At 44.0% G+C, this 57,224-nt stretch carries 67 protein-coding genes, 1 tRNA gene, 1 riboswitch and 1 other annotated feature (1 of these 70 running past the window's edge); of the genes, 65 read left to right on the plus strand and 3 right to left on the minus strand.

From position 1 onward, the window contains the following. Positions 1–486: 486 nt before the first annotated feature. The 19 genes from NV381_RS24740 to NV381_RS24830 all read left to right on the plus strand — a co-directional run bounded on the left by NV381_RS24740 (position 487) and on the right by NV381_RS24830 (position 18,394). Entirely contained in the window at positions 487–1,050 is a 564-nt protein-coding gene (locus NV381_RS24740) for a copper amine oxidase N-terminal domain-containing protein (RefSeq protein WP_258215974.1), read from the plus strand. Between the two features lie 115 nt (positions 1,051–1,165). Next, positions 1,166–1,330: riboswitch (FMN riboswitch) on the plus strand. Between the two features lie 244 nt (positions 1,331–1,574). Next, complete coding sequence (gene ribD / locus NV381_RS24745) at positions 1,575–2,687, plus strand: bifunctional diaminohydroxyphosphoribosylaminopyrimidine deaminase/5-amino-6-(5-phosphoribosylamino)uracil reductase RibD (protein WP_258215975.1); 1,113 nt, start codon at positions 1,575–1,577, stop codon at positions 2,685–2,687. A 3-nt stretch (positions 2,688–2,690) separates the two neighbouring features. Then, on the plus strand, positions 2,691–3,353 hold the full coding sequence (gene ribE, locus NV381_RS24750; protein WP_258215976.1) for a riboflavin synthase: 663 nt from the start codon (positions 2,691–2,693) through the stop codon (positions 3,351–3,353). A gap of 43 nt (positions 3,354–3,396) precedes the next feature. Beyond that, on the plus strand, positions 3,397–4,611 hold the full coding sequence (locus NV381_RS24755; protein ID WP_258215977.1) for a bifunctional 3,4-dihydroxy-2-butanone-4-phosphate synthase/GTP cyclohydrolase II: 1,215 nt from the start codon (positions 3,397–3,399) through the stop codon (positions 4,609–4,611). A 25-nt stretch (positions 4,612–4,636) separates the two neighbouring features. Beyond that, positions 4,637–5,104 carry a 6,7-dimethyl-8-ribityllumazine synthase gene (gene ribE, locus NV381_RS24760; protein ID WP_258215978.1) on the plus strand — a complete coding sequence of 156 codons (468 nt, stop codon included), beginning with the start codon at positions 4,637–4,639 and terminating at the stop codon, positions 5,102–5,104. Between the two features lie 204 nt (positions 5,105–5,308). Beyond that, a complete protein-coding gene (locus tag NV381_RS24765; protein WP_258216146.1) occupies positions 5,309–6,073 on the plus strand; it encodes a segregation and condensation protein A in 765 nt (254 codons plus the stop codon). Further along, positions 6,042–6,659: an SMC-Scp complex subunit ScpB gene (gene scpB, locus NV381_RS24770; RefSeq protein ID WP_258215979.1), complete on the plus strand. Its 618-nt coding sequence runs from the start codon at positions 6,042–6,044 to the stop codon at positions 6,657–6,659. The genes NV381_RS24765 and scpB overlap by 32 nt, the downstream gene beginning before the upstream one ends. 161 nt (positions 6,660–6,820) lie before the next feature. Beyond that, a complete protein-coding gene (locus NV381_RS24775; protein ID WP_258215980.1) occupies positions 6,821–7,495 on the plus strand; it encodes a DUF2953 domain-containing protein in 675 nt (224 codons plus the stop codon). A gap of 136 nt (positions 7,496–7,631) precedes the next feature. Next, positions 7,632–8,117, plus strand: a complete 486-nt coding sequence (gene ytfJ / locus NV381_RS24780) for a GerW family sporulation protein (RefSeq protein ID WP_258216147.1) — start codon at positions 7,632–7,634, stop codon at positions 8,115–8,117. A 187-nt stretch (positions 8,118–8,304) separates the two neighbouring features. Beyond that, positions 8,305–9,477, plus strand: a complete 1,173-nt coding sequence (locus NV381_RS24785; RefSeq protein ID WP_258215981.1) for a D-alanyl-D-alanine carboxypeptidase family protein — start codon at positions 8,305–8,307, stop codon at positions 9,475–9,477. 32 nt (positions 9,478–9,509) lie between these two features. Then, on the plus strand, positions 9,510–10,133 hold the full coding sequence (locus tag NV381_RS24790; RefSeq protein ID WP_258215982.1) for a nucleoside recognition domain-containing protein: 624 nt from the start codon (positions 9,510–9,512) through the stop codon (positions 10,131–10,133). Positions 10,134–10,138: 5 nt separating this feature from the next. Next, a complete protein-coding gene (locus NV381_RS24795; RefSeq protein WP_308862235.1) occupies positions 10,139–10,672 on the plus strand; it encodes a spore maturation protein in 534 nt (177 codons plus the stop codon). Between the two features lie 106 nt (positions 10,673–10,778). Beyond that, the gene (locus NV381_RS24800) at positions 10,779–11,120 is read left to right on the plus strand and encodes an N-acetylmuramoyl-L-alanine amidase (protein ID WP_258215984.1); all 342 of its coding nucleotides are present in this window, start codon (positions 10,779–10,781) and stop codon (positions 11,118–11,120) included. A 21-nt stretch (positions 11,121–11,141) separates the two neighbouring features. After that, positions 11,142–11,888 carry a pseudouridine synthase gene (locus tag NV381_RS24805; protein WP_258215985.1) on the plus strand — a complete coding sequence of 249 codons (747 nt, stop codon included), beginning with the start codon at positions 11,142–11,144 and terminating at the stop codon, positions 11,886–11,888. Between the two features lie 67 nt (positions 11,889–11,955). After that, the gene (gene resA, locus NV381_RS24810) at positions 11,956–12,483 is read left to right on the plus strand and encodes a thiol-disulfide oxidoreductase ResA (RefSeq protein ID WP_258215986.1); all 528 of its coding nucleotides are present in this window, start codon (positions 11,956–11,958) and stop codon (positions 12,481–12,483) included. 373 nt (positions 12,484–12,856) lie between these two features. Then, on the plus strand, positions 12,857–14,545 hold the full coding sequence (gene resB / locus NV381_RS24815) for a cytochrome c biogenesis protein ResB (protein ID WP_258215987.1): 1,689 nt from the start codon (positions 12,857–12,859) through the stop codon (positions 14,543–14,545). Continuing rightward, on the plus strand, positions 14,545–15,792 hold the full coding sequence (ccsA, locus tag NV381_RS24820; protein WP_258215988.1) for a cytochrome c biogenesis protein CcsA: 1,248 nt from the start codon (positions 14,545–14,547) through the stop codon (positions 15,790–15,792). Before resB ends, ccsA begins: the two co-directional genes overlap by 1 nt. 24 nt (positions 15,793–15,816) lie before the next feature. Next, the gene (locus NV381_RS24825; RefSeq protein ID WP_258215989.1) at positions 15,817–16,533 is read left to right on the plus strand and encodes a response regulator transcription factor; all 717 of its coding nucleotides are present in this window, start codon (positions 15,817–15,819) and stop codon (positions 16,531–16,533) included. Position 16,534: 1 nt separating this feature from the next. Then, positions 16,535–18,394: an ATP-binding protein gene (locus tag NV381_RS24830; protein WP_258215990.1), complete on the plus strand. Its 1,860-nt coding sequence runs from the start codon at positions 16,535–16,537 to the stop codon at positions 18,392–18,394. A gap of 99 nt (positions 18,395–18,493) precedes the next feature. Here NV381_RS24830 and serA read toward each other — a convergent pair whose 3' ends face one another. Further along, complete coding sequence (gene serA / locus NV381_RS24835) at positions 18,494–20,077, minus strand: phosphoglycerate dehydrogenase (protein ID WP_258215991.1); 1,584 nt, start codon at positions 20,075–20,077, stop codon at positions 18,494–18,496. A gap of 70 nt (positions 20,078–20,147) precedes the next feature. Further along, positions 20,148–20,413: a binding site (T-box leader), on the minus strand. A gap of 243 nt (positions 20,414–20,656) precedes the next feature. On the opposite strand from serA, the gene NV381_RS24840 reads away from it, so the two are divergent. Beyond that, on the plus strand, positions 20,657–20,983 hold the full coding sequence (locus tag NV381_RS24840) for a rhodanese-like domain-containing protein (protein WP_258215992.1): 327 nt from the start codon (positions 20,657–20,659) through the stop codon (positions 20,981–20,983). Positions 20,984–21,052: 69 nt separating this feature from the next. Here the strand turns inward: NV381_RS24840 and NV381_RS24845 are convergent, their stop codons facing one another. After that, on the minus strand, positions 21,053–21,970 hold the full coding sequence (locus tag NV381_RS24845; RefSeq protein WP_258215993.1) for a hypothetical protein: 918 nt from the start codon (positions 21,968–21,970) through the stop codon (positions 21,053–21,055). A gap of 67 nt (positions 21,971–22,037) precedes the next feature. Here NV381_RS24845 and NV381_RS24850 point away from each other — a divergent pair, with 67 nt between their 5' ends. Continuing rightward, positions 22,038–22,631 (plus strand): CPBP family intramembrane glutamic endopeptidase, encoded by a 594-nt coding sequence (locus NV381_RS24850; RefSeq protein ID WP_258215994.1) that lies wholly within the window; start codon positions 22,038–22,040, stop codon positions 22,629–22,631. Beyond that, positions 22,631–22,852: a hypothetical protein gene (locus NV381_RS24855; protein WP_258215995.1), complete on the plus strand. Its 222-nt coding sequence runs from the start codon at positions 22,631–22,633 to the stop codon at positions 22,850–22,852. Before NV381_RS24850 ends, NV381_RS24855 begins: the two co-directional genes overlap by 1 nt. 35 nt (positions 22,853–22,887) lie before the next feature. On the opposite strand, the gene NV381_RS24860 is transcribed toward NV381_RS24855, so the two are convergent. Continuing rightward, the gene (locus tag NV381_RS24860; RefSeq protein WP_258215996.1) at positions 22,888–23,802 is read right to left on the minus strand and encodes a polysaccharide deacetylase family protein; all 915 of its coding nucleotides are present in this window, start codon (positions 23,800–23,802) and stop codon (positions 22,888–22,890) included. Positions 23,803–23,904: 102 nt separating this feature from the next. Between NV381_RS24860 and NV381_RS24865 the strand changes: the two genes are divergently transcribed. The 43 genes from NV381_RS24865 to trpE all read left to right on the plus strand — a co-directional run. Continuing rightward, the gene (locus NV381_RS24865) at positions 23,905–24,288 is read left to right on the plus strand and encodes a hypothetical protein (RefSeq protein WP_258215997.1); all 384 of its coding nucleotides are present in this window, start codon (positions 23,905–23,907) and stop codon (positions 24,286–24,288) included. Positions 24,289–24,533: 245 nt separating this feature from the next. Next, entirely contained in the window at positions 24,534–25,136 is a 603-nt protein-coding gene (locus tag NV381_RS24870) for a genetic competence negative regulator (protein ID WP_258215998.1), read from the plus strand. A gap of 261 nt (positions 25,137–25,397) precedes the next feature. After that, positions 25,398–26,642: a Glu/Leu/Phe/Val family dehydrogenase gene (locus NV381_RS24875; RefSeq protein ID WP_419182298.1), complete on the plus strand. Its 1,245-nt coding sequence runs from the start codon at positions 25,398–25,400 to the stop codon at positions 26,640–26,642. A gap of 255 nt (positions 26,643–26,897) precedes the next feature. Further along, positions 26,898–27,590 carry a glutamic-type intramembrane protease PrsW gene (gene prsW, locus NV381_RS24880; RefSeq protein ID WP_258216000.1) on the plus strand — a complete coding sequence of 231 codons (693 nt, stop codon included), beginning with the start codon at positions 26,898–26,900 and terminating at the stop codon, positions 27,588–27,590. A gap of 47 nt (positions 27,591–27,637) precedes the next feature. After that, the gene (locus NV381_RS24885) at positions 27,638–27,799 is read left to right on the plus strand and encodes a hypothetical protein (RefSeq protein ID WP_258216001.1); all 162 of its coding nucleotides are present in this window, start codon (positions 27,638–27,640) and stop codon (positions 27,797–27,799) included. A 109-nt stretch (positions 27,800–27,908) separates the two neighbouring features. Beyond that, positions 27,909–29,267, plus strand: a complete 1,359-nt coding sequence (gene ypeB / locus NV381_RS24890; protein WP_258216002.1) for a germination protein YpeB — start codon at positions 27,909–27,911, stop codon at positions 29,265–29,267. 133 nt (positions 29,268–29,400) lie between these two features. Then, complete coding sequence (locus tag NV381_RS24895; protein ID WP_258216003.1) at positions 29,401–30,054, plus strand: flagellar brake protein; 654 nt, start codon at positions 29,401–29,403, stop codon at positions 30,052–30,054. 60 nt (positions 30,055–30,114) lie between these two features. Beyond that, complete coding sequence (locus NV381_RS24900; protein ID WP_258216004.1) at positions 30,115–30,327, plus strand: hypothetical protein; 213 nt, start codon at positions 30,115–30,117, stop codon at positions 30,325–30,327. Positions 30,328–30,471: 144 nt separating this feature from the next. Further along, the gene (gene cmk, locus NV381_RS24905) at positions 30,472–31,152 is read left to right on the plus strand and encodes a (d)CMP kinase (protein ID WP_258216005.1); all 681 of its coding nucleotides are present in this window, start codon (positions 30,472–30,474) and stop codon (positions 31,150–31,152) included. A gap of 1 nt (position 31,153) precedes the next feature. Further along, positions 31,154–31,738: a lysophospholipid acyltransferase family protein gene (locus tag NV381_RS24910; protein ID WP_258216006.1), complete on the plus strand. Its 585-nt coding sequence runs from the start codon at positions 31,154–31,156 to the stop codon at positions 31,736–31,738. Positions 31,739–31,867: 129 nt separating this feature from the next. Further along, positions 31,868–33,112, plus strand: coding sequence for a 30S ribosomal protein S1 (gene rpsA / locus NV381_RS24915; RefSeq protein ID WP_258216007.1), 1,245 nt, complete (start codon positions 31,868–31,870; stop codon positions 33,110–33,112). A gap of 37 nt (positions 33,113–33,149) precedes the next feature. Further along, positions 33,150–34,238: a type 2 isopentenyl-diphosphate Delta-isomerase gene (gene fni / locus NV381_RS24920; protein ID WP_308862241.1), complete on the plus strand. Its 1,089-nt coding sequence runs from the start codon at positions 33,150–33,152 to the stop codon at positions 34,236–34,238. 102 nt (positions 34,239–34,340) lie between these two features. Then, positions 34,341–34,976 carry a hypothetical protein gene (locus NV381_RS24925; RefSeq protein WP_258216008.1) on the plus strand — a complete coding sequence of 212 codons (636 nt, stop codon included), beginning with the start codon at positions 34,341–34,343 and terminating at the stop codon, positions 34,974–34,976. 37 nt (positions 34,977–35,013) lie between these two features. After that, positions 35,014–35,928, plus strand: a complete 915-nt coding sequence (locus NV381_RS24930; protein ID WP_258216009.1) for a YIEGIA family protein — start codon at positions 35,014–35,016, stop codon at positions 35,926–35,928. Position 35,929: 1 nt separating this feature from the next. Further along, on the plus strand, positions 35,930–36,112 hold the full coding sequence (locus tag NV381_RS24935; RefSeq protein ID WP_258216010.1) for a capping complex subunit for YIEGIA: 183 nt from the start codon (positions 35,930–35,932) through the stop codon (positions 36,110–36,112). 174 nt (positions 36,113–36,286) lie between these two features. Continuing rightward, complete coding sequence (gene der / locus NV381_RS24940) at positions 36,287–37,609, plus strand: ribosome biogenesis GTPase Der (RefSeq protein WP_258216011.1); 1,323 nt, start codon at positions 36,287–36,289, stop codon at positions 37,607–37,609. Between the two features lie 12 nt (positions 37,610–37,621). Continuing rightward, positions 37,622–38,224 carry a glycerol-3-phosphate 1-O-acyltransferase PlsY gene (gene plsY, locus NV381_RS24945; RefSeq protein WP_258216012.1) on the plus strand — a complete coding sequence of 201 codons (603 nt, stop codon included), beginning with the start codon at positions 37,622–37,624 and terminating at the stop codon, positions 38,222–38,224. A gap of 55 nt (positions 38,225–38,279) precedes the next feature. Continuing rightward, positions 38,280–39,323, plus strand: a complete 1,044-nt coding sequence (locus NV381_RS24950) for an NAD(P)H-dependent glycerol-3-phosphate dehydrogenase (protein WP_258216013.1) — start codon at positions 38,280–38,282, stop codon at positions 39,321–39,323. Between the two features lie 97 nt (positions 39,324–39,420). Next, positions 39,421–39,699, plus strand: a complete 279-nt coding sequence (locus tag NV381_RS24955) for a stage VI sporulation protein F (protein ID WP_258216014.1) — start codon at positions 39,421–39,423, stop codon at positions 39,697–39,699. A gap of 111 nt (positions 39,700–39,810) precedes the next feature. Next, positions 39,811–39,990, plus strand: coding sequence for a DUF2768 family protein (locus NV381_RS24960; protein WP_258216015.1), 180 nt, complete (start codon positions 39,811–39,813; stop codon positions 39,988–39,990). A gap of 56 nt (positions 39,991–40,046) precedes the next feature. Continuing rightward, positions 40,047–40,340 carry a (2Fe-2S)-binding protein gene (locus NV381_RS24965; protein WP_258216016.1) on the plus strand — a complete coding sequence of 98 codons (294 nt, stop codon included), beginning with the start codon at positions 40,047–40,049 and terminating at the stop codon, positions 40,338–40,340. Positions 40,341–40,399: 59 nt separating this feature from the next. Next, a complete protein-coding gene (locus tag NV381_RS24970; protein WP_258216017.1) occupies positions 40,400–41,026 on the plus strand; it encodes a hypothetical protein in 627 nt (208 codons plus the stop codon). A 28-nt stretch (positions 41,027–41,054) separates the two neighbouring features. Beyond that, the gene (locus NV381_RS24975; RefSeq protein ID WP_258216018.1) at positions 41,055–41,399 is read left to right on the plus strand and encodes a 2Fe-2S iron-sulfur cluster-binding protein; all 345 of its coding nucleotides are present in this window, start codon (positions 41,055–41,057) and stop codon (positions 41,397–41,399) included. Between the two features lies 1 nt (position 41,400). Continuing rightward, on the plus strand, positions 41,401–42,141 hold the full coding sequence (locus tag NV381_RS24980; RefSeq protein WP_258216019.1) for a hypothetical protein: 741 nt from the start codon (positions 41,401–41,403) through the stop codon (positions 42,139–42,141). Between the two features lie 265 nt (positions 42,142–42,406). Next, the gene (gene spoIVA, locus NV381_RS24985) at positions 42,407–43,885 is read left to right on the plus strand and encodes a stage IV sporulation protein A (protein ID WP_171655818.1); all 1,479 of its coding nucleotides are present in this window, start codon (positions 42,407–42,409) and stop codon (positions 43,883–43,885) included. A gap of 185 nt (positions 43,886–44,070) precedes the next feature. Then, complete coding sequence (locus tag NV381_RS24990; protein WP_171655817.1) at positions 44,071–44,343, plus strand: HU family DNA-binding protein; 273 nt, start codon at positions 44,071–44,073, stop codon at positions 44,341–44,343. 189 nt (positions 44,344–44,532) lie between these two features. After that, positions 44,533–44,609 (plus strand) — tRNA-Pro (locus tag NV381_RS24995). A gap of 93 nt (positions 44,610–44,702) precedes the next feature. Then, positions 44,703–45,626, plus strand: coding sequence for a phosphatase PAP2 family protein (locus tag NV381_RS25000; RefSeq protein ID WP_258216020.1), 924 nt, complete (start codon positions 44,703–44,705; stop codon positions 45,624–45,626). 105 nt (positions 45,627–45,731) lie between these two features. Beyond that, positions 45,732–45,965 carry a trp RNA-binding attenuation protein MtrB gene (gene mtrB, locus NV381_RS25005; protein WP_258216021.1) on the plus strand — a complete coding sequence of 78 codons (234 nt, stop codon included), beginning with the start codon at positions 45,732–45,734 and terminating at the stop codon, positions 45,963–45,965. 206 nt (positions 45,966–46,171) lie between these two features. Then, the gene (locus NV381_RS25010; RefSeq protein ID WP_258216022.1) at positions 46,172–46,702 is read left to right on the plus strand and encodes a hypothetical protein; all 531 of its coding nucleotides are present in this window, start codon (positions 46,172–46,174) and stop codon (positions 46,700–46,702) included. Positions 46,703–46,790: 88 nt separating this feature from the next. Continuing rightward, positions 46,791–47,654 (plus strand): heptaprenyl diphosphate synthase component 1, encoded by an 864-nt coding sequence (locus tag NV381_RS25015; protein WP_258216023.1) that lies wholly within the window; start codon positions 46,791–46,793, stop codon positions 47,652–47,654. A 10-nt stretch (positions 47,655–47,664) separates the two neighbouring features. Beyond that, positions 47,665–48,384 carry a demethylmenaquinone methyltransferase gene (locus tag NV381_RS25020; RefSeq protein ID WP_258216149.1) on the plus strand — a complete coding sequence of 240 codons (720 nt, stop codon included), beginning with the start codon at positions 47,665–47,667 and terminating at the stop codon, positions 48,382–48,384. Between the two features lie 23 nt (positions 48,385–48,407). Continuing rightward, positions 48,408–49,280, plus strand: a complete 873-nt coding sequence (locus tag NV381_RS25025) for a UbiA-like polyprenyltransferase (RefSeq protein WP_258216150.1) — start codon at positions 48,408–48,410, stop codon at positions 49,278–49,280. Further along, complete coding sequence (locus NV381_RS25030; RefSeq protein ID WP_258216024.1) at positions 49,277–49,912, plus strand: UbiX family flavin prenyltransferase; 636 nt, start codon at positions 49,277–49,279, stop codon at positions 49,910–49,912. The genes NV381_RS25025 and NV381_RS25030 overlap by 4 nt, the downstream gene beginning before the upstream one ends. Next, entirely contained in the window at positions 49,872–50,735 is an 864-nt protein-coding gene (locus NV381_RS25035) for a menaquinone biosynthesis protein (RefSeq protein ID WP_258216025.1), read from the plus strand. The genes NV381_RS25030 and NV381_RS25035 overlap by 41 nt, the downstream gene beginning before the upstream one ends. Then, a complete protein-coding gene (locus NV381_RS25040) occupies positions 50,732–51,706 on the plus strand; it encodes a polyprenyl synthetase family protein (RefSeq protein ID WP_258216026.1) in 975 nt (324 codons plus the stop codon). Before NV381_RS25035 ends, NV381_RS25040 begins: the two co-directional genes overlap by 4 nt. A gap of 41 nt (positions 51,707–51,747) precedes the next feature. Beyond that, on the plus strand, positions 51,748–52,191 hold the full coding sequence (ndk, locus tag NV381_RS25045; protein ID WP_258216027.1) for a nucleoside-diphosphate kinase: 444 nt from the start codon (positions 51,748–51,750) through the stop codon (positions 52,189–52,191). A 15-nt stretch (positions 52,192–52,206) separates the two neighbouring features. Next, positions 52,207–52,986, plus strand: a complete 780-nt coding sequence (locus NV381_RS25050) for a CheR family methyltransferase (RefSeq protein WP_258216028.1) — start codon at positions 52,207–52,209, stop codon at positions 52,984–52,986. Positions 52,987–53,072: 86 nt separating this feature from the next. Continuing rightward, positions 53,073–53,243 carry a hypothetical protein gene (locus NV381_RS25055; RefSeq protein ID WP_258216029.1) on the plus strand — a complete coding sequence of 57 codons (171 nt, stop codon included), beginning with the start codon at positions 53,073–53,075 and terminating at the stop codon, positions 53,241–53,243. Positions 53,244–53,590: 347 nt separating this feature from the next. Next, the gene (gene aroC / locus NV381_RS25060) at positions 53,591–54,754 is read left to right on the plus strand and encodes a chorismate synthase (protein WP_258216030.1); all 1,164 of its coding nucleotides are present in this window, start codon (positions 53,591–53,593) and stop codon (positions 54,752–54,754) included. Between the two features lie 27 nt (positions 54,755–54,781). Next, the gene (gene aroB, locus NV381_RS25065; RefSeq protein ID WP_258216031.1) at positions 54,782–55,876 is read left to right on the plus strand and encodes a 3-dehydroquinate synthase; all 1,095 of its coding nucleotides are present in this window, start codon (positions 54,782–54,784) and stop codon (positions 55,874–55,876) included. Positions 55,877–55,879: 3 nt separating this feature from the next. Continuing rightward, positions 55,880–56,257: a chorismate mutase gene (aroH, locus tag NV381_RS25070; protein WP_258216032.1), complete on the plus strand. Its 378-nt coding sequence runs from the start codon at positions 55,880–55,882 to the stop codon at positions 56,255–56,257. A gap of 764 nt (positions 56,258–57,021) precedes the next feature. Beyond that, positions 57,022–57,224, plus strand: the beginning of a protein-coding gene (gene trpE, locus NV381_RS25075) for an anthranilate synthase component I (protein ID WP_258216033.1). 1,339 nt of this gene lie beyond the right edge of the window; the window shows 203 of its 1,542 coding nt (coding positions 1–203); it begins with the start codon at positions 57,022–57,024; its stop codon lies off the right edge, out of view.

The following is a 57,224-nucleotide window of genomic DNA, read 5'->3' on the forward strand; positions in this document are numbered from 1 at the left end:
GAACCTGTTCGTCAGTCGACCTGTAATGGTGAAGTGAAGAGCCGTATGCGTTAATAGCGCACGTACGGATCTGTGAGGGGTAAGGGGCGCAATCCAAGAGAAGGAGAGGCCCCGCCTACTCGACTATTTGGAGCGAATGAGGAATAATATGCCCAAAACAGAGAGATAACGGAAGCCGTTGTTACGTTATCTCTCTGTTTTTTGTGCTTTCCACGCCATAGCGGAATGATTACTTCCGCTAATGCTTCGACTCATTATGGAAGAAGTAGTCGGCTGTAAATAAACGCATTTCGAAGTAAGGAAGTAAAGCATAGGACAAATAAAAACAAGAAGCTTATTGTTGGAATAAAGTGGAATGTCAGAAGTGGGACAAGCATAGGATGGTATTAGTTATATCCAAGACGGATACTTGAACGATTGAACAAGTAGTTCGAGTGCAGCATTATTGTCATGGGTATAATTAACTACCTGGAGGTGCGGAAGCCCATGAAAAACCGTTTAATTCGCAGCTTATTAGTCCTGATATTATTCATTTCATTTCCTCCGCTTGCACTTGCTAATTCTCCGGCGAGTTCTTCGAATGAATCTTCTGTTCCAAGTAACTCCGCGAAGCAGAAGAAGACGTACGAAGTCAAATTTCCAAGCTTTAAGATTATGATCAACAACATACATTTGAATAATGGAATATTGAGATACCCTGTTTTAATATATGAAGGTGTAACTTATTTCCCTATGACATGGGGATTTACACAAGCCCTTGGGTTAGATGTGCGTTGGGATTCCGAGAAAGGCTTCGCTATTAATAAAAGCAATCAAGCGCCCAAAAAGCTTGCCAATGAAGTGGCCATCATTTCGGCTAGACATTTGTATGCCAAACTGCCGGACTTCTCAATTCGTGTGAACAACAATGAAATTGATAATGACAAAGAGGAATACCCGATTTTAGTTTTTAACGACGTCACTTATTTTCCGATGACCTGGCGATTTGCTGTAGAGGAACTGGGGTTGAAAATAAGCCTCGAAAACAATAAATTTAGCATATCCAAATAAATAAATATATTAACTAATTAAAAGTGAGGATAATTTCCTTGCTTTTTTTTTGAGTTAATGATAATATTTCTAATCAATTGGGGTATTTTGAATATTCAGATACCTACAGCAAGATGATTTCCTTCGGGGCGGGGTGAAATTCCCCACCGGCGGTGATATGAAGCGTTTAATCGCGCTTTGTTCAGTCCGTGACCCGTTCTGCAGCTTATTGCGAGCAGCAGACGGTGGACTTGGTGAAATTCCGAGACCGACAGTATAGTCTGGATGGGAGAAGGAAAACGGGAACGGTTTTATTTTGTCATGGCTTATATTGTGACCAGCCTTGGTTTTTCAATTAACAGTCTCAACGACTGTTTACTTTGTGCTGTCATTATTTTTTAGCTATGCCAAATGGACTATTTGTTCTGCGTTTTTACGAATGCCTATCAAACACAAGCCCCTTTTCTCAGGAAAAGTGGGCTTTTTTGTTGCAAAAAGTGTACAAAGCGACCGTGACATTGAAATTCGGGGGAGGGAGTTGAATTTTGCAGCTTTTGAATGATGAATACTACATGCGGTTAGCCATACAGCTTGCAGCAGGCGCAACAGGTCAAACCGGCATAAACCCGGTAGTCGGTTGCGTGCTGGTGAAAGAAGGCCGCATCATTGGAATGGGAGCTCATCTGAAACGTGGAACTCCCCATGCTGAAATTCATGCTCTACAGATGGCTGGGGCGGAAGCAGAGGGCAGCACGGCCTACGTCACATTGGAGCCCTGCAGCCACTATGGCCAAACGCCGCCATGCAGCGATCGGTTGATTCAGGAAAAGGTTAAACGGGTAGTCGTCGGCTGCAGCGATCCCAATCCTCTAGTAGCGGGAACAGGCATTGCCAAGCTCAGAAATCATGGTATTCAAGTGGATGTTGGCTTGCTGGAGACTGAAGCCCGACAGTTGAACGAAGTCTTCAATAAGTTCATTATAACGCGTCGGCCATTTGTAACGTTGAAAACGGCCAGTACACTGGATGGCAAGATCGCTTCGCGCACAGGTGATAGTAAATGGATTACGAATGCAGAATCCAGAAGTTATGTGCATACATTGCGCCACCGGCATCAATCGATTATGGTCGGGATCGGAACTGTGCTAAGCGATGATCCGCTGTTAACGACCCGATTGGAAGTGCCGGGATTGCACCCGATTCGCGTGATAGTAGATTCAGGCTTGCGTCTGCCGCTGGATGCCAAAGTTGTCGTGGACCGCTCGATTGAAACCATTGTGCTTACTACAGAGGAAGCAGCGGCAACCAAACGGGATGAGCTGGAAGCTGCCGGTGTAACCGTGTTGGCTTGCGGCGCCGGACCAAAGGTTGATCTGGCCAAAGCAATGGAATTGCTGGGTGAAAGAGAAATTTCATCCATTTTACTTGAAGGCGGTGGACAGCTCAATGGGTCCATGCTGGAGCTTGGCTTGATTGACAAGTTGCTGATGTTCTTTGCACCCAAAATTGTCGGAGGCGGCAATCAAGCTCCTGATAATTTTCAATTCTCCGGTTTCGAATCCATGAAGGATGCTATCCAACTGGAGCGGACTCAGGTGCAGCAGTTTGGGGAAGATATTTGTATTGCCGGTTATCCGCTTTATAGGAACGAGGTGTAGGGAATGTTTACAGGTATTATTGAAGAGATCGGCACCATGCGCAGGATAACGAAGCAGGGACAAGCGATGGTTTTGACGGTCGGGGCGAAACGGATATTGGAGGATGTACATCTAGGGGACAGCATATCGGTGAATGGCGTTTGTTTAACTGTTATCCAGTTCGATGAAACTTCAATAACAGTCGACGTGATGCCGGAAACATTCCGCAGAACAACGCTCCAAAAGCTTCATGTAGGCGATCAAGTCAATTTGGAGCGCGCGATGGCTTCGGGGGGCCGTTTTGGCGGTCACATCGTTCAAGGGCATGTTGATTCTACAGGGATCATTACAGGCCGTGTCCCAGAGGAGAACGCTGTTGTGTTTCAAATTGAGCCGGAGGACACAGAAGTACTTAGATATATGATTCCACACGGCTCCATTACAATAGACGGGATTAGCTTGACATTAGTGCAAGTAACGGAGCAGCGGTTCACGGTATCGATAATACCTCATACTTTGGCACAAACGGTTTTACAGACGAAGCAGCCAGGAGATCAAGTTAATCTTGAGGCAGATGTTCTCGGTAAATATATTGAAAAGCTGTTGAATTCCCGCGGCGGTAGCGGACCGGTAAAAAAGCAAAGCACTTTAACCGAAGCTTTTCTGGCGGACAATGGATTTATTTAATCGAATAGAGAGTAAAAGAGATAAGGAAAGGCAGGGAGTGGAAATGACGGAACCTATCCAATTTCATACGATTGAAGAAGCCATTTATGATTTGATCCTGGGTAAAATTATCATCGTTGTCGACGATGAAGATCGCGAGAATGAAGGGGACTTTATCGCATTAGCGGATAAAGCAACTCCGGAGGTCATTAACTTTATGATCAAGGAAGGCCGTGGACTTGTCTGCGTACCCATTACGGAGGAACGTGCCCAGGAGCTGGAGCTTCCCCCGATGGTGGCAAGAAACACAGATTATCATGGCACCGCGTTTACAGTTTCCGTGGATCACAGTGATACGACAACTGGCATCTCCGCATCGGAGCGTTCCATGACAGTTAAAGCTTTGATCGATCCATCTACGAAGGCTCATAATTTTCGGCGTCCCGGTCACATATTTCCATTGATCGCCAAAAAAGGCGGTGTGCTGCGGAGAACCGGGCATACAGAGGCTGCGGTAGATCTGGCCCGGATGTGCGGCTCATACCCGGCTGCTGTTATTTGCGAGGTCATTAAAGAGGACGGGGAAATGGCTCGTGTTCCTGAGCTGCTTGAGTTCAGCCGCAAGCATGAGATGAAAATCATTACGATTCGGGATCTTATTCAATACCGCAATCTGAAAGAAAAACTAATTCAGCGTGAGGTTGAAGTAAAGCTTCCCACGGACTACGGTGACTATAATGCGGTAGCTTATACGAACGCATTGGATTCTAAAGAGCATGTTGCATTGGTCAAAGGCAAAATTGACGGATCGGTTCCTACGTTGGTTCGGGTGCATTCCGAATGCTTGACCGGTGATGTATTTCATTCCCATCGTTGTGACTGCGGGCCACAGTTAAATGCAGCGCTGAAGCAGATTGACGAAGCAGGTTCAGGTGTGCTGCTATACATGCGGCAAGAGGGTCGCGGTATCGGCTTGATTAACAAATTGAAGGCCTACGTGCTTCAGGAACAAGGTTTAGACACGGTTGACGCGAATATTAAGCTGGGCTTTGCCCCTGATTTGCGGGAATACGGTATTGGCGCTCAAATTCTAAAAGATTTAGGAGTTTCCCAAATCCGTCTGCTTACCAACAATCCGCGGAAGATTAAAGGGTTGGAGGGTTATGGTTTAGAAGTAGTGGAGCGTGTTCCCATTCAGATGGAAGAAAACGAGTCCAACTCCAATTATTTGCATACGAAGCAAGAAAAATTAGGCCATTTGCTTGATTTTCAAATATAAAAAATCGGAAGGATGTTGAACAAACATGGCAAAAGTATACGAGGGACATTTAATATCAGTAGGACTGAAATACGGAATCGTTGTTGGAAGATTTAATGAATTCATCACCAGCAAGCTGCTGGGCGGGGCTTTGGACGCGTTGAAGCGTCACGGAGCTACTGAGGATGAGGTAGAAGTGGCTTGGGTTCCCGGCGCATTTGAAATCGCGTTAATAGCACAAAAAATGGCTGAAAGCGGCAAATATGATGCAGTCATCACATTAGGTGCCGTAATTCGTGGTTCAACTCCACATTTCGATTATGTATGCAGTGAAGCAGCAAAAGGGGTGGCAGCTATCAATCTAAAGACTGGCGTGCCTACTATTTTTGGAGTGTTGACTACAGATTCCATCGAGCAAGCGGTAGAGCGAGCAGGCACTAAGGCCGGTAATAAGGGCTGGGAAGCAGCTGTAACTGCAATTGAAATGGCAAATTTGACAAAACAACTATCTTAATTTAGCTTTTTCCTATAAAATCAGTATAATAGAGTAAACTACACATGCTGAGTTTCCTTATGGAAGCTCAGCATTGCTTGCGAAAGAACCATTTATTATGTATGCCAAAGGATATTTAAATAATTATTGCTTACGAAGATAGCTTTCATCTGGAAAGCTTTTAGGGGGAAAATCTAGTTGGATAAAGTTACATACAAACTGGATATGTTTGAGGGCCCCCTCGATTTGCTGCTGCATCTTATAGATAAATCTGAGGTAGACATATATAACATCCCTATCAAGGAAATTACAGATCAATATATGGCTTATATAGGAGATATGCAGGAGCTGGAGCTTGAAGTAACGAGTGAATTTCTTGTTATGGCAGCAACGCTTTTGTCTATTAAAAGCAAGATGTTATTGCCGAAGCCGCCTATTATTGAGTTTGATTATGATGATGATTATATGCTCGATGAGGACTATGATCCGCGAGCTGAGCTCGTGGCCAAGCTGATTGAGTATCGTAAATATAAAGCGATAGCCGACCATTTAAGAGATAAAGAGCTGGAGCGAAGCCTCATCTATACCCGTGAGCCTGAGGATTTGACCCCTTACATCCCTCATATAATTGAGAATCCGGTCAAGGGTCTGAATGTTGCAGATTTGGTATATGCTTTTCAAAAGGCACTTCGGAGAATGACAAGCCGGAACATGATTGCCAAAATCCGCAAGGATGAGATATCTGTTAAGGATCGGATGAAGGAAGTTGTGTTATGGCTTGAGCAAGCTGGCGGCAAGCTGCTGTTCTCTAAATTAATTGACGAGGACATGTCCCGTGAAGGGATTGTTACAACATTTTTAGCGCTGCTTGAATTGATGAAGATAAAGGCTGTTGTATGCTACCAGCATCGATTATTTGAGGAAATTGTGATTCAGGCAAGAGAGGATGGGACAGCAAATGGATTCACGGCAGATGAAATCAGTTATTGAGGGCCTTCTGTTTGTAGCGGGTGATGAAGGTCTCGATGTCAAACATTTAGCCGAGGTGCTTGAGCAAAATACTGATTTCATCAGGGGGCTCGTATTGGATCTGAAAGCTGATTTGCGCCGCGGTAAGCGAGGGCTGCAAATCGTGGAGCTTGCAGGAACTTTTCAATTAACAACCTTGCCGGCACATGCTCCTTTTTTTGAGCGGCTAGCGTATTCCCCATCCCGCACTTCATTATCACAGGCAGCGTTAGAGACATTGGCAATTGTTGCTTATAAGCAGCCTATCACCAGAGTAGAAATTGAGGAAATCCGAGGGGTTAAAGCCGATCGTGCCTTGCAGACACTGGTGGCCAAAGATTTAATTCATGAGGTGGATCGCGCAGATGCTCCAGGCCGTCCTATTTTGTATGGGACAACTAAATCATTTCTCGATTATTTTGCTTTGGCCAGTATTGCAGAGCTCCCGGAATCATCGCTATTCCATAATGAAGATAATTTAGAGGAAGAAACCAGGCTTTTATTCGATAAGCTCGGAAGTGAGGACACTACACAAATTACCTTCGAGGATGTATCTGACACGGAATAAGCAGGCATACAACAGGTATAAACAGGCAGAACGGCCTGATTGTAACAGCGAATGTTTTGCCAATACAGGGCTATACTAACTCCTAAATGAGAAGAAGCAGCGCTTCTTGCATTGGGAGTTTTTCTTTTTCCCATGAAGGCTGCGGGAGTGGAGGGTTAATCATGGTTTGGCCCTGGATTGCAGGAGTAGCTGTTGTATTATTGGTCATGTTAATTTCAAGTAATGTGAAGTTTAGTCTTACATTGATGCGAAAAAAAGATGATGATGAAATTGTTTTCGATGTCCGAGCTGTATTTGGCTTAGTGAAGAAACGAATCACAGTCCCTGTTATTGTTTTTAAAGGCTTTTCTGAAGGAGTAGGTATCAAGGCGGAATACGTGGATAAAGCCCAGGAGCATGTAGTTTCCGATACAGAGAAAAAAATTACAAAAAAAACAATTAAAGAAGCTTTTGATGCAATGCGCGATCTTCTGAGTCATTGCTTTCAATTTCACCAGTGGCTTCTAAATACATTGGGACATATTCATTGTACACGAGTAGTTTGGAAAACGTCTGTGGGAGTTGGCGACGCTGCTGAAACTGCATTAACGACAGGTATGGTATGGGGATTAAAAACTTCACTGCTAGGATTTGTGTTTCGGTTCATTAAACTGGATACCCGACCGGAACTTAGGGTTGAACCAAAATTCAACGAGGTGAAGTTTTCAACTGAGGTACTGTGCCTGGCCCGAATTCGTTTGTATTATATTATGTTGGCCGGATTTCATTTGCTCGTTCGGATTATAAAGGTCAAGGATGGTTGGAGAACATGGCAGCGTGTACTGTTTAAGGCATAAGTCAGGGCGCTAGCCGGATCGTGCATTGTGATTTTTTGACAACAGGAATTCGAGAATATGCCGCATCCTTGCAGGGAATTCTAACAAATGCTTAAAAGAACTTTTTTATAAAAAGATGAAGGAGGACGATATGACGATGACAGAACATCCGATACAAGGGTTAATGAAGACGGCCATGGAAAACATCAAAGAGATGGTGGACGTTAACACAATTGTAGGTGACCCTGTGGAAACCCCTGACGGAAGTGTAATTATGCCGATATCGAAGGTAGGCTTTGGATTTGCGGCTGGAGGTAGTGAATTTAGCGCTGAGGAAAACAGTACGAGCCACAATGACGCGGCAAATGCCAAAGTATCTCTCCCATTTGGTGGAGGTAGCGGAGGTGGGGTATCGATTACTCCGATTGCATTCCTCGTGGTAAGTAAATTAGGTGTCAAAATTGTACCGCTTGATAATCAGACACATCTGCTGGAGCGCTTGATCGATTCGGCACCGACTGTAGTGGACAGGATTCAGAGCATGATGAAAGGCAATACAGCCAATGGGATGAATACCGGTACAGGAACAAGCAATGGGACATCCGTAACTAATAATATCGAAAATCAGAACTTTATCGTCTAGCTTAAAGCTTTTGTATCATAATATAAAACAAAATTATGGCCCTGCGAGGAACTAAGTTCTTTGGCGGGGTTCTTTTTGTTTGGACATAACTGTTGTGGATAAGCATATATATGTACAAGATATAGGTCTGCAAGTCGTTGCTTGCGAAGTAAACTTTGCTCGAGCCAAAGTTCTTAGGAGGATCCAGATGAAAAGAATGGTTATGCTGTTAATTGCTTTGACGCTGCTTAGTTCTGTAATTTATTTGCCTGTAAGCGTACAAGCTGCTCCCTCAATTTCTACACATGCAGAAGCCGCGGCCTTGATAGATGTGCGTTCCGGGAGATTGCTGTACAGCACTCAGGGTGATAAATCCATGCGTATTGCCAGCTTAACTAAAATCATGACGGCGATCGTTGCAATCGAGCATGGCAATCTATCGAGTACCGCTACTATAAGTAAAAATGCATTTGGCAAAGAAGGCTCCTCTATTTATTTGAGATTGAATGAAGAAATGAGCCTGCAGCATCTGCTTTATGGAATGATGCTGCGTTCAGGCAACGATGCAGCAACTGCGATTGCCGAGCATGTGGGAGGCACATTGGATGGATTTGTCTATCTGATGAATGAGAAGGCCAGAATGATCGGCATGGAGCATTCCAGCTTTAAAAACCCTTCCGGTCTGGATCAGGAAAACCACTATTCCACTGCAAACGATATGGCCAAGCTGACAGCCTACGCATTGCGAAATCCGGTATTTCAAGAGATCGTGAAGACGAAGGTGAAAAAAGCACCCAACCCCAATGAAGCCTGGGATTACACATGGATGAATAAAAATAAGATGCTTAACCTGTATGAAGGCGCAGATGGAGTCAAGACGGGCTATACAAAGCTGTCTAAACGATGCCTCGTATCCTCTGCTACACGTAATGGACAACAATTGGCTGTCGTTACTCTTAACGATTCAGATGACTGGGCTGACCATTCCAAGCTGTTGGACTATGGCTTTAAGAACTATCCTTTACAAACTTATGTTCAAAAAGGAGATGCCATCCAAGGTACGGAATATGTGGCAGGAGCCAGCTTCGCTTACCCTGTTCTTGATGGGGAGAAAGCGCAAGTTACATCGAAATTAGATTTCAATGGTCAGGATTCGATATATTTTCGGATGGGAGAATTAGGAAAACAACAGTTTTTGTTAAACGGCAAATCGATTGGCAGCGTGCCTATATATATGAAAGATAGCCCAAGACTGAAGCTTAAAGACAGCAGCGCATTTTCGTTTACGGAAACGGGAATAGGCGAAGTGTCAGTTATGGATAGATGGTTATTTAATTTGCATTTTTTAGTGAGAGTCTTGTTTATGGGAAATACCGATTGACAGCCAAATCGGGGAGGGAGTGGCGATAACTCATGGTGAATGTAATTTGGTTATTTTTCATCGTTGCCGGCTTTATTGTCGCTGCAGCGCAGGGTAAGATAGAGTTGGTTACGCAGGCCACCTTTGACGGGGCCAAAAGCGGGGTAACCGTTTGCTTTGGTCTTATCAGCATCATGGTTTTTTGGCTTGGCATTATGCGTATCGCTGAGGATGCCGGTATGCTGCGAGTGCTGTCTGCGTTGCTTCGACCGGCTGTGCGCTTCTTATTTCCTAGTGTGCCCAAGGATCATCCGGCTTTGGGATATATCATGTCCAATATGGGAGCCAATATTTTGGGGCTTGGAAATGCAGCCACTCCGATGGGCATTAAGGCGATGCAGGAGCTGCAAACATTGAATTCCAATAAGGATATTGCCAGTCCGGCAATGTGCACGCTTCTTGCGCTCAACACTGCTAGCATTACGCTTATCCCAACTACATTAATTGCCATTCGTATGAATTATAACTCCGTTAACCCAGCTGAAATTGTTGGGACTACCTTGCTTGCAACGATTGTTTCGACTGTTGCTGCTATTCTTGTGGACAAATGGTACAGACGGAAATATTTAATGCTGCAGGGCCAATCCTCCAAGCATAATCCAAAAGGGAAAGGATGATTCCCTTGTACTCAATCGTGAATTTAATTTCGGCGTGGGCCATTCCTGTTATCATTGTTTTTATTCCGTTATATGCAGTGTATCGTAAAGTACCGGTCTATGAATCGTTTGTTGATGGTGCGAAGGAGGGCTTTGACACAGCAATCCGCATTATCCCTCATCTTGTCGGGATGATGGTGGCAATCAGTGTATTTCGTGCATCAGGAGCTATGGAGCTGATGCTTGGGTGGTCGAGGCCCTTCTTCGAGATGATTGGAATACCAAGTGAAGTGCTGCCTTTAGCGATCTTGCGTCCAATTACGGGGGCAGGGTCGCTCGCGTTCACTACCGATTTGCTGCAGCAATTTGGTCCGGATTCCATGGTAGGTCGTATCGCTTCGACAATTCAGGGCAGTACAGATACAACCTTATATGTGATCACTGTTTACTTTGGGGCTATCGGTATTCGTAAAGCAAGTTATGCTCTTAAGGTAGGATTAATTTCGGATATTGTTGGTTTTGTGGCCTCTATACTTATTTGTTATTTAGTTTTTGCCTAGAACCCTCGCTTTTCTCCGCACATATACTGTACCAGCTAACGCATTAGAAGTGATAACCGGCTTCAAGCTGCAATGGAAGCTATGGTTGCACATAGGAGTGAGCTGCGTGCAGTTTTTTGGAATTGTCATTCACCATTCAATTTGTCCCTCCATCAATGGAAAAGGGTATGATTTTTTTATCACCCGCAATGGATCGATCATCCCTTCTTCCGAACAAACAGACCCTTTGTATATTCATATTTGCCTGGAAGGTGATTTCTCCGATCACCGTCATCCTTTTTCATTAGAAGAAAAAGAGCAATTTTTTTTGTTGAATAAATTGGTTTTAAGATTGGCGGATACGTTCAAGTTCCAGCATGATGACATTTTCCCTCATACTATATCTTGCCCGGGCGCATTCTTTCCTTGGTCGCAGCTTGTGATTTCGTCTGAGGATAGGTATCATTAGGGTTGAGGTGAATAGAGACCAATGGAACGATTACAAAAAGTATTGGCAGAAGCGGGAGTTGCCTCCCGGAGAAAATGTGAGGAATTAATTACTGCAGGCCGTGTTATGGTCAATGGCGAAGTGGTCACAACCTTGGGCGTGAAAGTAAGCGCCAACCAGGATGTGATCCATGTGGACGGACGAGCCATCCGGCAGCAGAAAAAGGTATATGTGCTCTTTCATAAGCCAAAGGGAGTTATTACAAGTGCTTCGGATCCAGGCGGACGCAAAATTGTCACAGACTTTATTAAGGATATCCCTGAGCGGATATACCCGGTCGGCCGGCTGGATTATGACACAGAAGGGCTTCTGCTGTTAACTAATGACGGCGAGTTTGCCAATCTGTTGACACATCCGAAGCACCATGTCCCTCGTACATATCATGCTACTGTAAAAGGTGTGCCTCATGGATCACTTTTGGACAAGCTGCGCAGCGGGATTGAGCTGGAGGACGGTATGACTGCTCCTGCAGAGGTTGATTATCATGACATCAATCCGGAAAGTAAAGAAACTATCGTCTCCATAACCATTTATGAGGGTCGAAACAGACAGGTTCGCCGGATGTTCGATGCGATCCAATTTCCCGTCACCAGGCTTCGACGCGTTATGTTTGGGCCGTTGGCTCTGACAGGTGTCGGGCGCGGCAGATATCGCCATTTAACAACACATGAAATCAAAGAACTGACAGACAACGCGCTCAAGACACATAATATTCAAAAAGGGAAATAAGCACGGACTGTAATTTTCGATATAATAGGTGTTAGGTTCGATAAGCAAAGGTTTGAGGTGTAAACCAATGGGAAAAAATAAACGATGGGTGCAGCTGATTATTTTTTCTGCTGTTCTTTTGATTGGGGCGTTAACGTTAATCAATAATTTGTATGCTAAGGACAAGAAACCTGTAGAAGGCAGCAAGGCTCCGGATTTCACGCTTGTTGGGTTGGATGGCAAGAAGCATCAGCTGTCTGATTATAAAGGGAAGACGGTAATGATCAACTTCTGGGGTACTTTCTGTCCTCCTTGTAAAGATGAAATGCCGGCGATCCAGCATCAGTTTGATAAACGAAACGCTCAGAAGGTGGAATTTTTTGGTTTGAATTTGGGGGAAAGCAAGATTACCGTCCAAAATTTCATTGATCAATACAAAATTACTTTTCCTATCTTGCTGGATGATAACGAGGAAACGCGCAAGCGCTACGGTGTTATGAATTACCCCACGACCTTTTTTGTTGGCCCCGACGGTAAAATCGCCAAGATTTGGATCGGCGAAATGACAGAAGCCTTCATTGAGCAAACCGTTGCTTCCATCTCAGCTTCCAAGTAACTTCTGTATCGGTCCTGAAGACAAATAAGGTTGAACGCCGGGGATTATTTAAATCCTGCTTAAATTCTGGCTTTTCTTTTGTTTTCTCTTGTTCTACACAAGCGACGCAAACGACCCGGGGGAGTTTGCTTATCTTACTACTAAATAACGACTAGAGTTATTTGTCTCGGTGGTTTGCTTCAGTGGAGTAAAAGAGAGCAGCCGGAGAGTTTACGCGCCGCCTTTGAAAGAGTGTTCCTACAACGTAGTTCTTTTCCGAATCAGGGAACACTCTTTCAACAGCGGCCGCAGGCGCTCTCTTTTACGCAACGCTGCACAGCTAATAAGCTGCAACGCTGAACTAACTCACAAATATTCTTTATGGAGGACCACCATGATTCAAAACACAAAATGCGAATGCGGACACCAGAATCATGTAGGTACCGTTCTTTGCGAATCCTGTGGCAAGCCCTTGTATGAGGTCAAGGGAGAAGCTCCACTTGAAATGCGCTACGATGGGGTGGCCAGACGGTCACAGAAGGAAAATCCAAACCTTCTGGATAAAGTATGGAACTTTTTTTCCTCTGTAAAGATCGCTATTTATCTGATTATTATTACACTCATAGGATCATCGCTGGGTACGATATATCCTCAGGAAAGCACCTTTCTCAATTTTGATGCTTCTACCTACTACAAGGACACCTATGGAACATTTGGAGAAATTTATTATTTATTAGGTTTATCGCACACTTTCGAATCATGGTGGTTTATTGGCCTCCTTTTTATGATTGGGACGTCGCTTGTCGTGTGTAGCTTGGATCGTGTACTGCCGCTTTACCGTGCACTCAATAAGCAGCAGATTCGCAAACATCTGGACTTTATTTTACGGCAAAAGGTATCTTACGAAGGACCGTTTAACAATAAAAAACCGGCTTCCGCTGAGGACTCTAAGGCAGAGGAATTGGAATGGGTAGATCAAGCCGCTGTGCTGCTTAAAAAACAGAATTACCGTGTACACAAGGATGGAACCGCATTACTTGCGGAGAAATACAGGTTTAGCCGCTGGGGTCCATACATCAATCACATTGGCCTCATTATTTTTCTCATGGCTGTGTTGATGAGAGGTATTCCAGGCTGGCATATGGATCAACATATTGCATTTCCTGAGGGTCAAGCTGTCAAAATTACGGACACACCTTATTATTTGAAAAATGAAAAATTTACACTTGAATATTATAGCGAGCAGGAAATGTCTGAAGGTTTCCGCGAGAAGCAGCAGGCTGTTCCCAAAGTGTATGAGACCAAAGCCGTCTTGTATGAATGCACGGCTGATTGCAATGATTCCGGGAAAGAGCCGCAGCTCAAGGAAGTGTACCGACAAGATATTATCGTCAATACGCCGCTTCAATATAAAGGTTTTATGGCCTATCAATTCGATTATAAGGAATCACCGATGCTGATTTCAGTGAAGCCGACTCTCAAAAATAAAAAAACAGGCGAAGCTTACGGAAGTATTGATCTTTCCATGTCGAGACCGGCTGAAAGCTATAAAGCTGGTGCTTATACTTTGACATTGAAAGCTTATTTCCCTGATTTTGGGTTGGATTCCAAGGGCATGCCGATGACTAACTCGAATGAACCGAAAATGCCTGCCTTTATTTTTTCTATAACAGGACCTGATTTGCTGCCGCAAGGCGAGCCTTATCTTTATTTCCCAAGACAGATAGATAAGGAAGCATTTCAGCAGGATAAAATCAATGGAGCCATGGCCGACAAGCTGGAGTTATCTGTAAATTCAATGACCGATGTTAAATTTTCCGAATATATCAGTTATTTAAACATACGTATTGACCGGGCTATGCCGTTCGTTTGGGTTGGAGCTACGATTTCAATGATTGGCTTAATTATGGGCTTTTATTGGCATCATAGACGGATTTGGCTTCGTATTGATAATGGAAAATTAGCGTTGGGTGCGCATACAAGCAAAAACTGGTTTGGGGTCCGTAAGGAAGTAGCACAATTTCTTCATAAGTCAGGTATAGATGTAGATCCTAAATCGTTGGAAGCAGGAGTGGTGAAATAGTGGACAGCAGTCTGTTTTTGTTAATCGCGTTTATTGTGTACAATGCTGCATTCTTGAGCTTTGTTATCGCAATTCTCGGCAAAAAGTGGAATCAGAATGATCCTGAGGCACACATAAAGAAATGGGGAAATGTTTCAATAGGATTGACTATTGTCGGCTTCCTTGGCCATGTTTCTTTTTTCTTCTTGCGTTGGGCGGAAGGCGGGCATATTCCAATCAGCAATATGTATGAATTTATGACCTTCCTCGGCATGATGATTATGTTTGCTTTTATCATTGTTTATTTTCTGTACCGTGCTCCGGTGCTTGGTGCTTTTGCACTTCCCGTTGGCATTATCATTATCGCCTATGCTTCGGTATTTCCTAAAGAAATTCAACCATTGATTCCCGCCTTGCAAAGCTATTGGCTCAAAATCCACGTGACTACTGCTGCGACAGGCGAAGCCTTCTTTGCCGTAGGTTTTGCGGCCGGACTTATGTACTTGCTGCGCAGTGTTAATTTCAAAAGCAAGGAAGCTGCAGATCGTAAAGAGCAGCGTGGGGTTGAGTTCACGTTATTTTTCCTGGTTATGATCATCGCGTTCGTTGTATCTATATTCGGATTCAATGCATCAGGCTATCATGCCAAGTTTGCGAACGATGTTACATACACCGATAAAGAGGGTATTGAACGTACTATAAAGCAGCCAGTAGATTATGTGCTGCCACCGATCTTTAAGCCATACCAAGGGGAGCAATTGGATATGAAACCGTTCCTCGGTATGACAGAAGCCCCATTCGAAGCTCCATCATGGATGAAGGGAGCGAATGCAGGACGGAAGCTGAATACGGTTGTATGGTCTGTTCTTGCGGGCTTGATCTTGTATGGTTTGCTTCGGATTGTTGTCCGTAAACCGTTGGGTACAGCGCTAAGTCCGATGCTCCATGGTATTGATGGAGAGGATATCGATGAGATCAGCTATCGGGCGATCGCCATTGGTTATCCCATTTTCACACTGGGAGCATTGATATTCGCTATGATATGGGCTGCTGAAGCCTGGGGACGCTTCTGGGGATGGGATCCCAAAGAAGTATGGGCATTAATTACATGGTTGTACTATGCCGCCTATTTACATTTGCGTTTATCCAAAGGCTGGCAGGGGAAGAAGTCTGCGTGGCTTGCGGTTATTGGGTTTATGGTTGTAATGTTTACATTAATCGGCGTTAACCTTGTTATTGCCGGACTACATTCTTACTCGGGCGTATAATTTATTGAGAAAGGGCTGATATCCATGCAAGAAGCGAAAATGACAATATTGGTAGTCGATGATGAAGAGAGAATTCGCCGATTACTGCGGATGTATTTGGAAAAGGAAAATTTTATTATCGAAGAGGCGGAAGATGGCGAGACAGCTCTGAAATATGCATTGGAAGTTGACTATGATTTGATACTTCTTGATGTCATGCTGCCTGGTATCGATGGCAATGAGGTGTGTGCAAGATTGCGTCAGGTAAAGTCTACGCCGGTTATCATGCTAACAGCTAAAGGTGAAGAGACGAACCGTGTCCAAGGCTTTGAAATGGGTGCTGATGACTACGTTGTGAAGCCTTTTAGCCCGCGTGAGGTGATTTATCGGGTCAAAGCGATTTTGCGCAGATCATCCGTTACGGCTTACTTGTCCAAGGAAGTTAACACCAGCAACAATATCGTGTTCCCGAACCTTGTAATTGAGCATGACGCTCACCGTGTAAGTGCCGGTGGACAAGAAGTGGCTCTAACTCCTAAAGAATATGAGCTGCTGCATTATTTGGCTGTTTCTCCGGATAAAGTGTTTTCCCGTGAGGAGCTATTAAAGGACGTTTGGAATTACGAGTTTTTTGGGGATCTACGTACCGTTGATACTCATGTTAAAAGGCTGAGAGAGAAGTTGAATAAGGTATCTCCGGATGCTGCATCCATGATTACAACTGTGTGGGGTGTAGGTTACAAGCTAGAGGTGCCTAAGTAAAGTGTTTATTTTAAAAAGCGTAGTAGGAAAGCTATGGCTGACCATTATTGGATTGGTTGCTGTAATATTGGTTGTATTAGGTTTATTTCTTAGTCAATATATCGAAACGTCCTTTCCAAAGTCACAGGATCAAACGGAAAACTTGCATAGGCTTGCTGCCAAAGTTGCAAGCGGCATTTCAAGTCATATGGAAGAAGATCGTTATATAAACCTGGTCAATGATTTATTGAGCGCACAGGAAGCGAATGTATTTATTATTAATACCGATTTAAAGCAATTGAATACTTTTCACGATAATGGCAATTTGAATGATTTGCATTATGATGATTTTTTTACCAAGCAATCGCTTCAAGCTGTGTTCGCCGGTGAGTCGATAGATAACCAGGTTGCTGGAACATCAGGGGGGAAGAAGCAGTATACGAATAGCCAATATTCAGCTGTTGCAGTTCCGTTAAAGGATAGCGCTCAGCAAAATATTATCGGCGCGGCTATAGTGTATCAATCCACTCAATCGGTGGAGGTTACACAAGCGTATGTAAAGCGAGTATTTGCTTATGTTGGGGTTATCGGTTTTCTGATGACCACCTTCTTTACCTTCTTTCTCTCTACGAAAATTACTCAGCCTCTGTTGCGCCTTAAGAAAGCGGCGGATTTAATTTCACATGGTGAATACGGTACAAGAGTTCCGATAGCATCTACCGATGAAATTGGAGAGCTCGGCAAAACCTTTAACCGCATGGGTGAGGAGTTATCGGATACAATTAAGGCCTTAAGTCATGAAAAAGAGCATCTGTCGAGCGTGCTGAGAAGTATGACGGACGCAGTAGTGACTTTTGATGCGGATGGGAATGTTATTCTTACCAATCCGCAAGGGTATAAGATTATTACGGAGTGGAACGAGATTCAATGGAATGATGATTTGAAGAACGAGGGCTCTGTCATTTCATCTTTGGAAGTGCAGGATGGAAAAATACCTGAACCGATGAAGATGCTGTTTGATGACGTGATTAGCGGGGCTCACGAGATATCTTCCAAGCTCCATGTCCAGAACGAAGTTTGGTCCGTTGTAATGGCGCCTCTGTATTCGAGAGATGCTGTACGTGGCGTCGTAGCTGTGCTTCGTGATGTTACGGAGGAGTTTAGGCTGGATAAGCTGCGCAAGGATTTCGTGGCTAATGTATCCCACGAGCTGCGCACGCCTTTATCGATGCTCCAAGGATACAGTGAGGCACTGCTCGATGATATCGCAGCAACGCCTGAAGAGCGCCAGGAGCTTGCTCAGGTTATTCATGATGAGTCTTTGCGGATGGGAAGGCTAGTGAGAGATTTGTTGGACCTTGCCCGTATGGAAACAGGCAATCTGGAGCTTCATTTCAGACCGATGGATGTAGGAAGCTTTATGAAACGAATCCACCGAAAGTTTGCCGTGCTCTCCAAGGACCAGAATATTTCTTTAACCTGCGAGCTTCCGGAACAGGAACTTATTTTGCATGAAGTAGATGAAGACAGGCTGGAGCAGGTAATGACGAACTTGATGGATAATGCTTTTCGGCACACTCCTCAAGATGCGGCAATTGGAATGCGTGCAGATACCATTCAGTATAAAGGTGAGAAAGCGGTTCTTATTGAAATAAGCGACGAAGGCTATGGAATAGCTGCAAGTGATTTGCCGTACATCTTTGAACGATTCTATAAGGCTGACAAGGCTCGTACAAGGGGCACTTCAGGAGGGACAGGTTTAGGACTGTCTATTGTTCGCAACATTGTGGAGGCACATCAGGGAGCTGTACAGGTTAAAAGCACTGTAGGTCAAGGAACGACATTTTCCGTAATTCTTCCTCTGAAAGACGCTAAAATTTAAAAGAGAGCCTCCGATTCTAGGATCAGAGGCTCTCTTTTTGTTGAAATGTACGACTTTATCTTGTTGTTCGTGAAACAATTAGGTTAACTTAGCCAACTACTAAAGGGAAAGCTCGCTTACGTGAGTTAGATCAGGAAGTTGAACCAATTGGCCTAGAACTTCTTTTGGAGTCTGCTTATCTGTTGTTAGTACCATAATAGCGGAACCGCCAATCACTTTACGGCCTACCTGCATGGTCGCGATGTTGACATCGTTGCTTCCAAGCAATGTTCCAACTCTACCGATGATACCTGGTTTGTCATTATGTGAGATAAGAAGAAGATTTCCGTTTGGTGCGATATCTACAGGATATTGATCAATTTGTACGATACGCTCGCCATAACCGCTGAGTAGAGTACCTGCAACTATATGTTCTTCATTTTTGGTTTTAAGTGTAACAGACAGCAAATTAGTAAATGTTTTGCTTGCTGCTGACTTTTGAATAACGACGTTAACGCCACGTGACTTGGCTAGGTGCATCGCATTAACGATATTCACACCCTCTAATTGGTTGGACAAGATACCTCTGACAATATAGCGGGTAAGTGGAGTAGTGTCCACATCTGCCAAATCGCCGGCATAACTTACAACGATTTCTTTAACAGCACCTTCTGTTGTTTGTCCAATGAATTGACCCAGCTTTTCGCCAAGCGAGAAGTAAGGCTGAAGCTGATTCAAAACGGTTGCCGGAACCGGAGGCATGTTAACCGCATTTTTGAAGGGCTCATCACGCAAGATGTGAAGCACTTCCTCAGATACATCAATAGCCACGTTCTCTTGAGCTTCGACAGTTGAAGCGCCCAAGTGAGGGGTTACAATGATCTTTGGATTGTTCAAGAACGGATGGTTTGCTTGCGGAGGCTCTTGTTCATATACGTCAAAAGCAGCTCCTGCGACAATACCGGACTCAATCGCTTCAACCAATGCCAGCTCATCAATGATGCCGCCGCGGGCGCAGTTGATAATTCTTACGCCTTTTCTCATTAATTCGAATTGAGGACGCGCGATAATGTGTCGGGTTTCGTTCGTAAGTGGTGTGTGGACAGTTATGAAATCGGCTTGAGCTGCTATTTCATTAACAGTACCCAGCTTCACGCCAAGTTTCTCTGCGCGCTCTTCAGTGAGGAACGGGTCATATCCGATGACTTCCATCCCGAATACTTTTGCACGTCTGGCTACCTCGCTGCCGATTCGGCCCATACCGAGAATTCCCAATACTTTATTGCGAAGCTCTACGCCTACGAATGTTTTACGATCCCATTCGCCTTCAACTGTTTTTTTGTAAGCTTGAGGAATGGAACGAGCAACAGCCATCATCATCGCGAATGTTAATTCGCAAGTTGCGATTGTATTGCCGTCAGGAGCGTTAATAACAACGATACCACGCTGAGTAGCGGCTTCCAGGTTGATGTTGTCGACTCCTACACCTGCACGGCCAACTACTTTAAGCTTAGGAGCTGCGGCCATAATACGTTCAGTTACCTTCGTTTGACTGCGTACCATCATCGCATCGTAATCAGCAATGATTGCAACCAGTTCATCCTCAGAGAGACCTGCTTTCTTATCCACTGTTACATCAGCTGCGTCATTCAGCAGTTGGATTCCCAAATCGCTGATGCCATCCATAACCAACACTTTATACATTCTCACTGACCTCCAATTCATATTAAACACAAACACAAAAAAACTCCTCATCCCCATACGATTACCGTATACAAGGGACGAAGAGTAACTTTCGTGGTACCACCCTAATTCGCTGCAAGCTCGCACCTGCAACCTTATGGGTCTTTGTTAAAGACCCGGAAATATAACGGTTTCTACCCGGCTGTACCTATAGGAAACAGGTATTCCAATGAATGTCCCTGTACTTTCAGTTCAGCAACTCTGGAGTGCTCTGTGTAAACAATAATGTCCGATTCGCACCTGTCATCGGCTCTCTGCGCATTACTGGGTTTACACTTTCTCCGTCAATGTTTTGTTACAAATGAAATTTTCATAAGCGTAACATGACCTGGAAGGTCGTGTCAATAGATGAAGAATGTTGTCACAGCTTATTCAAAACCTAATTAATAATAGCAGTGTGAACTTAATAAATGCAGATTAACTTGACTAAGAACACTACCATATTTTATGGCAAACTGGGCAGAAAAGCAATGGTTTTGGGTTGATCTAATGTGAATTTTCGTTTATTCTTCAATCAACACAGTTAGAGGAGTGATGGATATGGACTCATTTGAAATGATTTCACCAAGAGAATTTACCGGAATACTTAATCGGGGTGAGCTTGAAGATGCTTTAGTCATAGATGTACGTGAACGAATGGAATGGGAATATTATCACCTCGAAGAGTCCATATTAATACCCATGAATACGATCCCCGGTAATTTGGATCAGCTGCCGAGAGATCGTAAACTATATATCATTTGTGCCCATGGCGTCCGCAGCGCGAATGTCTGCTATTTTTTACAAGAGCAAGGGTATGAGGATGTAATTAATGTGGAGGGTGGCATGGCAGCGGTTGCGATGCTCAGAGGGTTCCAGTACGATTAAGGCTTTCGTGTACAAATGAAAAGCCATCGTTTCGGGAACAAGGCTCCTTCACGATGGCTTTATTTTGGGTTAGTTCTGACTTGAGAAGAAAGGCAGCTGTGGAAGTACTTCATTAGGATAAAACTTCGCTTTATTACGGATAAAATCGCCGGTACGTACAGCTTCCGTTGCCAGAAGCACGCCGATAACTTGATGAACCTCGTTGAGATTCATTTTCTTGGCTTGCCCGGAAAATATAATTTCATCGATACGAACAGATAAGTCCTGTGGGGTAAAGGTTGTGAAGGATTTACCTGTAGCAAGCGATTGTGCTATGTAATCATTCTTCACGTTCAGACTCAAGGTGCTCCAATCCGCAAGGGGGAGCGGTTTATTCACATCGACCTTTTTTAGCTGAGGGTTGTCGGTTTCGTTCCATTTGATGATCGATTCATAGTAGTTTTTTTGTGAGTTCAGTGAAAATTGCTTGGCCTCGGATAAATATACATCCTTATCCATTAGCGTAACCAGGTCAGCTCCAGGCATTCCGTTCGCTCTCGCGGTTAGAGTGTTTAAGGCTTCATGAAAGAGCTTGAGGCTCTTTGCATAATTTTGTTGGGCTTCTTGGAGCAGTGGAGATGAGTCCGGCATTGCTTTATTGCTTAATTCATCGTATTTCTCTTTAGCCATTTTACTTAATTCTTTTAATATAAGGGCCCCGTCCGCAGATCGGTTTTGTTCCAATTCGTTGATTTTCTCAAACCATTTCTTATGAAATTCCCTGTATGGCTGATAAATGGTATGATAGTAGGACACCAAATATTGTTGATGATAAGCAGAGTATCCATTAGCTGCTTCATTTTTTTTGAAGAGCAGGTCCTCATACTTAGTTGTAGCTCGTTCTTGTCCCATTCTGAGGCCGAAGAAGAAGGTGCCAAGAGCAAGCACAAGCATAAAGATAAACATGATGGCAAATAAGTAATCGGTACGTGACAGCCGCTTATTCATGACCCTAGCTCCTTATCTTAAATTCTATTGATAGTATAGGTGATATTGTCGAAAAAGGGAATAATTGATGAAAAAATTTAATTTCAAGCCGTTTAAGTTTCAAAAAGTGGATATTCAATCTTTAAATGATAAAATGCTTTTGATCAACTTATACATTACGCAGCTTGCCGTATTTGTGATAGCATGTATTGTTATGCTTTTTCAAAAGCCCTCGCTAGGAGCCATGTTATCGCTTGAGAAGGGGATTTATATTCCTATCTGGGGTATTGCTTTTGCCGCGGCGGTGCTGCTTGTCGATATTCTTGTATCGAGATGGGTCCCGGCAGAAGTTATGGATGACGGCGGTATTAATGAGATGATTTTTAAAAATCGTCCATTATGGCATATTGCCTTATTGTCGTTAATTGTCGCTATTTGCGAGGAATGGCTTTTCCGCGGTGCTATTCAAGCCTCCTGGGGTCCCTACTGGACCAGCATTTTGTTTGCTGCCATTCACATTCGCTACTTGCAGCATTGGATTATGACCGGCTTGGTTTTTAGCATTAGCTACGGCCTGGGGTGGATTTATATTCAGACAGGCTCCTTGTGGACACCGATTATTGCGCATTTTGTTATTGACTTTATTATGGGTTGCATCATTCGTTACAGGAGAGAAGATTAATGTTTTCCAATTCAAAACATAATTTGGATAATCAAACAAACGACATAAAAAAAGAATCGTTAGAAGAGGATGATACTTTTCTTCCTCCGCGAAATGCGGTTCATCCAACTGAGAAAGAAAAATGGCTCCGTATTTTCTACCGATCTTTATTATGGTTATTTATAATGCTGGTTGCAGGATTGTTAGTGTGGGGCTGGCGCAAGGTGAAAGGGGAAGCCTGAAATTAGCTTCCCTTGAATGCTAGCTCTTTGGGATATTAAGGGGTTATTTCAATGAGGCCTGGGTCTACAAAGCCGTACTGCTTTTCCTCCAATTGAGTGAGCATGCTGTCCAAAGCTTTCTCTGTCCAAGGAAGCTCATGCATTAATATGTTGCTGCCTCCTCGTAGCTGCTCCATAACATTGCTGATCACCTTATTGGGATCATTTTTCTTAACTGACATTTCCCAGTCCAAAGAACCATTGGACCATGTCATATAAAGCATGTTTTCTTGTTTTACTTTGGCTCGCAGCTCATCACTACCAGACCCAAATGGCGGGCGGAAAAACTGGGGTGCGCTTCCTGTTAGCTCCTTCACAATGGCCTGCACATCTTCGACCTGCTGAGCTATCTTCTCCTTGCCTTCCTTCTTTAAATCGATGTGGTCCCATGAGTGATTTCCAATCGTTTGGCCACGCTCCTTAATTAGCTTGAGCAGCTCGGGCTTTTGTTTTACCAAATAACCGTTGACGAAGAAAATAGCTTTGGCTTTATGTTTATCCAGAGTGTTTAAAATGCCTTCCAATACTTCTTTATTGCGCGGACCGTCATCAAACGTGAGCAATACAACCTTTTTATCAGTTGTTGCAGGATCGATTGGAACTATGTCATAAGATTTAGGATTCATTTTGTAAAGTTTGGTTGCCGGTTGAGGTGCAGTTGTCGGTTGATTAGAGTCTTTGCCAGCCGAAGGAGGCTGTGAATCAACTGGAGGCTTTACAGGGGCCGTTTCCGTTAGTTTTTCCGGCAATGATTTCTGATCCGGACTTTGTGGCGTATTAGTTGATCCTTGGACTTGTGGCGATGCAGGTGCAGGTTGCTGGGATGCTGCAGGAGTGCCTGGATTATTCGAGCAGGCCGTTGAGGTCAGTATCAGCATCGCGGCTAACAGTGTTGTAAGCTTCATATTCATTATAAGTTGCTCCTATTCGTGGTGGTTTCCTAATTTTATCATGCATGCTTCCCTCGTACATAGTAAAAAATAAGTTCGAACCTATACGAATGGAGGGATAACATGAAATTAGGATCATTTTTATTTGGTGGATTAGTTGGGGCAGCCGCAGTCGTATATTTGAACAATAAAAGTAAATCGATGTTATTATCCGCATTCAGCAGCAATAATCAGTCAGTCGGAAATATGATGGATAAAGCAAAGGATAGATTCAACGGGGCATCAGACAGCGCCTCAACCAGCCCTTTCGACAGTAGCAAGCATTCGAGCAATAAGACAGCTTCGTCTTCATCGAATGCTTTTAAGAAGGAAGATGCTTTCTCGACAAACAGCAGTGGGCTTGGTAAAGTAGAGGAAATCATCAAAAAGGATCCAAAGCTCAATGAAACGGTCCAAGATATATTAGCACAAAATAATAACGAAAAAGAAACGTTTCATACGCAATAAAGCTTCTTAATCGTATCCTTGTATAGAGGGCATTCATGAAATAACAGATCTGGTTTTATCCATAAATGCTGGGCATGAGCGGATTTTTCGCTTATGCCCTTTTCTTTTTTTATGAGCACAAGACATTTTTTGTTATGTTGTGATATAATACTCATATAATTGAATACAAGCTGTGAAGCTTACACACCTTTTTAACCTTACTTCATAAGCTGTTATTATAAGTGGCGGCAAGGGAGGAATCCTGTATGAAAATGGAGCGTTTAAGTCAGGACAAGATACGGATTTTTCTCACATTCGACGACTTGACGGAGCGAGGCATTCAAAAGGATGATATGTGGAGGGAGATCCCCAAGGTTCACGAGCTGTTCAGTGATATGATGGATCAAGCTTACACCGAATTGGGATTCGATCCCTCAGGACCTTTGGCTGTCGAAGTATTAGCGCTACCCGCTCAAGGAATGGTTGTTATCGTCACTCGCAGCAAGATGGACTTCCATCATTCAGGCGAATCGTATGATGAGGAAGTCGAAGAAATGTATGAGCTAGAGGTCACATTGGAGCAGTCCGACCAAATCTCCTATGTGTTTCATGATTTTGAAGACCTCTTGCGCATGGCCAAGGTGTTACAGCCGATGGTAACCGATGGTGGGATCTTATTCTCCTATAAGAACAAGTGGTTTTTGCAGCTGGATGCCGTTGATATGGAAGAGAACGGTTACCAGGCTGTCATAGCAGTTCTGTCGGAGTATGGAGATGCAGCTTCCGTAACTCGGGCGGTTCTTGAGGAATACGGAAAAACAGTTATTGCTGCTGATGCTGTTAATGTACTCTGTACACACTTCAAATAATTGCCCAAAGCATTCTCAAAAACAGTATTGTTTTTGCGGAGTGCTTTTTTGCGGTTTGTATGGGCTGTGCATGTGCTATCTGTTCCTTTAGAGCAGCTCCTATAGCTGCGGGTTTTGAATTGTGTCTGGCTTGATGAATCAGCGCGGCGTGAAAGTGTAAGAATACAAACAATGCAGAACTAAAGAAAATGAAATGTGCATAGTAAGGTTACCTGAAAACACTCTTCATATAAATAGTTAACGAAGCAAAGGATGGTTCTGATGACTGAAAACTTAAACGTGCTTCAAGCTACGCAATTAATAATCGAAGATGCACTGACCAGGCTTGGTTATTCTTCAGCGATGGTAGAGCTGCTGAAAGAGCCGATGAGGATTATGACAGTACGAATCCCTATTCGAATGGACGATGATTCTATTAGGATATTTACGGGCTACCGTGCTCAGCATAACGATGCTGTCGGACCAACCAAGGGCGGTGTTCGTTTTCATCCGGAAGTGACGGAGGACGAAGTAAAGGCGCTTTCGATATGGATGAGTTTAAAATGCGGTATTGTTGATTTGCCTTATGGGGGCGGAAAAGGCGGCATCATATGCGATCCGCGGAAGATGTCTTTTCGTGAGCTTGAACGATTGAGTCGTGGATACGTTAGAGCTATTAGTCAAATAGTTGGACCTACCAAGGATATCCCGGCGCCGGATGTTATGACGAATTCTCAAATAATGGCTTGGATGATGGATGAATACAGCCGTATTCGAGAGTTCGACGCTTCCAATTTTATAACAGGCAAGCCATTGGTTCTAGGCGGCTCTCATGGACGTGAGACGGCCACAGCCAAAGGGGTTACTATAATGATCGATCAGGCATTGAAGAAAAAGGGAATCCCTCTTCATGATGCCCGAGTTGTTATTCAAGGCTTTGGGAATGCGGGCAGCTTTCTGGCCAAGTTTATGTATGAGGCCGGGGCTAAGGTCATTGGTATTTCAGATGCTTATGGAGCCCTTTATAATAAGGATGGTCTTGATATTGAGTATTTATTGGACCGGCGTGATTCCTTCGGTACGGTTACAAACCTGTTTAAAGAAACGATTACTAACAAAGAATTGTTGGAGTTGGAATGTGATATTCTTGTTCCGGCGGCGATTGAGAATCAGATTACTTTGGAAAACGCTGAACGAATTCAAGCATCTATTATAGTTGAAGCGGCCAACGGTCCAACTACATTTGAAGCTACCCAAATTTTGACGGACCGGGGGATTCTAATAGTACCAGATGTCTTGGCAAGCGCTGGCGGTGTGGTCGTTTCGTATTTCGAATGGGTTCAAAATAACCAAGGGTATTACTGGACAGAAGCTGAAGTGCATTCCAGATTGCAAGAAATGATGGAAAAAGGCTTTGAAAATGTCTATAATGTTCATATCACAAGAAAAATTAATATGCGTCTGGCCGCTTATATGGTCGGTGTACGGAAAATGGCCGAAGCTTCCCGTTACCGCGGCTGGGTTTGATTTTTTATTTATAATAGTATTGGCAGGTTTTATTTGGGTTCTTATTTTCCTGACGAAGAAAATAATGGAGGTCAAAGTAACTGCCTTAGAGTTTACGTGCAGCCTTTGAAATCGGGTTATTATCGCATCAGTACTGTTAATTCAAAATAACCCGATTTCAACAGCGGCCGAAGGCAGTTACTTTTGATCCGGTATTATGGCTATTTGTCAGAAATTTGCTTTCCCATATAAAACCCAAGGAACGGAGGGGACACGTTGAGCGTCTTGTCAGTCTTGACGGCGGCCATTGCGCCGGGTGTCGCTCTGCTGGCTTATTTTTACTTGAAGGATAGGTATGATACTGAACCTATACATCTGGTTATGAAATTATTTTTGTTCGGTGTACTGCTCGTTTTTCCTGTCATGGTACTGCAGCGGGCTTTTGCTCATGGCTTAGGCGATGATCCGCTTGTATTTTCATTTATCATTTCGGCAGGGTTAGAGGAATTTTTGAAATGGTTTATAGTTTATATTGTAATTTACCAGCATGCTTCTTTCGATGAGCCCTATGACGGGATTGTTTATGCTGTAGCCGTTTCTCTTGGTTTTGCAACTTTGGAGAATGTGTTTTATGCCTTTCTTAACTCGGCGAGTATTTCCTCACTGTTGTCTAGAGCGTTACTTCCCGTTTCCGGTCATGCGATGTTCGGGGTCATCATGGGTTATTACTTAGGGAAATCTAAGTTTACACCCGATCGCAAAACAAGGTACTTGGCATATTCCATTTTATTCCCTATTTTTTGGCATGGATTATACGATTACATTTTGCTGACTACGAAATCGTATTGGGTATGGTTTATGATCCCGTTGATGGTATTTTTGTGGGCACGCAGCTTAAAGAAGGTCAATCGGGCCAATTCCAAGTCGCCACTACGAGTTATTCAATCAGAGGATCAGGTTAAAATATAACCGGTTTGTCTATACTGCATATTAATATAACAAACCGGAGGGAATGCATGACGGTAAATGATCGTGTCAAAGTGACTATTCGCTGTAAAAAATGCGGTGAACGCTTTGTGCTTAAAGGGAGAAGAGACAAAGGCAAAATCGATACAGGATTTAAGCAATGTATCTGCAGTAATGATTCTGATTTTGATATTGATACGAATGGAATGTGAGAAGCCTGCGGGGCTTCTTTTTTTGTTTGTTAAAGATTATGTGTATAAGACTTCTTCCTTCAGCGAAAGCTAAACCCAAGTTTGGCTGATGAAGGGAGCTTTCACGAATATGTATAAAAGATTAAGTATTGTAATGTTTCCCATTTTGTTTATAGCATTGGTTGGTGCAGGTTTGTGGGGTTATTTAGAGCATCAGGAGAAAAATGCGATTTTGATCAAAGCGGAAAATCAATACCAAAGAGCCTTCCACGATTTATCGTACCATGTTGAAAGTCTTCACAATGAATTAGGGAATACATTGGCAGTCAATACGATGTCCCAAGATTCGTATAAAAAAGGATTAATCAACGTCTGGAGGATCACCAGTCAAGCGCAAAGCGAAATTAATCAGCTGCCTTTGACTCTGCTACCTTTTAATAAGACCGAGGAGTTTCTGGCCAATATGGCTAATTTCTCATACCGGGCCGCTGTACGCGATTTAACAAAGCAGCCGCTGACCGAAGAAGAGATGAAGACGTTAAACGCGCTGTATACCCATGCAACGGAAATTTCTACGGATCTTCGAAGCATGCAGACCAAAGTGCTTGATAATAACTTGCGCTGGATGGATGTTGAAACGGCATTGGCTACACAGAAGGAGCCTCTGGATAACGCAATCATAGACGGCTTTCAAACGGTGGATAAGAAAGTCGGCGATTATTCGGACGTCAAGTGGAGTCCTTCCATGTTAAATGTTTTTCAAAAGCATGACATGAATATGCTATCAGGGAATAATGTGACTGCAGAGGAGATAAAACAAAAGGCAGCCCAATTTCTTGGGGTTCAAGATACAAGTTCTTTTCAAGTAGTTGAAAACGGTCCTGGAACGGAATATCATTCCTTCAGCGTTTCGGCACCTAAAGAAAATTCAGCTGATGGGATTCATATGGATTACAGCACAAAAGGCGGCCAGCTGTTATGGTTTGCTTTCACAAGGGATGTGAAGGAGAGGAAGCTGGACATTCGCCGTGCCAGAGATATTGCAGCAGAATTTCTGGATTCGCATGGCTACGGCAATATGACAGCAGTCAGCTATGACGAGTATACCAATATAGCTAATGTTACTTTTGCAAGCCGTGATAATGACATTATCAACTTTCTGGACAAGCTGTCTGTTAAGGTAGCGCTGGACAATGGTGAAGTGACAGGGCTTCAAGCAACCGATTATGTATTCGATCATAAGGAGCGTCAGTTGAAGGCCCCTAAATTAACGGTTGAGGAAGCACGTAAAGTATTGAATCCGAACTTTAAAACAGAACATGAGGCGCTGGCCTTAATTCGCAATGATACACAAGAGGAAGTGTTGTGTCATCAATTTATGGGTAAGATCAACGGTGGAATATACCGGATCTATATTAATGCGGAAAATGGCGTTGAAGAAAAAATAGAGCGGCTTCGACAAAATGATGAAAAAGTAAGTAATGCGTAAAATACGAATCAGGAGAAGGAGACTTTTACAGAGTCTCCTTTTTTTTGCTTCCCATCTGTTCTCGTCATGCTATAATAAATGGTAGAGTCTAGTACTATGGTACTGGTTATAACAACGATGGGAGGTGCAAATTTTGCTTCCAAAGGTAAATCAAATTTTACATATACAAATAAACTCGATTGATGAGGAAGAAGCAAAACAAGAGTTGAAATCGAGAATTTCTGATATTAGTAACAGTTATATCAGCATGGAAGTTCCACTTAACGAAAAAACAGGCCGCTTAAAGAGGCTTTATGTCGGCGATGAACTGTCGGCCTATTTCATTACCGATGGCGGTGTTAAAAACTATTTTACGTCCTCGGTATTAGGATTTTCCGATGATGTAATCCGCATGGTACATATTAGAAAGCCGGAGCCCGATGCCATTACGAAGGTTCAGCGTCGCAGCTTTCTACGAGTGCCAGCAGAGCTTGAAATGGCTGTTAAATTTTCGGAGCAGCTGCAATTTATAGCCGTTACGGATGACGTTGGCGGTGGTGGAATATCTTTTATTTGTGATGGATACATCCCCCTTGCCAGTCAACAAATAGTGAGCTGCTGGCTATTGGCCCATTATAGAAATGGTCAGATCGAGCATATCCCTTTTAATGGTGAATTGGTTCGAGTTAAGCAGTTGGAAAGCGGGAAGCAGCAGGTTATGATGCGGTTTGCTGAAATATCCGACAGAGATCGACAAAAGATTATTCGGTACTGTTTTGAAAGACAGCTCGATTTCCGTAAACGGTAATGCATATTTTACTGCTTTATGGACAAACTACCTCCAAAAGTAGTTTATGGAGCGGTGACTGTGGATAATAATGATGATCCCAATCAGCCCAACAGGTATGAAGACATATTTTTAATGTTTTCGGCTTTAGTGGAAAAATGGCTTGTACGAGCAACAATCGGATTATTGACGTTATTATTGATTTTTCAGCTGCTGCTGCTGTCTCCAAGTATCCGTTATTACTTGGTGAAGGTGGAACAATTGGAAGGGGTCTCTTTCGTTCGTTCGGAATGAAAGAAACTTCTACCACATGGATTAAGAGGGAGGCAACTTTGCAATCCCTCTTTCACCTATGGTATAATTTTCTTCGATCACAGGCAGGGCCTGTAAAATAAAGCTTTATCGTATTTTCTTTTTTATTGCTGGGAGGCCCGCGTTTTGGATAAGTTCAACATTGCTATAGACGGTCCGGCGGGAGCGGGGAAGAGTACTATTGCCCGGCTTGTTGCCAATACTTTAGGATTTGTTTACGTAGATACGGGGGCCATGTATAGAGCAGTCACATGGAATGTACTACGTTTGGGATTGAGTCCGGATCATACAGCGGAGGTTATTGCCGCTACAGAACGGATGGAGATTCGTCTTGCTCCGGGTGAGAATGGACAACAGGTATTTGTGAATGGACAAGATGTGACACTGGATATCCGTTCTGCTGAAGTAACGAATAATGTGTCGCAAATTGCTGCAATTGCTGAAGTTCGTCGCAATTTAACTGTCAAACAAAAACAGTTGGCGGCTAACAAAGGAGTAGTTATGGATGGCAGAGATATTGGCAGCCATGTACTTCCGAACGCAGAGCTGAAGGTGTTTCTAACGGCTAGTGTAAGGGTAAGAGCCGAACGGAGGTACAAAGAGATTCAGGATGATCGTACCGATGTAACCTTGGAACAGCTTGAAGCAGAAATAGCGGCAAGGGACAGAATGGATGAATCCAGAGAAACAGCTCCACTCGTTCAAGCACCGGATGCCGTTCTGTTAGATACTACTAGTATGCCGATTCCCCAAGTGGTTGAACGTATATTGGAGCTTTGCAGGACTGAAGTCGGCGGAGGGAAGTAGTATGCTTTATTCAACGCTTCGCGCCCTTTTTCATTTTATATTCCGGCTTGTTTTTCGTTTGAAAGTTGTAGGTTTGGAGAATGTTCCACACGGAAAGCCCGTCATTTTATGCGCTAATCATACGAGTAACATGGACCCTCCATTATTAGGGAGTCCGTTAGTAGGAAGACGTGTACATTATATGGCAAAAGCCGAGCTATTCGATGTTCCGGTATTGGGCTGGGTTCTCCCAAGAATAAGTGCGTTTCCCGTCAAGCGCGGCGGAGTCAGTAAAGAGTCGATTCGCTTGTCGCTGCAATTGCTTAGTGAAAACAAGATTCTTGGGATTTTTCCTGAGGGGTCTAGAAGCAATGCAGGGGGAATGGGCAAGAAGGGTGCTGCCAGTTTAGCCTTGAAGTCGGGAGCTACAGTTGTACCGGCAGCTATTGTTGGTGGATACAAACCGTTTAAACAATTAACATTGGTATACGGCAAACCCGTTGATATTAGTGAATTTGCCGATCAAGGGTCAGAAGGACTCGAACAGGCAACTGACAAAATTTTGTCGGTTATCCGTACTATGGTAAAGCAATACGAATCGAAATGATAGAATGTGGAATACTTAGAAAAACAATTAACCGCGTATCTTTACTGCGTCGGTAAATTATATAAGATAGCAGCAATTGTAACTAATTACTTATTGGTTGAGGTTGCTAATCAAGGAGGGAATTGAACCATGTCAGAAGAAACAAATGTAGAACAAAACGTACAAGCAGAAGAAGCGCAACAAGAAGTATCCCAAGAGGAATCTATGGCTAATGTAGCAGTTCTGAAGAAGGGCGATACGGTTAAAGGTACAATTATTAAAGTTGACGATGATCAAGCATTCGTTGACATCGGTTATAAGTATGATGGAGTTATTCCAGTTCGCGAGCTTTCATCCGTAACCGTAGGTAGTGCCGGTGAAAGTGTTCAGGTTGGTCAGGAAGTGGAATTAAAAGTGCTTTCCATCAATGATAGCAAGGAGAAGCTGGAGCTCTCCAAACGTGTAGTTGACAGTGAAAAAGCATGGGAACAGCTGGCAAGCGAAATGGAAAACAAGACGATTCTTGAGGCTGTTGTAGCTGAGGTTGTCAAAGGCGGTCTTGTGGTTGACGTAGGTCTGAGAGGATTCGTGCCAGCATCGATGGTGGAGCGTTCTTTTGTTGAAGATTTCAGCGATTACAAAGGACGTACGCTTAGATTGCGTGTGAAAGAAATGGATCGCGAGAAGAACAAAGTCATCTTGTCCCAAAAGGATGTATTGGATGAAGAGTTCGAAGCGAAAAAGAAAGAGGTTTTCGCACAGCTATCCGTTGGTCAAGAGTTAGACGGAACTGTTCAACGTTTGACACAATTCGGCGCTTTCGTTGATATCGGCGGAGTAGACGGTCTGGTGCATATCTCCGAAATGGCGTGGCATCATGTTGAAACCCCTGCAGAGGTTGTTAAAGAAGGCGATCAAGTGAGAGTTCAAATCTTGAAGCTGGATCCTGCTAATGAGCGTATCAGCTTGAGTATCAAAGCTACCCAACCAGGCCCATGGCAGCAAGTAACCAGCAGCTTCAATGTTGGTGATATTGTAACGGGTACTGTAAAACGTCTAGCACAATTCGGTGCTTTTGTCGAAGTAGCTCCGGGCGTTGAAGGATTGGTTCACATTTCTCAGATCGCACACCGCCATATCGGAACTCCTTCGGAAGTATTGAAGGAAGGTCAAGAGGTTCAGGCTAAAATTCTTGATGTGAATGCTGGAGAGAAAAGAATCAGCTTAAGTATCAAAGAAACCGAAGAAGCACCGGCTACTCCGGAGCGTGCTCCTAAATCAGACAGACCGGCAAGAGCACCTAAAGAAACGGTTATTGCTGAAGAATATCAAAATCAAGGACTTAACTTAACATTAGGCGAGCGTTTTGGCGATAAATTGAGTAAATTCAAATAAGTTGAAATAATATCATAGGTTTTTAGGAGGAGTCAGGGTGCGTATTCCAAGAAAAATGGAGCATGTGCATCATGCTCTCCAGCTTGGACAAAGCGGTGAACAAGGTTTCGCTGATATCAAATTGATACCTAATTGTCTCCCTGAAACCTCAACTGAGCTTATTTCATTACAAACAATAATCGGCGAACTCACTCTGAGCTCGCCGATTATTGTTAATGCCATGACAGGCGGAGCGCAGGAGACAGAAGAGATCAACAAGGAACTGGCTGTTGCGGCGAGGGAAACCGGGCTGGCAATGGCGGTTGGTTCCCAGATGGCCGCTATTAAAAATCCGGAGGTTGCATCCAGCTACCGAATAGTCCGGAAGATGAATCCACGAGGAATCATCTTTGGTAACTTGGGGAGCGAAGCCACATTGGAGCAAGCGGAACAAGCCGTTGAAATGGTACAGGCTGATGCTATTCAGATTCATTTGAACATCATGCAGGAGCTGATAATGCCTGAGGGTGACCGCAATTTTATGGGGATGCTGGAGCGAATCTCATTAATTACCAAAAGCATAGGAGTTCCTGTAATCGTCAAAGAAGTAGGCTTTGGAATGGCGCAGGAAAGCGCTGCGGCAATAATACAGGCGGGCGTTAAGATTATTGATGTAGGAGGCTCTGGCGGCACTAATTTTGCAGCTATCGAGAACGCGCGGCGTTCTTTGCCTATGGATTGGTTAAACGACTGGGGTTGTAAAACGGCAGTTTCCCTACTGGAAGTAATGAATGCATCCAAAGCACTTAATAGTGAATCACAATCTGACATTTCGGTAATAGGGTCCGGAGGAATTCGCAGTACTATTGATATATGCAAAGCCTTAACACTTGGGGCATCCGCAGTTGGAATTGCAGGAGCCTTTCTCCGAACGTTGCGATCTGAAGGTACTTCAGCATTAATCAATCAAATTACTGATTTTCATCAAGAATTAAAGCTGATTATGACAGCGCTGGGAGCACCGGCCATTCAGAATTTATGGAATGCTCCTGTTGTAATATCAGGTGAAACTGCACAGTGGTGCGATGTTAGGGGAATTAATGTCCGGCAATATGCCACTCGAACGGGATTGATAAAAATTACATAATAAAGCCATACTAAGAACTGGTACAGCTTAGACAATGTTTACAAGGTCGCTGCTTGTAAATTTATGTTGATGCTGACGAAGTAAAGCTCTTAGGTGGTGCAGATGAATCCGGGATATTTGTCATTATTATTTCTGGTCGTATCGTTGATTTTATTTGCTAGTGGCTGGATGGATTATTTTATGAGAGGTATAACTTCAAAGGTGATACTTCTTTTTTTTGTCTCGTGGTTAGTGACTATGGAGATTGTAATTACATTGCCGCATGTACGTATTGGATTGTGGACAATCGTTCTGGCGGTTCTAATTGTAGCTGTATTGTGGCGTTCCCACGGGCTCATGTATAAGCTGCATGTACTATCTGTAGGTATATTACTGGGATCGGTTTCTTTCTTTTTGCAGGAAACGATTCATCTGTTCCCTTCCATGGTACTAGGCAGCGTAGAACTCTCTATGGCACTGCTTATTGGATTTCTGATCAGCTCGCTGATCAAAGTGCCAGCCGTTCAGCTGGCAGCAGTTTCGTTAGGCTTATTGTTGGGAGAAGCTTATTTCCGTTTCCTTCATAAAGGACAAATCGAATTTCAATTGGGAACTACGATGCTGCAGGACCGCTGGTGGCTTACGGTATACGTCATGCGGGGGATGTCTTTGCTTCTGGCCGGCATGCTTCTAATGAGTAAAAAAAGCGTAAATTGGATTGTTGCCGGTGTTAGAAAAATGGTCCGTTACCGTGATTAAAAGCTCGATGGAATAGAAATGAGAGGCAGGCGCTATTATGCTAAACTGGATTGTGGAGCAAAAATATACGGTCGGTATTGTGCTTGGTGTTGTGTTCGGGCTTGCTGCCAGACTAAGCATGCTGAGAACGGATTATCGTCAATACCCGACGTATCCCCATGGCAGAATCATTCACATTTCACTTGGCGTCATAGCTGCCGGTCTCGGTTCGGTTGCAGTCCCGTCCTTGCTGGACAAAAACTATACGGCTGTTACCTTTCTATCCCTTGCCGCTCAACAATTTCGGGATGTAAGGAACATGGAACGGCAGACGCTTTCCAAAATCGACAGCATGGAGCTAGTGCCTCGAGGAGCGACATATATAGAAGGTATAGCTATGGTGTTTGAAGGACGTAATTATTTGGTTATTTTCACCTCGTTTATAGCAGCCTTGTTCAGTATCGTTTTCTCGTGGTATTGGGGAATTGCAGCGGGAATTTGCGCTATTCTGATTACTAACCACTTCAAGTCAGGGAAAAGCATTAGCCATATTGCGGATGTGCATACTGCCGAGGTTAGGCTGGATGGGCCTAACTTGTTTGTTGATGATATCTACATAATGAATGTTGGCTTGGAGGATACAAGAAGCATTATCCGTAAGAGGGGAATAGGCTTGATTCTTGTACCCAAAAACAAAAATTGCCGCGTCACACTCGCCAATGTCGGGCAGCGTCAAGCAATACTGCATGATCTTTCGACAATATTAGGCATTTATCGCGATGAAGGGGAGCCTTCGCTTTTGCCGCTAGCCAAGCTGGATATGGCAGATGGTCGTTTAGCTGTTTTTTTATTGCCCCAGGAACGTAATGTTGAGAAGGCAAGGCGAATATTGATGCAATCGCCGGTATTGGAAAGCGCTGTAAGAATGCCAACTGAAGCCAATTTACATCCGGAGGGAAAGGAAGGGCTGTGAAATGGGGAAAATTGTCGCTGTAGTAACAGCGGATATAAACCAGGTAGCTGGAGGAGCGCCAATATTTATTGTGAGCAATTCGGATGAACAGCAGAAGGTTTCGTTTAAATTAGAAAAAATATTAGATGCTTCTGCACATGATTTACAAAATGGCACCATGATATTAGTTGATCATAAAATCTAGGTGTTTGTACTCCATCATGCTAATCAGCTAGTCTGTAAAGGCAGAAAAGCCCGTTATCCTTTCGTATTTTGGTAAGGATCCAGCGTTGATTTACTTGTTGGCAAGTGCTATGATGTAGATTGTGAAATTTTTCATGTTGCGAATTTGCTGGATCCAAGAAAGGAATGAAGTCTGATGGCAAGACCCGTTGTAGCTATAGTCGGTCGACCTAATGTGGGGAAATCAACGATTTTCAACCGCATTATCGGAGACAGGCTTGCAATTGTAGAAGATATGCCGGGGGTAACCCGGGACAGGTTGTACGGAATAGGTGAATGGTTAGAACATCAATTTAGTGTGATAGATACCGGAGGCATTGAGATCGATGGAGACGATGCAATGCTCAAGTCCATACGTGTGCAGGCCGAGTTAGCTATTGAAGAAGCGGATGTTATTATCTTTATGGTCGACGGTAAGGGTGGCATTACCTCTTCGGATTCAGAAGTGGCCGAGCTGTTGTTCCGCTCCAAGAAGCCAATCGTGCTGGCTGTTAATAAAATTGATAATATCAAGCGGCAGGATGATATTTATGAATTTTATAGCTTAGGCTTTGGTACTCCGTTTGGCATTTCAGGTTCTCATGGCACAGGAATAGGCGATTTGTTGGATGAAGTCGTTCAGCATTTTCCTGAAACCTCGGATGATGAATATGGCGAAGATGTAACCCGCATAGCTCTAATTGGACGGCCTAATGTAGGAAAATCTTCATTGGTGAACACCATTCTGGGGGAAGATCGAGTCATCGTTAGTGATGTTGCCGGAACAACTCGTGATGCAATCGACACGCCTTTTGAGAAGGACGGCCAGAAGTTTGTAGTTATCGATACGGCAGGGATGCGCAAACGCGGTAAAGTGTATGAAAATACGGAGAAATACAGCGTCATGCGTGCAATGAAAGCTATTGAACGAGCTGATGTAGTCCTCGTGCTGATCAATGGTGAAGAGGGCATTATTGAGCAGGATAAGCATATTGCAGGTTATGCTCATGAAGCTGGTAAAGCTGCCATTTTTGTTGTAAACAAGTGGGATGTTGTTGATAAAGATGAAAAAACGATGCAGGTGTTCACGCAGAAAATTCGTGATCATTTTCTGTTCATGAGCTATGCACCGATTCTTTTTTTATCGGCAAAAACGAAACAGAGGGTTCATAAATTACTCCCTGTAGTGAACCAAGTAGCGGAGCAGCACGCTCTTCGGATTCAGACTCACGTATTGAATGATGTTATTTCTGACGCAGTTGCTATCAATCCGCCTCCAACAGACAAAGGCAGACGCTTAAGAATCAATTATGCTACCCAGGTTGCTGTCAAGCCGCCTACGATAGTCTTGTTTGTTAACGATCCAGAGCTTATGCACTTCTCTTATGAGCGTTATTTGGAGAACAAAGTGCGTGCAGCATTTGGTTTTGTAGGAACCCCGCTTAGGATCTTTACACGTAAAAAATCGGATGATGAATAGGAGAGATGGCAAGTGTGGTTTGTCATATCCATTCTGGTCGGGTATTTGTTGGGCTCGATTAGCTTTAGTTTTTTAGCCGGTAAGCTGTTGAAAGGAATTGATATCCGAAATCATGGCAGCGGGAATGCGGGTGCTACCAATACACTACGGGTTCTAGGGGTAGGGCCCGGTGTAACGGTCTTATTGCTTGATGCTATTAAAGGTGTAATTGCTGTTTTGCTTGGATATTGGCTTGGCGACGGCAGTGCGCTGCTCCTGGTGCTTTGCGGTGTAGCGGCTATTGCAGGACATAATTGGCCTATATATTTTGGATTCCGCGGCGGAAAAGGGATAGCAACAACGATAGGCGTCATGCTGACCTTAGCTCCACTTCCTGCTTTGTATGCCGGTATCGTTTGTATTTTGGCAATTGCAGCTACACGTTATGTTTCTCTCGGATCATTATTGTTTACAGCAATTTTACCTATTCTTGTATGGTTTATGCATTATCCGATTGAAATTTTTTACTTCAGCTTATTAGTTTTCGCATTCGCCTGGATTCGTCACCGATCTAATATCGTCAGACTATTGAAGGGTCAGGAAAATAAACTGGGCTCCTCCAAAAAAACGGCCTGACTGCTGTATTTTACTAACACATAAAGTGTAACCGTTACAAAAGGAGATGGCGTTCATGTCTGACAAAGTATCTGTTCTTGTTGCAGGAAGTTGGGGGACGGCCATTGCTTCGGTTTTGGCGGAGAACCAATTGGATGTTATGCTGTGGTCTCGTAATCAGCAGCAGGTAACTGAAATAAATAACGAACACCGAAATCATCGTTTCCTGGGGGACGTTGAACTATCGCCTGGAATCCGAGCCACTACCTCAATGGAAGAAGCGCTGCACGAAGCACGTGCAGTGTTTGTTGTGGCTCCTTCCGCTTCTATGCGCGAGGTTGCTTCGCAGATGCGTCCTTTTCTTCGGCAGGAAACGATTCTAGTTCATGCTACAAAAGGTTTTGAGGCGATGAGCTTGCGAAGAATGAGCACTGTATTGGCAGAAGAGCTGCCTCATTACGATCCTTCCACTATCGTTGTACTGTCAGGCCCGAGCCATGCAGAGGAAGTAATTAAACAATGCCCTACAACCGTAGTTGTTGCATCAGAAAATATTGAGGCTGCTGAAGCTGCTCAGGATCTATTGATTAATTCCTACTTTCGAGTGTATACGAATCCTGATGTAGTAGGCGTTGAGGTTGGCGGTGCATTGAAAAATATTATTGCGCTTGGAGCAGGCCTCACGGATGGACTTGGGTACGGGGATAACGCGAAGGCAGCGCTTCTAACCCGGGGGCTAGCAGAGATATCTCGTCTAGGTACTGCGATGGGAGGCAATCCTTTGACGTTCGCAGGTTTAGCTGGCATAGGCGACCTCGTAGTTACTTGTACAAGCAAGCATAGCCGTAACTGGCGTGCCGGATATACATTGGCTCAGGGTGAGCCCCTTGATAGTGTGCTTCAGCAGATGGGAATGGTCGTTGAAGGTGTTAAAACTACTCAGGCTGCGTACAGGCTATCACGTGAGCATGGGATTACAATGCCTATAGCAGATGAACTTTATGCCGTCCTGTTTGAAGGAAAGTCACCGAAAGCAGCAGCCCAGGATTTAATGGGCCGCGGACGCACTCATGAAATTGAAGAAGTAGCCAAGCCCGTACAAACAAAATGGTTTGGTTAGACAACCGCCTACACGATTGATCATTCCTGTACATAAACTATCCTTAGATTCATGTTCCACTCCAGTGGAAGCTATGAGGTTAAGGAGGGACAGGACAATGAGCAACAAGAATGTATCCAAAGATGTGCTTAATGTAGTTAAGAAGAAAACCGGCAAGAATGTCAGTGAGAAGGATATATATAAGCTGGCAAGCGGTGTGAAGCCCTCTACTACTCAAAGCGATGCTCAGTTAAAGCAATTGATTAAGCAGGTTTCGAGCTTGGTTAATGTGCCGGTTTCGGAAGCAACTATGAACGAGCTGATCTCTGCAATTAAATCCAGTAAAATGAACGCAAACAATATGGAGCAGCTGATGAAAATGATCTCAAAAAAATAGACAGTTTTGTGGCATGAGCTCCCTGAGAGGGCGCTTGTGCTTTTTTTGTGTTATAATCAGGGTTGTTTAAATTCGCGTGAATAGCAAAAAATATAGAATAGGAGCAATAAAATGAGTTCAATGGATAAAATGTGGGCATCCTTTATAGCCATTGCTTTGATGGTGGGTGCATCGTTTCTGATTTCCTTCGCGCGTAGTAAAACAACTGGAGTTTTGCGATTTATTCTTTCTACTATTGCCTTTCTTTTGTTTGTACCGATTTTACTTTATATGATCGTGTCTATTTTGTAACCTTATAATTTATAACGATTAGTAATTGATAAATAGACAGAGGAGTTCAATTGCTTATGATAATGCTTAAAGGAAAAAAAATACATAAAGAAGTGCCCGCCGAGATCAAGCTTACCTTATTGGATTTGGCGCTGAAGCATGAGGTCGATTGGGGATTCTCTTGCGCTCGTGGAACATGTGCGCGATGCCGTTGTCTCGTAACCGAAGGAAAAGAGTATTTGAATGAGCCGACTGACGAAGAATGGGACCGTTTAGAGCCTGAAGAACTTGAAGAAGGATTTAGGCTTAGCTGCCAGGCGGCTATCAAGCAGGATGGTTCGGTTACGGTGATTCACAAGCCCTATTTCTAATAAAGGCATTCGTGAGTCCGTCCTGAACACCGTTCAGGGTTTAAGAGGGGGGCAGCGCTTTGGAATCATTAATAAATAAGCTGAGTGAGGCTCTCAGACAGGTGCATCTAAGTCTTCGAAGTGTGAGAGAACCGTGGCTCGTTGGAGGCAGCTGTGGGCTGCTTCTTCAAGGTGTGCCGCTTCATGCAGCCCCTCGTGATCTTGATTTATACACCGATAAACCGGGTGCGGCAGTAATACATCGTGTGTTGTTACCGTATTCTGTAGACCAACAAATAGAGGATCAGTCTGGAATTTATAAATCAATATTAAGTCACTATGATATAAATGGCATCAACGTTGAATTGGTTGGCGGGTTCGAGGTTACTGCTCTCGATAGTTTATATAAAGTGGAGGCGGCATATTTAGCTGATACTCATTTACTGGAAATGAACACTATCCAAGAGGCAGATCTGGATGATGAAGTCTCAACTTCTCCTCTGAAGGTGATGCCGCTAGAGCACGAGTTGCTGTTCAACTTGCTGAGAAACCGTCCAGATCGCTACGAAGCTATTGCAACAGTAATACGCAGTCGCAATGTGGGGTTGACTCTGACAATGCGCCAATTGATTGAACGGAATTCACTGAGCGAAGCCGTGGTTGCGCAGCTGATGCAATTGCTTCATGTGAATAAAGAGCTGGATTAAGTACTGGCATAAAGGAGTTTACAGGCCGATGGGTATACACTTAACTTTTTTACCGGACGGCAAAACCATAGAGGTACGGCCGGGAACAACGGTATTGGATGCTTCACGAAAAGCGAGGGTGCAGATTAGAACACGCTGCGGCGGCAAGGCAGCCTGTCTTATGTGTAAAGTAATTGTTAAGGACTCAGATGCTTCCGGATTGGGCCCAATCAATCAAAATGAACGATTGAAGCTGGGTGGGCTGCAGGATCAGGGATACCGTTTGGCTTGCCAAGCCAAAGTAACAGGAAATGTTACAGTAACGATTCCTGAGGATCCGTTAAAGGCAGCTATCCGTAAGCAGTTGGAAATGATGCAGCAGGAGGATGAATAGAGTGAAACGAATCAATAAAGCAGCCTCTGCTGTTATATTACTGCTGCTGTGCTGCTCCTTTCTGACAGGCTGCATGTATCCTAAAGAGATGCGCAAAGAGAATCAAGCGGCAACAGGAGAGTTTGTTGTAGTTGTGCAGAATGCAGTGGACCAATTTCATGCGAAAACGGGTGTACTTCCTATTAAAAACAGTACGGAATCTACTCCGATCTTTGAGAAATATCCAATTGATTTTAAGAAGCTTAAAGAACGAGCGTTTATAAGCAATGTGCCGGTTAACGCTTTTGAGAACGGAGGAACGGCAATCTATGTGCTGGTTGATCCCGAAACTAAGCCTGCCGTCAAAATGATGGATCTCGTTTCTTATCAGCAAGCCGTAGAAGCACAGAAGCTTGTGGATGAATTTAAGTCCAAAAACGCCGGAGCTTTGCCAAAGGGCGAAGTGGTAGCTCCTTCTTTTACCCGAATCGATTTTGAAAAGATGAATAAAAAGCCGATACAAGTGCAAAGCATGTATACACGACAGGTTATTTTGCCATTCATTATGAATGAATCCGGAGAAGTGGCTATTGATTATTCGGAAGAGTTGATGAGATTGATTGATAAGAAATCACTTCAGAATAGTTTGGATGCCAAACAGGATTTGAGAGAGTTATTGGTGAAAGAATCGTTCTACATTCCGGCGCGTTCGTTCGCCTACCGTTGGAAGAATGGACAGCCAACACCAGATAATAAAGAGTAATTTGAACACCAATACAGGCCTCTGTAAACCTTCTAGAAGGGGAAACAGAGGTTTTTTTAATTATTCCGTCATATACTTGGTCCCTTATTCATATATTCACTTAGGGATCATGCGGCGGCTTGGCTAAAGTCGTTATGGGCAAGGAGTGATTAAAATAAAAAGTGACAATAATTCATCATAATTCTTCTGCTAGTACATATATTTTTACTAGTCCGAAAGCATAGGTACGAGTTTCGTCTTAAACAACCTGTAGGAGGGATTCTCATTGGAAAAAGTGGATATCTTTAAGGACATTGCAGAGCGTACAGGCGGGGATATTTACCTGGGGGTCGTTGGAGCGGTCCGTACGGGAAAATCAACGTTCATCAAACGCTTTATGGAATCAATCGTACTACCTAACATTCAGAACGATGCTGATCGTATCCGGGCTACGGACGAATTGCCGCAAAGCGCGGCAGGCCGTACCATCATGACTACTGAGCCGAAATTCGTACCCAATACTGCGGTGCAGCTGCATGTGGCTGAAGGACTGAATGTTAATGTTCGCTTGGTTGATTGTGTAGGCTACGTTGTGGAAGGCGCCAAAGGCTACGAAGACGAGCATGGTCCCCGCATGATTAATACACCTTGGTTTGATGAAGCTATTCCATTCCAAGAAGCGGCTGAGATAGGTACGCGCAAAGTCATTCAGGAGCATGCAACCTTAGGCGTAGTAATTACAACTGACGGTACTATTGCAGAAATTCCGCGGTCTTCCTATGCGGACGCGGAAGCACGTATAATCAATGAGCTGAAGGAAGTCGGCAAGCCGTTTATAGTCATTGTCAACTCAACGAAGCCTAATGGTGAAATTGCTCAGGAACTGCGCAACGAGCTGCAGGCGACGCATGATATTCCCGTTGTTGCAATGAGTGTAGCGAATATGAATGAAGATGATATGACCTCTGTACTGCGTGAGGTGCTTTACGAGTTCCCGGTTCATGAAGTGAACGTAAATCTGCCAAGCTGGGTCATGGTGCTAGAAGACAGCCACTGGCTGCGCTCGCACTTCGAAAATTCAGTCCGTGAAACGGTGCAGGATATTCGCAGACTGCGTGATGTAGATCGGGTTGTAAGCCACTTTGAAGAATACGAATTTATTGATAAGGCCGCTCTGGCGGGTATGAATATGGGGCAGGGTGTTGCGGAAATTGACCTGTACGCCCCAGATGAGCTCTATGATCGAATTCTGATGGAAGTGGTCGGAGTGGAGATCCGTGGCAAGGATCACCTCTTACAGCTGATGCAGGAGTTCAGTCATGCCAAACGTGAATACGATCATTTTGCAGAAGCGCTTGAGATGGTTAAAACGACTGGCTACGGCATTGCGCCTCCTACGCTGGAGGAAATGGCTTTGGATGAGCCGGAATTGATCAGACAGGGTTCCAGGTTCGGTGTGAGATTGAAAGCCACTGCACCTTCTATCCATATGATTCGTGTTGACGTTGAATCCGAGTTTTCTCCTATCATCGGAACAGAGAAGCAAAGCGAGGAGCTTGTCCGTTATTTAATGCAGGATTTTGAAGACAATCCATTGAAAATATGGGAGTCCGATATATTCGGCCGATCGCTCCATTCAATCGTTCGTGAGGGGATCCAGGGCAAACTTGCGATGATGCCGGACAATGCCCGCTACAAACTTCAAGAAACACTTGGCCGGATTATCAATGAAGGCTCGGGTGGATTAATAGCTATCATATTGTGAGTTTGGTCACAAAAACTAGTGAAAATGCACTCCTTTGGGTGCATTTTTTTCGTTTTTACTTGAAAAAGCTACTAGGGTGTATTAATATAGTCTTGTTTGTTTGATTTCCTTGTTCTGTATGTATATTTTTAAACAATTCAGTTAACAAAGGGTAATATGAAATATAGTGGGGGGAGGTGAATGGCATGAATAAATCTGAATTGATTAACAAAGTTGCAGAAACCTCTGAGCTTTCCAAGAAGGATGCAACCAAAGCAGTGGAAGCTGTGTTTGAAGCTATCTCTGAAGCTTTACAGGGTGGCGACAAGGTGCAATTGGTAGGATTCGGAAACTTTGAAGTTCGTGAACGTTCCGCTCGTAAAGGACGTAACCCGCAAACTGGCGAAGAGATCGATATTCCATCCAGCAAAATCCCGGCTTTTAAACCAGGTAAAGCACTTAAAGACGGTATCCAGTAAGAACCATGCTTTCCTACATATCATAGCTGGAACTTAAGAGTAGACCGTAACACCTGAATCGATTTCGATTCAGGTGTTTTTATGTTTACCCCCAATTTAGATGAATGAGCAATGAGAACGTTTTATTAATGTAAAGATCATCTTTACAATTAAAAAGACCGCAATTATAATAAGCAATGTAAAAGAATTCGGGGTATGGCGCAGCCTGGTAGCGCGCACCCTTGGGGTGGGTGAGGTCGCACGTTCAAATCGTGTTACTCCGACCATGAGAAAGACATCGTCGATCCGGTGTCTTTTTCTTTTGAAAGCAGAGATAGAGGCTTTTTTCAGCGGTGACATTGCTAGAGGAGGATACTTGGGTGGGGGACAGAACAAAAGCATACCTGACGTCGTTGGATTGGACGATGTATGGTATTATAGCTTCTATTTATTTGATTTGGCGTATTGGTACTGCCGGGAATTGGAGCTCTGCTTGTTGGGTGTTATTATTATTGTGTTTGCTTGGTGTCAGAAAAGATCAGATTGATGTTGAATGGAAACGTTTTTTTATTTTCGGTATACCGATGCTGTACGTGTTTTACTATTTTTACGGGACCGGCAATGGCTTCTGGTGGAAAATCGCCAATTGGATGTTTGAAAATAACCGCCACCCTTGGAATTGGGATGCCTGGATGAACAGTATTCCGTTTAACGACGGCGCCTGGGCCAGAACGTTCAATAGCCCTTCCCTTGACCATGCGATGGTATGGATCTATAATTATGGTTTCGTCCTTTCATTATGGATTTGCATTGTGCGCAGCTTTTGGACAAGAAGTATGAAGAAGATGCTTTCCTACGCCTTATCGGGGCATTTAATGCAATTCCCGCTTATCCTGCCTTTTTATAATTTAATTCTTCTGCGTGAAGTGTGGTGGGTTAAACATCAGCCTGATTTATTGGGGCGCGTTTTCGCTACAGAGAATGAACTGCTTGTTAGTGCAATGAATTGCTTTCCAAGCATGCATACTTCGATATCGTTTGCCATGCTGTTATTGGCGTTGAGAGAGAAAGACCGTATTTTTAAATATATGATGGTCGCTTACTGCTCTTCGATTATTTTCTCTACGATGTATTTGCAAATTCATTGGGTGCTGGATGTGTTTGCAGGAATGGCATTTGCTTACGGTACCGTTAAATTGGCGGATTTAGTTATCCACCTTGCGTCCAAGTTTCTTCCAAGCAGCTTCAAAGGCTTTTACGGCAAAAAGGGTAAAGCTTACTCTAAAGAGTCCATGGTCGCTTAATCCGCGGCCATTTTTTGTCCATTTGAGCATCGAACAGTTGACATTAGTCCTATTTTTTGTGCATCATACAAGTAGTATGTTTTGACAGGAAGGAAGTAGAAAACAATGGATGCCAATTCAAGCCCGACTCAAGGTGATTATTTTGTAATAAAAGCAAAGGAAAATGGTGTGCAGGTTATCGGACTGACCCGAGGCCAGGATACGAGGTTCCATCATACAGAAAAGCTGGACAAAGGCGAAGTTATGATTGCTCAATTTACTGCACACACATCAGCTGTGAAGATTAGAGGAAAAGCTCTGGTTATGACAAAGTACGGTGTTATGGATACAGAGGAATAATTTTTCAGCTTCTGCAGGCATAGCCTGCTTTTTTTAGTTGTACAATGATAAGAGTAGGGATCTCGGTCAAGCAATTTATACTTTGCTAAGGTCTCGGTTAAGCGAAATTGAGTTTCATGCTTGTGTAGCAGATTGATGCACAAAACTCAGCAGATGCTTACGAAGTCAGTTTCGCTAAAGCGGAACTCTTAGGAGGAGTTTACCCGATGAAATGGTTGCCCCGACTTCTTATCACAACTTTATTGTCTGTAGGCGTAGTAGTAGGGCTGTCGTTATTGCCTCAATTGGAAAATGGTTCGAATTCCGCTATGTTTCGTTCGGTCAAGGCACAGCCGGTATCTGAGGCCAATATAGTGGATGTCATGAGTAAAATGCAGCTGCATCTTCGCATCCGAAAGGTTGAAGTTACCCATGCGATTGTTTCCGTCGATCTGATTTCTTCACCATCCTCGGAGAAAAGTGAAATTGTTCAAGATATGTATGAAATTCCACGTACATTGTTTAGCAGATCGACGAATATTAATCAAGTATTGGTGCGTGTATTAGACAGTTCCAAAAGCAGCACAAGCAGCGGAGCGGCGCTGCTGCTTGCAACTGATGCCAGAAGAGAAAAGTGGCTGCCTAATGAAAACGTGATTCCGTCCCGTAGCATCGAGGAGATGGAACAGTACCTCCAATCCCACTTTCGGGTTACCTATACCACGAGGTGGAGAGAGCGTTTTGAGATAAAAAGTTAAGCCGGATATTATGCGTGTCTGGCTGTACTATGCTATAATAGTTGAGATTATGTTTAAATGATTCTTTGTACTCGTTCGGAGGCTAATTATGAATTATTATCGTATCCCAGAAATGGCGAGAAAATATATAGAATACGATATGATCCAAACACATACTGAATTACCGCAGTTTCCTGAATTTCGTACAAAGCTTTTATATGTTTTTTTAAGCAAACATAGCACAATGTCGAGCTATAGCGAGCTGTTCAGTCTCGTTACAGCACTGGTCCAGGTTGGTTTGGACACACACGATATGGTTAGCGTAACGAATCAGGTCAAGGAAATGAAAGCAGCAAGGTCGAGGCAGCTCAAAATACTGGCGGGCGATTATTTCAGCAGCCGGTTTTATTATTTGCTCTCACACGCCGGACATATAGATTTGATTCGGGTCATTTCGCATGCAATTTGCGAAGCGAACCGTATGAAGATTAATATGTACCAATTGATGAAGCAATTGAAGCTGACCGCAGATGACTATGTCAAGCGAACGGTGGAAATTCGCACGCAGCTGTACCTCGCTTTTGCCGGGTATATGGAAGAATCGGTAAACGGCGCATGGCCGGAAATATTGAGGTTGTTTACCCAATGCGAGGTTTTGCTGCAGGAAATTTCCAGCTCGGAAACAGCACAGCATTTTCGCGAGAGCTGGGGGTATTGGTATGTTATGCAGCAGGCAAACAAAGATGAGCGGAAGTATTTATTGTCCGAAGAGCCGGACCCTTCCAAAATTCGCTCCATTTGGCTCAAATATAAAATAACCTGGCAGCTGTATCAACTGCTTGATGCATCTATGCGACAGCTGCAGGATAAACTGCATTCTTTGGATTCCAAAGAGCTTAGCAAGGAATTATTGTCGATCGGAGAGCCTTTTATTCGATACCTGTCGACGCCTAAAGTGCTGGAAGAAATTTGAGGTGAATACTGTGGAATCCAAGTCAAAAGAAGAATTCGTTCACTCCGTATTTGAAAGCATAGCGCCCAAGTATGACATCATGAATGATATTCTTAGCTTTCGCAGGCATAAAGCCTGGAGAGAATTTACAATGAAAAAGATGAATGTAAAACCGGGAAGCAAGGCTATTGACCTCTGCTGTGGCACCTGCGACTGGACAGTCAGCTTGGCGGAAGAAAGCCGTACTGGAGATATTGTCGGTCTGGACTTCAGCCAGAACATGCTGGATTACGGAGGCAAGAAGGTCCGCGAGAAGGGGCTGGATAAGCAGATTAAGCTGGTTCGCGGCAATGCGATGGAGCTGCCCTATGAAGATAATACATTCGATTACGCTACGATTGGTTTTGCGTTAAGGAATGTACCCGATTTGGTTAAAGTAATTGAAGAAATGCAAAGGGTTGTCAAGCCTGGAGGGATGATTGTTTCTCTGGAATTGTCCAAGCCTACCTGGCAGCCGTTCAAGGGTCTTTATTATTTTTATTTTCAAAATATTTTACCGCTGCTCGGTAAACTGATAGCCAAACGCTACGAGCAGTACAAGTGGTTGCCTGAATCATTGATTCACTTTCCTGATCATAAGAAATTAGCCGATATTTTCAGAAAAACAGGGCTGACCCATGTACAAGCTTATCCGCTAACCGGAGGCATCGCAGCACTTCATATCGGCATCAAGAAGCAGGAAGTGGAATAAGGAACAGGAGTGGAATCAACATGCTGCTGAAAAAGGCAAAGATTTTTCTGGAAATGATTAAGATTGAACATACGCTATTTGCATTACCATTCGCTTTTATGGGAGCTATTCTGGGATCTGTCGTTGTATCGCAGCATCTCCCCAGTTGGGGTCAAATAGGCTGGATACTAATGGCTATGGTTGGGGCAAGAAGCGCAGCTATGGGGTTGAACCGTGTTATCGACAAAGTATTTGACGGAAGGAATCCGCGAACCATAGCAAGAGCGATACCTGCTGGATTAATTTCTTCTAAAGAAGCCATCATATTCATTGTGATTTCCTTCACATTACTTTTTTGGGCAACAGCCAACCTAAGCGCGTTATCGATGAAATTGCTGCCGATTGCAGTTTTTTTTCTTGTTTTCTACTCCTATACAAAACGGTTTACGTGGGCATGTCACATCATATTAGGACTGACGATTGCACTTGCCCCTCTCGGAGGCTGGGTTGCAGTAACTAACGATATTTCTATAGCGGCTCTCGTATTTTATGTTTCCATTGCATTCTGGGTGGCTGGCTTTGATATCATCTATTCCTGTCAGGATTATGAAATTGACAAAAAAGAAGGGCTGCATTCAATACCTGCCCATTTTGGAATCGCCAATGCGCTCCATATTGCTCGCTGGTTCCATGTTATTACGGCCATTGGACTTTTAACCTTGTTTTATTTAACGGACTTAAGCTGGCTTTACTTAATCGGGATTATTTTTGCAAACGGGCTGCTGTTCTATGAGCATAAAATTGTGAATCCGCAAAATCTGAGCAAATTGAATATCGCATTTTTTAATTTGAACTCTGTTTTGAGTATTGCCGTATTTGTGTTTACTTTCATCGACTTGGTGGTGCTTCGGAAATGAGCAAACCATGGGTGATCGGAATAACCGGGGCGAGTGGAGCCGTATACGGTGTTCGCTTAAGCCGGTACTTGCTCTCTATGGGGATTCATATTCATTTGCTTATTACGGATGCCGGTTGGCGGGTGCTAAAGGAAGAGCTCGGTTGGGATGTGACGAAACGCAAGGATACTCTAGAAGCCCAATTCGGAAGCTATGGCCCAGGAACCTATCAGTATCATTCAATCCAGGATATAGGTGCAAGCACAGCCAGCGGTTCATTCCGTACTCATGGCATGGTTATCGTCCCTTGTTCAATGGGAACTTTATCTGGAATTGCAAACGGTGCTTCCGATAACCTTCTTGAACGAACGGCTGATGTCATGCTGAAGGAAGGCAGACCGCTCATCCTTGTGCCGCGAGAGACACCTCTGCATGCCATTCATTTAGAAAATATGTTGAAGCTTTCCCGGCTAGGAGTGCGTATTATTCCTGCTATGCCCGCCTTTTATCAAGGGCCGCAAACCTTGGACGATATGGTTGATTTTATGGTAGGCAAGGTATTGGATAGTATGGATGTGGAACACGAATTGTACAAAAGATGGGGTATGTCGGATGAGCAGTACGAGCAAACCCGTTCGCATCGGGCGGATTGATTTTACAAACGTATGGCCATTGTTTTATAACTTTCCATTGGAGAGCTTCCAAGGAGAGGTTGAGTTTATAACACAGGTGCCTACACAATTAAATGAAGCGATGGCCAAAGGGGAAATCGATATCGGACCGATATCTTCGTTTTCCTACGGGGAGCATACAGATGATTATGTGCTGTTGCCTAATATGTCAGTCAGTGCTCATAAATGTGTGCAATCCATCCTGCTGTTTCACCGCAAGCCGCTGGAGGAGCTATCAGGTGCTTCCATTGCATTGCCGACAACTTCAGCAACCTCAGTAAATCTGCTTAAAATTATTTTGCGCCGCTTTTATGAGGTGGAGCCTGATTATCATTATGCAGCCCCGGTTCTGAAAGACATGCTGAAGACTGCTGACGCGGCATTGTTAATTGGAGATCATGCTATTCGCGAGAGCTGGATAGATAGCGGCTTAATGGTTACGGATCTGGCAGAAGAATGGAATCGCTTGACTGGCCATTGGATGTCATTTGCAGTGTGTGCGATCCGTAAACAGCTGGCTGAGGAAAGGCCTGAACTGGTAAGCCGGATTTATAGCGCATTTATGGAAAGCAAACGGAAATCGTTATCGGACTTATCATCCATGATTCGGGATGCCCAAGAGTTGTTGGGAGGCACGGCTTCTTATTGGGAACGGTACTTCTCTTCTTTGATTTATGAGTTCGGTCCCGAGCAGCAGGCTGGCTTGAAGCTATATTACCGCTATGCGTGGGAATTGGGCTTCCTCAAGCAAGAAGCACCCATACAATTATGGAACGATAAAACGGTGACACAGGTGACGGAATGAAGCTTATTGATTTATACGCAAAATTGAAAAAAGATATTTCCTACATAGAAAAAGAACTCGAGCGCTGCATCGATAATGACAATGCGCTGCTGCGCGACGCGTCGCTTCATCTGCTAAAAGCAGGGGGAAAGAGAATTCGCCCTGTATATGTTTTGTTAGGCGCCAAATTCGGTACCTATGATCTGGAACGCATTAAGCATGTAGCCGTACCGTTGGAACTTATTCATATGGCCTCATTAGTACATGATGATGTTATTGATGATGCCACAACAAGGCGCGGACAGCTTACGGTAAAGTCCAAATGGGATAACCGGATTGCCATGTACACGGGTGATTACATATTTGCCACAGCCCTTAGCGTGGTGACTCAATTGCCAAACCCGGTCATTCATCAGATTATGTCAAAGGCGATAGTGGAAATGAGCATTGGAGAGATGGAGCAGATTCGATTTTTCTTCAATGCGGAGCAAACAATCCGGGATTACTTATTAAGAATCAAGCGTAAAACGGCTTTGCTCATTGCAATCAGCTGCCAGCTTGGGGCCATTGCGTCTGGTGCAAGCGATGAAATCTCCAAATGTTTATATAAATACGGATATAATGTGGGGATGGCGTTTCAAGTCCGTGATGATATACTGGACTTATGTGGAACGGAGAAGGAATTGGGGAAACCCCCTGGAAGCGATATTCGTCAAGGAAATATATCGATTCCGGTCATTTTCGCACTTCAGGATATGGAGCTCCAGTCTGACTTGTTAAAAGAGATCCAGCGTATTCAACAGTATGATGGACAAACAGACATCAGTGAATTCCTGCGCATAATCCGCAACAGCAGCGGAATTAAAAGGGCGGAGGATTTGGCTTCACGTTATATAGATAAAGCGATCGCAGCACTGCAGCCTTTACCTAATATTCAAGCCAAGAAGGATTTTGTTGGAATCGCGCACTTTATAGGTAACAGATCTTACTAAAATGACTAACTAAATTAGTATAAGAATAGGGGGAAAAGAAGATGGAACTCACTTTTTTAATGGTCAAGCCTGATGGGGTGCAGCGCGGCTTAATCGGAGATATTGTGAAACGGTTTGAGCAAAAAGGATTTCAACTGGTTGGAGCGAAGCTGGTCCAAATATCGAGGAAGCAAGCGGAGCTGCATTACCAAGAGCATTTGGGGAAAGATTTTTTTGAAAGACTGGTTACGTTTATCACTTCTGGCCCAGTATTTGCGATGGTGTGGCAGGGCGATGGGGTGATTGCGCTTTCTCGTGCGATGATAGGAAAGACAAGTGCCTTGGAGGCAGCGCCTGGAACTATTCGAGGGGATTACGCAGTTCACACTAACCTGAATTTGATACACGGATCGGATTCTCCAGAAAGCGCACAAAGAGAAATAGCCAATTTCTTCAGTGCACAGGAACTGATCAGCTACAACAAAGCGATACAATCGTGGATTTAAGGCGGGGATGGCAGAATGGAAGATCAGGATTTTTTATTATTTATTAAAAAGGTTAAAGATTATACATCCATTGATCTTTCACAATATAAAGAAGCTCAAATGAAGAGGCGACTCACGACTTTACGGATGAAAAAGGGGTATAACACGTTCGTATCTTTTTTCGACGCGATGACGAAGGACAAGGACCTGTTTTATGAGTTTTTGGATAGAATGACGATTAATGTGTCTGAGTTTTGGCGCAATCCTAATAGATGGCAAGTATTGGAGAAAACCTTTTTTCCAGAAATGCTGCGCAAAAACAAAAGGCTGAAATGCTGGAGTGCTGCCTGTTCCACAGGGGAGGAGCCTTATACTCTCGCGATGATTTTAGCCGAGCTGAATGTGCTGAATGACGCCCACTTGCTAGCAACAGACATAGATGATGGAGCACTGGCTAAAGCCAAAAACGGCATTTACTCGGATCGCTCTGTCCGGGATGTACCTTCAAACTACTTAAAAAAATATTATAAACAGGAAAATTTGACCTTTCTTATTTCCGATGAATTGAAGAAAGGCATTCGTTTTCAAAAGCAAAATTTACTGACGGATACATTTGATACTCAATTCGACCTGATAGTATGCAGGAATGTCATGATCTATTTTACAGAAGAGGCTAAACATCTGCTTTATCAAAAATTTGCAAATGCTCTAAAGCCTGGCGGTATTTTGTTTGTGGGCAGTACCGAGCAAATTTTCTCGCCGGGACAGTACCAGCTGGAAACGGCTGAGACGTTCTTCTATCGTAAAAAAGAGTAGGACTCACAGGTATGATTATTTCCATTGTTCCCCATACTAGTATCATTCGAAGCAGTAGGGCAGCTTATGATCGGGAGGGACTTTAGATGGACAAAAGGAAAGTGATCATGGCTTACAGAAGAGGTTTTATTACGATACAGGAATGTGCACAGATTTTAGGTGTGGATTCGTTACAGATCATGGGTCTGGTCGATGATCCAGAGCCGGAACCGAATAATAAGTCTCGAACAGCCAAGAAGCATTCGGTAAATGGATAAGGTCAATTAAAACTTAAAGCAATTCATAGAGATGCATGTCTGCAGCTTCCCTGGCTGTCAGGATGCTTCTTTTTTTTGTTAATAAAAATATGCTGACCTGGGTATTTCCTATTGAGCAGGTGAACCTCATCCAAGTAAATGCAGGTGTTAACTCTTGATTATTAACATAATAAGCGGTTAATTGTTGGGCATTTTCTTGTCAAACGGTGACACCTATACTATAATTAGCACATGAATTGAGTACATAAAAGCGTTAAAGTGCGTAAAGTATTTTCGGACAACGCAAATGGAATGTGCTTGCAGCAGTCAGCTGCGTTTTTGGGGATAGGATGAAAGGGGACAAACACGTGAGATATTTAACGGCAGGGGAAACACATGGTCCACAGCTTACCGGGATCATTGAAGGGTTTCCGAGCAATGTAACCATTGATTTTGAGGAAATTAACTTTCAATTAGGGCGCCGTCAAAAAGGCTACGGTCGTGGACGTCGTATGCAAATTGAGAAGGATACCGCCAACATCGTAGGTGGCGTCAGACACGGCAAAACAACAGGCGCGCCGATTGCTTTGGTTGTTGAGAACAATGACTGGAAGCATTGGACTTCTGTAATGAATATTGAGCCTATCGAGGGCAATGACGAAACAAAGCGGAGAGTTAACCGTCCACGTCCGGGTCATGCGGATTTGAATGGCGGCTTGAAGTATAACCAAAAGGATTTGCGCAATATCCTGGAGCGCTCCAGCGCTAGAGAAACTACTATGCGTGTAGCAACAGGTGCGGTAGCGCGTCAATTATTAGCAGCTTTTGGTATTAAAGTTGCAGGACAAGTAATCCGTATAGGTGAGGTGGAAGTAGAAAGACAAGAGCTTCCGATTGATGAGCTGATCCGCATTACCGAGGAATCAGAGGTACGGGTGGTTGACAAGAATGCAGAAGTCAAAATGATCGCTGCAATCGATGCTGCTAAAGAAGAAGGCGACACTCTGGGTGGTATCGTGGAGTGTATTATTGAAGGTGTTCCAACTGGATTGGGCAGCCACGTACAATGGGATCGCAAATTGGATGGTCGTATTGCACAAGCTGTGTTGTCGATTCAAGCGTTTAAAGGCTGCGAAATCGGTATTGGATTTGAAGCTGCGAAGCTTAGAGGCTCTAAAGTACATGATGAGATCATGTATGAAGAAGGCCGCGGTTTTTATCGTGCATCCAACCGTGCTGGCGGGTTTGAGGGCGGCATGACCACTGGTGAGCCGATTGTTGTGCGCGGCGTTATGAAGCCGATCTCAACGCTTTACAAAGCGCTGCAAAGCGTTGACATAGATTCGAAAGAAGCGTTTACTGCACAGGTTGAACGTTCAGATACTTGTGCTGTGCCTGCAGCAGGCGTAATCTTGGAGAATATTGTTGCATGGGAAGTAGCTAACGCATTTCTCGAGAAATTCGGCGGAGATTCATTGGAAGAGATTCGGAATAACTATAACAGCTATTTGGAACAAATTAAAAATTATTAATTCGGACGGTAGGGGGTGCTGATACGGATGAAAGAACTAACAGTTGACTTAGGTGAGCGTTCGTACCCAATTTACATAGGGGAAGGCATCTTGCAGCAAATCGGCGAACTTTTCGCCAAGCATGGAATTGGGAAAGGTTCGCCTCTCCTCATCGTAACGGATTCGCATGTTGCTGAGCATCATCTAGGCGATGTTGTAAGCAGACTGCAGGAAGCAGGGTATACGACCACTTCTTACACGGTTTCTGCGGGAGAGCAGTCCAAATCGCTTAGCGTATTGGAGGATGTAGTGACAGCTGCGCTACAAGCAGGACTTGACCGTAAATCGACAGTCGTTGCATTAGGTGGCGGAGTAGTAGGCGATCTTGCAGGCTTTGTGGCAGCCAGCTACATGAGGGGCATCCGCTTCGTACAAATTCCAACTACAATCTTGGCGCATGACAGCAGTGTTGGCGGTAAGGTAGCAGTGAATCATCCTCTTGCCAAAAACATTATCGGCGCATTTCACCAACCGGAGTTGGTGCTATACGATACGGCGACACTTCAGACTTTGCCTGACCGTGAAGTACGGGCCGGCTTATCTGAGATGATCAAGCATGGCTTGATCTGGGATGCGGAGTTTACAGCTTGGCTGGAGGAAAATGCCGACAAGCTTGTATCCCTGGATCAGACCGCTTTGCAGTATGGGCTGTATTTTGGATGCAAGGTAAAATCAATTGTGGTTTCCCAAGATGAAAAAGAGAATGATCTACGGGCTATTCTTAATCTGGGCCACACGATTGGACATGCATTGGAAGCGGTAGGCGGGTATAACAAGCTTCTTCATGGCGAGGCCATTTCCATTGGAATGGTAGGGGCGGCTAAACTGGCTATCCGACTCGGACATCCTGAGCATATTTATACGGTAACCAAACGTATTCTGCAAGCTTTCGGTTTGCCAATAAGTGTTCCGGCACATTTGGATACGGATGCGATAATGAACGCTATGATGCACGATAAGAAGTTCAGTGAAGGCAATATGACATTCATTATTCCTACTGAAATTGGTAAAGTAGAAATTAACAAAAATGTATCCGCGGCATGGGTGAGAGAAGTCGTGGAGCAACTGAAACAGGAGGTCTAGTACATGTATGTTCGGGGAATTCGCGGTGCAACAACCGTAGAGCATAATGATGAGAAAGAGATTTTAACTGCAACGACCGAATTGCTTAATCATATCATTGCAGAAAACAGCATTATTCCTGAAGAAATTGCCAGTGTGTTCGTTACAGTTACGACAGACTTAACGGCAACTTTTCCAGCGCGTTCCATTCGTGCTATGGCTGGTTGGGAGCTTGTTCCATTGATGTGTTCGTTGGAAGTGCCGGTTGCTGGCAGCCTGCCTTTGTGCATCCGCTTGATGGTGATGACTAACACAGAGAAAAAGCAGGATGAAATTGTGCATGTTTACTTGAAAGAAGCAATGCGTTTACGTCCGGATTTATCGAAATTGACAAAACCATAAACGCAATAGTATAGTTATAGTAGTGAGTTGCAAGATCAGTTGAGTAGAGTAGAGTGAGCAAGACAGTTGAGCAGAGATGAGCCGAGTGTAACACCAATTCCCGTGCATGCCCACAGTTGGGTTGTTCCAGCACTTTTATTTTTTATTGCTTTTTTTGGGCAATGGGAGCTGCAGTACGGTGATGATCATCTGCGAAACCACCTCTACTTTGACGTAGAGGTTTTTTTATTTTATTTTGCCCCCACCCAAACCCTCCCCGCCGGGAGGGCCCCAAGGGCTCCGCCCTCTGGACACCCGCTCAGTTGGGGAGGGAGCTGCTTCTGTGCTTCGATGAGGGTATGGTGGAGGGAGCGCGTTAGTCGAGGCTGCTTCAGCTACTCGAAGCAAGCCACTCCACGCTTACATAAGTGCGGGAACAGGTGGAGCAAGGTGGAAGTTCCGTGCTTCGATGGGAGTAGGGTGGTGGGAGCGCGTTAGTCGTGGCCGCTTCAGCTTCGCAAAACGAGCCACTCCACGCTTACACAGGGCGAGAAGTAGGATAGATCAGGGAGTTTGGGTGAAAGTACAATGTAAAGCGTGTCCCGCAGGGACGAAAGCGTTCCTACAGGCGGGAGATCAGATGTAAAGCGTGTCCATAAGGACGAAAGCGATCCCCCAACTAACATAACCCAGGTGCACCTGCGGGAGTCCAGAGGGCGGCAGCCCTTGGAGCCCTCCCGGCGGGGAGGGTTTGGGTGGGGGAAACATGAGAGGAGAGAAAGAACATGTACACACCGGAAGCTAAGGAAGTCATTCGGCTGTCAAAGCTGTACAATTTAATTCCCGTGGTACGGTCGATAATGGCTGATACTGAAACTCCGATCCGGGTATTTCAACATTTTTATCAGGAGAAGCGGGCGTTTTTGTTAGAAAGCGTAGAGGGTGGACTTAAATGGGCGCGTTATTCTTTTATTGGTACAGACCCGTT

It is taken from the genome of Paenibacillus radicis (ex Xue et al. 2023) (assembly GCF_024722015.1).
Taxonomy (GTDB): Bacteria; Bacillota; Bacilli; order Paenibacillales; family NBRC-103111; genus Paenibacillus_S.

Excerpts from the sequence above, each read along its gene's own strand:
- NV381_RS24950 (WP_258216013.1), top strand. The coding sequence starts at position 38,280 with ATGTCTGACAAAGTATCTGTTCTTGTTGCAGGAAGTTGGGGGACGGCC.
- NV381_RS24870 (WP_258215998.1), top strand. The coding sequence starts at position 24,534 with ATGAAAATGGAGCGTTTAAGTCAGGACAAGATACGGATTTTTCTCACA.
- NV381_RS24875 (WP_419182298.1), top strand. The coding sequence starts at position 25,398 with ATGACTGAAAACTTAAACGTGCTTCAAGCTACGCAATTAATAATCGAA.
- NV381_RS24925 (WP_258216008.1), top strand. The coding sequence starts at position 34,341 with ATGAATCCGGGATATTTGTCATTATTATTTCTGGTCGTATCGTTGATT.
- NV381_RS24805 (WP_258215985.1), top strand. The coding sequence starts at position 11,142 with ATGGAACGATTACAAAAAGTATTGGCAGAAGCGGGAGTTGCCTCCCGG.
- NV381_RS24850 (WP_258215994.1), top strand. The coding sequence starts at position 22,038 with ATGAAAAAATTTAATTTCAAGCCGTTTAAGTTTCAAAAAGTGGATATT.
- NV381_RS24845 (WP_258215993.1), bottom strand. The coding sequence starts at position 21,970 with ATGAATAAGCGGCTGTCACGTACCGATTACTTATTTGCCATCATGTTT.
- NV381_RS24740 (WP_258215974.1), top strand. The coding sequence starts at position 487 with ATGAAAAACCGTTTAATTCGCAGCTTATTAGTCCTGATATTATTCATT.
- NV381_RS24790 (WP_258215982.1), top strand. The coding sequence starts at position 9,510 with ATGGTGAATGTAATTTGGTTATTTTTCATCGTTGCCGGCTTTATTGTC.
- rpsA (WP_258216007.1), top strand. The coding sequence starts at position 31,868 with ATGTCAGAAGAAACAAATGTAGAACAAAACGTACAAGCAGAAGAAGCG.
- NV381_RS24935 (WP_258216010.1), top strand. The coding sequence starts at position 35,930 with ATGGGGAAAATTGTCGCTGTAGTAACAGCGGATATAAACCAGGTAGCT.
- ypeB (WP_258216002.1), top strand. The coding sequence starts at position 27,909 with ATGTATAAAAGATTAAGTATTGTAATGTTTCCCATTTTGTTTATAGCA.
- NV381_RS24975 (WP_258216018.1), top strand. The coding sequence starts at position 41,055 with ATGGGTATACACTTAACTTTTTTACCGGACGGCAAAACCATAGAGGTA.
- aroH (WP_258216032.1), top strand. The coding sequence starts at position 55,880 with ATGTATGTTCGGGGAATTCGCGGTGCAACAACCGTAGAGCATAATGAT.
- NV381_RS24840 (WP_258215992.1), top strand. The coding sequence starts at position 20,657 with ATGGACTCATTTGAAATGATTTCACCAAGAGAATTTACCGGAATACTT.
- NV381_RS24755 (WP_258215977.1), top strand. The coding sequence starts at position 3,397 with ATGACGGAACCTATCCAATTTCATACGATTGAAGAAGCCATTTATGAT.
- NV381_RS24960 (WP_258216015.1), top strand. The coding sequence starts at position 39,811 with ATGAGTTCAATGGATAAAATGTGGGCATCCTTTATAGCCATTGCTTTG.
- NV381_RS24860 (WP_258215996.1), bottom strand. The coding sequence starts at position 23,802 with ATGAATATGAAGCTTACAACACTGTTAGCCGCGATGCTGATACTGACC.
- serA (WP_258215991.1), bottom strand. The coding sequence starts at position 20,077 with ATGTATAAAGTGTTGGTTATGGATGGCATCAGCGATTTGGGAATCCAA.
- NV381_RS25035 (WP_258216025.1), top strand. The coding sequence starts at position 49,872 with ATGAGCAGTACGAGCAAACCCGTTCGCATCGGGCGGATTGATTTTACA.
- NV381_RS25010 (WP_258216022.1), top strand. The coding sequence starts at position 46,172 with ATGAAATGGTTGCCCCGACTTCTTATCACAACTTTATTGTCTGTAGGC.
- mtrB (WP_258216021.1), top strand. The coding sequence starts at position 45,732 with ATGGATGCCAATTCAAGCCCGACTCAAGGTGATTATTTTGTAATAAAA.
- NV381_RS25040 (WP_258216026.1), top strand. The coding sequence starts at position 50,732 with ATGAAGCTTATTGATTTATACGCAAAATTGAAAAAAGATATTTCCTAC.
- NV381_RS24785 (WP_258215981.1), top strand. The coding sequence starts at position 8,305 with ATGAAAAGAATGGTTATGCTGTTAATTGCTTTGACGCTGCTTAGTTCT.
- ytfJ (WP_258216147.1), top strand. The coding sequence starts at position 7,632 with ATGACAGAACATCCGATACAAGGGTTAATGAAGACGGCCATGGAAAAC.
- NV381_RS24865 (WP_258215997.1), top strand. The coding sequence starts at position 23,905 with ATGAAATTAGGATCATTTTTATTTGGTGGATTAGTTGGGGCAGCCGCA.
- NV381_RS24885 (WP_258216001.1), top strand. The coding sequence starts at position 27,638 with ATGACGGTAAATGATCGTGTCAAAGTGACTATTCGCTGTAAAAAATGC.
- ndk (WP_258216027.1), top strand. The coding sequence starts at position 51,748 with ATGGAACTCACTTTTTTAATGGTCAAGCCTGATGGGGTGCAGCGCGGC.
- NV381_RS24765 (WP_258216146.1), top strand. The coding sequence starts at position 5,309 with ATGTTTGAGGGCCCCCTCGATTTGCTGCTGCATCTTATAGATAAATCT.
- resA (WP_258215986.1), top strand. The coding sequence starts at position 11,956 with ATGGGAAAAAATAAACGATGGGTGCAGCTGATTATTTTTTCTGCTGTT.
- scpB (WP_258215979.1), top strand. The coding sequence starts at position 6,042 with ATGGATTCACGGCAGATGAAATCAGTTATTGAGGGCCTTCTGTTTGTA.
- resB (WP_258215987.1), top strand. The coding sequence starts at position 12,857 with ATGATTCAAAACACAAAATGCGAATGCGGACACCAGAATCATGTAGGT.
- der (WP_258216011.1), top strand. The coding sequence starts at position 36,287 with ATGGCAAGACCCGTTGTAGCTATAGTCGGTCGACCTAATGTGGGGAAA.
- NV381_RS24775 (WP_258215980.1), top strand. The coding sequence starts at position 6,821 with ATGGTTTGGCCCTGGATTGCAGGAGTAGCTGTTGTATTATTGGTCATG.
- NV381_RS24855 (WP_258215995.1), top strand. The coding sequence starts at position 22,631 with ATGTTTTCCAATTCAAAACATAATTTGGATAATCAAACAAACGACATA.
- NV381_RS24930 (WP_258216009.1), top strand. The coding sequence starts at position 35,014 with ATGCTAAACTGGATTGTGGAGCAAAAATATACGGTCGGTATTGTGCTT.
- aroB (WP_258216031.1), top strand. The coding sequence starts at position 54,782 with ATGAAAGAACTAACAGTTGACTTAGGTGAGCGTTCGTACCCAATTTAC.
- NV381_RS24910 (WP_258216006.1), top strand. The coding sequence starts at position 31,154 with ATGCTTTATTCAACGCTTCGCGCCCTTTTTCATTTTATATTCCGGCTT.
- NV381_RS24825 (WP_258215989.1), top strand. The coding sequence starts at position 15,817 with ATGCAAGAAGCGAAAATGACAATATTGGTAGTCGATGATGAAGAGAGA.
- NV381_RS25030 (WP_258216024.1), top strand. The coding sequence starts at position 49,277 with ATGAGCAAACCATGGGTGATCGGAATAACCGGGGCGAGTGGAGCCGTA.
- NV381_RS24955 (WP_258216014.1), top strand. The coding sequence starts at position 39,421 with ATGAGCAACAAGAATGTATCCAAAGATGTGCTTAATGTAGTTAAGAAG.
- NV381_RS24965 (WP_258216016.1), top strand. The coding sequence starts at position 40,047 with ATGATAATGCTTAAAGGAAAAAAAATACATAAAGAAGTGCCCGCCGAG.
- ribE (WP_258215976.1), top strand. The coding sequence starts at position 2,691 with ATGTTTACAGGTATTATTGAAGAGATCGGCACCATGCGCAGGATAACG.
- NV381_RS25050 (WP_258216028.1), top strand. The coding sequence starts at position 52,207 with ATGGAAGATCAGGATTTTTTATTATTTATTAAAAAGGTTAAAGATTAT.
- NV381_RS25015 (WP_258216023.1), top strand. The coding sequence starts at position 46,791 with ATGAATTATTATCGTATCCCAGAAATGGCGAGAAAATATATAGAATAC.
- NV381_RS25055 (WP_258216029.1), top strand. The coding sequence starts at position 53,073 with ATGGACAAAAGGAAAGTGATCATGGCTTACAGAAGAGGTTTTATTACG.
- ribE (WP_258215978.1), top strand. The coding sequence starts at position 4,637 with ATGGCAAAAGTATACGAGGGACATTTAATATCAGTAGGACTGAAATAC.
- NV381_RS24990 (WP_171655817.1), top strand. The coding sequence starts at position 44,071 with ATGAATAAATCTGAATTGATTAACAAAGTTGCAGAAACCTCTGAGCTT.